The sequence below is a fragment of the Streptomyces sp. NPDC046122 genome (assembly GCF_056429965.1).
The window spans coordinates 113,799-171,469 of the sequence record NZ_JBWKLQ010000005.1 but is presented as its reverse complement, the minus strand read 5'-3'; the positions used below and the strand labels follow the sequence as shown (position 1 = coordinate 171,469).

42 protein-coding genes and 1 tRNA gene (2 of these 43 cut by a window edge) are annotated in these 57,671 nt (G+C 73.3%); 35 read left to right on the top strand and 8 right to left on the bottom strand.

Translation table 11 applies throughout. The annotated features are described in order from the left end of the window. Positions 1-352 carry the end of an adhesin gene (locus AC07FK_RS16625; protein ID WP_479105600.1) on the top strand. The gene continues 569 nt to the left of window position 1, outside the view, so the window shows 352 of its 921 coding nt (coding positions 570-921); its start codon lies off the left edge, out of view; it ends in the stop codon at positions 350-352. Positions 353-402: 50 nt separating this feature from the next. Here AC07FK_RS16625 and AC07FK_RS16620 read toward each other — a convergent pair whose 3' ends face one another. Continuing rightward, a complete protein-coding gene (locus tag AC07FK_RS16620) occupies positions 403-1,179 on the bottom strand; it encodes a calcium-binding protein (protein WP_479105599.1) in 777 nt (258 codons plus the stop codon). A 302-nt stretch (positions 1,180-1,481) separates the two neighbouring features. Here AC07FK_RS16620 and AC07FK_RS16615 point away from each other — a divergent pair, with 302 nt between their 5' ends. Continuing rightward, positions 1,482-1,886 (top strand): hypothetical protein, encoded by a 405-nt coding sequence (locus AC07FK_RS16615; RefSeq protein ID WP_479105598.1) that lies wholly within the window; start codon positions 1,482-1,484, stop codon positions 1,884-1,886. A 235-nt stretch (positions 1,887-2,121) separates the two neighbouring features. On the opposite strand, the gene AC07FK_RS16610 is transcribed toward AC07FK_RS16615, so the two are convergent. Then, complete coding sequence (locus AC07FK_RS16610) at positions 2,122-2,952, bottom strand: hypothetical protein (protein WP_479105597.1); 831 nt, start codon at positions 2,950-2,952, stop codon at positions 2,122-2,124. 152 nt (positions 2,953-3,104) lie between these two features. Between AC07FK_RS16610 and AC07FK_RS16605 the strand changes: the two genes are divergently transcribed. From AC07FK_RS16605 to AC07FK_RS16585, 5 genes are all read left to right on the top strand, one after another. Then, a complete protein-coding gene (locus AC07FK_RS16605) occupies positions 3,105-4,331 on the top strand; it encodes a CapA family protein (RefSeq protein ID WP_479105855.1) in 1,227 nt (408 codons plus the stop codon). Between the two features lie 185 nt (positions 4,332-4,516). Further along, entirely contained in the window at positions 4,517-6,838 is a 2,322-nt protein-coding gene (locus AC07FK_RS16600; RefSeq protein ID WP_479105596.1) for a cache domain-containing protein, read from the top strand. Between the two features lie 5 nt (positions 6,839-6,843). Next, on the top strand, positions 6,844-8,424 hold the full coding sequence (pgsB, locus tag AC07FK_RS16595; RefSeq protein WP_479105595.1) for a poly-gamma-glutamate synthase PgsB: 1,581 nt from the start codon (positions 6,844-6,846) through the stop codon (positions 8,422-8,424). Then, positions 8,421-8,903, top strand: a complete 483-nt coding sequence (locus tag AC07FK_RS16590; protein WP_344496825.1) for a poly-gamma-glutamate biosynthesis protein PgsC/CapC — start codon at positions 8,421-8,423, stop codon at positions 8,901-8,903. The genes pgsB and AC07FK_RS16590 overlap by 4 nt, the downstream gene beginning before the upstream one ends. A 34-nt stretch (positions 8,904-8,937) precedes the next feature. After that, the gene (locus tag AC07FK_RS16585) at positions 8,938-10,023 is read left to right on the top strand and encodes a C40 family peptidase (RefSeq protein ID WP_479105594.1); all 1,086 of its coding nucleotides are present in this window, start codon (positions 8,938-8,940) and stop codon (positions 10,021-10,023) included. A gap of 246 nt (positions 10,024-10,269) precedes the next feature. Here AC07FK_RS16585 and AC07FK_RS16580 read toward each other — a convergent pair. Next, positions 10,270-10,342 (bottom strand) — tRNA-Arg (locus tag AC07FK_RS16580). Between the two features lie 213 nt (positions 10,343-10,555). Between AC07FK_RS16580 and AC07FK_RS16575 the strand changes: the two genes are divergently transcribed. After that, the gene (locus AC07FK_RS16575; protein ID WP_479105593.1) at positions 10,556-10,753 is read left to right on the top strand and encodes an MbtH family protein; all 198 of its coding nucleotides are present in this window, start codon (positions 10,556-10,558) and stop codon (positions 10,751-10,753) included. A gap of 100 nt (positions 10,754-10,853) precedes the next feature. On the opposite strand, the gene AC07FK_RS16570 is transcribed toward AC07FK_RS16575, so the two are convergent. After that, positions 10,854-11,849, bottom strand: a complete 996-nt coding sequence (locus tag AC07FK_RS16570) for a helix-turn-helix domain-containing protein (RefSeq protein ID WP_479105592.1) — start codon at positions 11,847-11,849, stop codon at positions 10,854-10,856. 246 nt (positions 11,850-12,095) lie between these two features. Between AC07FK_RS16570 and AC07FK_RS16565 the strand changes: the two genes are divergently transcribed. Continuing rightward, positions 12,096-12,278, top strand: coding sequence for a hypothetical protein (locus tag AC07FK_RS16565; protein WP_479105591.1), 183 nt, complete (start codon positions 12,096-12,098; stop codon positions 12,276-12,278). A 52-nt stretch (positions 12,279-12,330) separates the two neighbouring features. Further along, on the top strand, positions 12,331-13,278 hold the full coding sequence (locus tag AC07FK_RS16560) for a LysR family transcriptional regulator (protein WP_479105590.1): 948 nt from the start codon (positions 12,331-12,333) through the stop codon (positions 13,276-13,278). Positions 13,279-13,412: 134 nt separating this feature from the next. On the opposite strand, the gene AC07FK_RS16555 is transcribed toward AC07FK_RS16560, so the two are convergent. Then, positions 13,413-14,462: an aspartate-semialdehyde dehydrogenase gene (locus tag AC07FK_RS16555; RefSeq protein ID WP_479105853.1), complete on the bottom strand. Its 1,050-nt coding sequence runs from the start codon at positions 14,460-14,462 to the stop codon at positions 13,413-13,415. 281 nt (positions 14,463-14,743) lie between these two features. Here AC07FK_RS16555 and AC07FK_RS16550 point away from each other — a divergent pair, with 281 nt between their 5' ends. From AC07FK_RS16550 to AC07FK_RS16470, 17 genes are all read left to right on the top strand, one after another. Continuing rightward, on the top strand, positions 14,744-15,334 hold the full coding sequence (locus AC07FK_RS16550) for an NADPH-dependent FMN reductase (protein WP_479105589.1): 591 nt from the start codon (positions 14,744-14,746) through the stop codon (positions 15,332-15,334). Between the two features lie 5 nt (positions 15,335-15,339). Next, entirely contained in the window at positions 15,340-16,113 is a 774-nt protein-coding gene (locus AC07FK_RS16545; RefSeq protein ID WP_479105588.1) for a thioesterase II family protein, read from the top strand. A gap of 5 nt (positions 16,114-16,118) precedes the next feature. Continuing rightward, on the top strand, positions 16,119-17,882 hold the full coding sequence (locus AC07FK_RS16540; RefSeq protein ID WP_479105587.1) for a condensation domain-containing protein: 1,764 nt from the start codon (positions 16,119-16,121) through the stop codon (positions 17,880-17,882). A 4-nt stretch (positions 17,883-17,886) separates the two neighbouring features. Continuing rightward, the gene (locus AC07FK_RS16535; protein ID WP_479105586.1) at positions 17,887-19,758 is read left to right on the top strand and encodes an amino acid adenylation domain-containing protein; all 1,872 of its coding nucleotides are present in this window, start codon (positions 17,887-17,889) and stop codon (positions 19,756-19,758) included. Further along, a complete protein-coding gene (locus tag AC07FK_RS16530) occupies positions 19,755-24,386 on the top strand; it encodes a type I polyketide synthase (RefSeq protein ID WP_479105585.1) in 4,632 nt (1,543 codons plus the stop codon). Before AC07FK_RS16535 ends, AC07FK_RS16530 begins: the two co-directional genes overlap by 4 nt. Next, on the top strand, positions 24,379-25,665 hold the full coding sequence (locus tag AC07FK_RS16525; RefSeq protein WP_479105584.1) for a MupA/Atu3671 family FMN-dependent luciferase-like monooxygenase: 1,287 nt from the start codon (positions 24,379-24,381) through the stop codon (positions 25,663-25,665). Before AC07FK_RS16530 ends, AC07FK_RS16525 begins: the two co-directional genes overlap by 8 nt. Further along, on the top strand, positions 25,662-29,735 hold the full coding sequence (locus AC07FK_RS16520) for a non-ribosomal peptide synthetase (protein WP_479105583.1): 4,074 nt from the start codon (positions 25,662-25,664) through the stop codon (positions 29,733-29,735). The genes AC07FK_RS16525 and AC07FK_RS16520 overlap by 4 nt, the downstream gene beginning before the upstream one ends. After that, positions 29,728-30,978, top strand: coding sequence for an MFS transporter (locus AC07FK_RS16515; RefSeq protein ID WP_479105582.1), 1,251 nt, complete (start codon positions 29,728-29,730; stop codon positions 30,976-30,978). Before AC07FK_RS16520 ends, AC07FK_RS16515 begins: the two co-directional genes overlap by 8 nt. After that, a complete protein-coding gene (locus AC07FK_RS16510; RefSeq protein WP_479105581.1) occupies positions 30,975-34,187 on the top strand; it encodes a condensation domain-containing protein in 3,213 nt (1,070 codons plus the stop codon). The genes AC07FK_RS16515 and AC07FK_RS16510 overlap by 4 nt, the downstream gene beginning before the upstream one ends. A gap of 104 nt (positions 34,188-34,291) precedes the next feature. Further along, a complete protein-coding gene (locus tag AC07FK_RS16505; RefSeq protein WP_479105580.1) occupies positions 34,292-35,605 on the top strand; it encodes an enoyl-CoA hydratase/isomerase family protein in 1,314 nt (437 codons plus the stop codon). After that, positions 35,584-37,206 carry an AMP-binding protein gene (locus AC07FK_RS16500; RefSeq protein ID WP_479105579.1) on the top strand — a complete coding sequence of 541 codons (1,623 nt, stop codon included), beginning with the start codon at positions 35,584-35,586 and terminating at the stop codon, positions 37,204-37,206. Before AC07FK_RS16505 ends, AC07FK_RS16500 begins: the two co-directional genes overlap by 22 nt. After that, positions 37,203-39,803 (top strand): non-ribosomal peptide synthetase, encoded by a 2,601-nt coding sequence (locus tag AC07FK_RS16495; RefSeq protein ID WP_479105578.1) that lies wholly within the window; start codon positions 37,203-37,205, stop codon positions 39,801-39,803. The genes AC07FK_RS16500 and AC07FK_RS16495 overlap by 4 nt, the downstream gene beginning before the upstream one ends. 163 nt (positions 39,804-39,966) lie before the next feature. Beyond that, entirely contained in the window at positions 39,967-41,214 is a 1,248-nt protein-coding gene (locus tag AC07FK_RS16490; RefSeq protein WP_479105577.1) for an ATP-grasp domain-containing protein, read from the top strand. Continuing rightward, positions 41,207-41,908: an HAD family hydrolase gene (locus AC07FK_RS16485; protein WP_479105576.1), complete on the top strand. Its 702-nt coding sequence runs from the start codon at positions 41,207-41,209 to the stop codon at positions 41,906-41,908. Before AC07FK_RS16490 ends, AC07FK_RS16485 begins: the two co-directional genes overlap by 8 nt. Beyond that, positions 41,905-43,038: a hypothetical protein gene (locus AC07FK_RS16480; RefSeq protein WP_479105575.1), complete on the top strand. Its 1,134-nt coding sequence runs from the start codon at positions 41,905-41,907 to the stop codon at positions 43,036-43,038. Before AC07FK_RS16485 ends, AC07FK_RS16480 begins: the two co-directional genes overlap by 4 nt. 85 nt (positions 43,039-43,123) lie before the next feature. Continuing rightward, positions 43,124-44,131, top strand: coding sequence for an NAD-dependent epimerase/dehydratase family protein (locus tag AC07FK_RS16475; RefSeq protein ID WP_479105574.1), 1,008 nt, complete (start codon positions 43,124-43,126; stop codon positions 44,129-44,131). Between the two features lie 194 nt (positions 44,132-44,325). Next, a complete protein-coding gene (locus tag AC07FK_RS16470) occupies positions 44,326-46,011 on the top strand; it encodes a class I adenylate-forming enzyme family protein (RefSeq protein ID WP_479105573.1) in 1,686 nt (561 codons plus the stop codon). A 93-nt stretch (positions 46,012-46,104) separates the two neighbouring features. On the opposite strand, the gene AC07FK_RS16465 is transcribed toward AC07FK_RS16470, so the two are convergent. Then, on the bottom strand, positions 46,105-47,412 hold the full coding sequence (locus tag AC07FK_RS16465) for a M6 family metalloprotease domain-containing protein (RefSeq protein WP_479105572.1): 1,308 nt from the start codon (positions 47,410-47,412) through the stop codon (positions 46,105-46,107). A gap of 249 nt (positions 47,413-47,661) precedes the next feature. Here AC07FK_RS16465 and AC07FK_RS16460 point away from each other — a divergent pair, with 249 nt between their 5' ends. Both AC07FK_RS16460 and AC07FK_RS16455 read left to right on the top strand, forming a co-directional pair. Continuing rightward, entirely contained in the window at positions 47,662-48,318 is a 657-nt protein-coding gene (locus tag AC07FK_RS16460) for a TetR/AcrR family transcriptional regulator (protein ID WP_479105571.1), read from the top strand. Between the two features lie 75 nt (positions 48,319-48,393). Then, positions 48,394-49,914, top strand: coding sequence for an MFS transporter (locus AC07FK_RS16455; RefSeq protein ID WP_479105570.1), 1,521 nt, complete (start codon positions 48,394-48,396; stop codon positions 49,912-49,914). A 117-nt stretch (positions 49,915-50,031) separates the two neighbouring features. Here AC07FK_RS16455 and AC07FK_RS16450 read toward each other — a convergent pair whose 3' ends face one another. After that, positions 50,032-50,523: a MarR family winged helix-turn-helix transcriptional regulator gene (locus AC07FK_RS16450; RefSeq protein WP_479105569.1), complete on the bottom strand. Its 492-nt coding sequence runs from the start codon at positions 50,521-50,523 to the stop codon at positions 50,032-50,034. Positions 50,524-50,625: 102 nt separating this feature from the next. On the opposite strand from AC07FK_RS16450, the gene AC07FK_RS16445 reads away from it, so the two are divergent. Then, complete coding sequence (locus AC07FK_RS16445; protein ID WP_479105852.1) at positions 50,626-51,387, top strand: dioxygenase family protein; 762 nt, start codon at positions 50,626-50,628, stop codon at positions 51,385-51,387. 319 nt (positions 51,388-51,706) lie between these two features. Continuing rightward, positions 51,707-52,729 carry a sigma-70 family RNA polymerase sigma factor gene (locus AC07FK_RS16440; protein WP_479105568.1) on the top strand — a complete coding sequence of 341 codons (1,023 nt, stop codon included), beginning with the start codon at positions 51,707-51,709 and terminating at the stop codon, positions 52,727-52,729. A gap of 92 nt (positions 52,730-52,821) precedes the next feature. Here AC07FK_RS16440 and AC07FK_RS16435 read toward each other — a convergent pair whose 3' ends face one another. Then, positions 52,822-53,919, bottom strand: a complete 1,098-nt coding sequence (locus AC07FK_RS16435) for a helix-turn-helix transcriptional regulator (RefSeq protein ID WP_479105567.1) — start codon at positions 53,917-53,919, stop codon at positions 52,822-52,824. A gap of 61 nt (positions 53,920-53,980) precedes the next feature. Here AC07FK_RS16435 and AC07FK_RS16430 point away from each other — a divergent pair, with 61 nt between their 5' ends. From AC07FK_RS16430 to AC07FK_RS16415, 4 genes are all read left to right on the top strand, one after another. Next, a complete protein-coding gene (locus tag AC07FK_RS16430) occupies positions 53,981-55,465 on the top strand; it encodes an MFS transporter (protein WP_479105566.1) in 1,485 nt (494 codons plus the stop codon). A gap of 132 nt (positions 55,466-55,597) precedes the next feature. Further along, on the top strand, positions 55,598-56,359 hold the full coding sequence (locus tag AC07FK_RS16425) for a DeoR/GlpR family DNA-binding transcription regulator (RefSeq protein ID WP_479105565.1): 762 nt from the start codon (positions 55,598-55,600) through the stop codon (positions 56,357-56,359). 7 nt (positions 56,360-56,366) lie between these two features. Then, a complete protein-coding gene (pfkB, locus tag AC07FK_RS16420; RefSeq protein WP_479105564.1) occupies positions 56,367-57,335 on the top strand; it encodes a 1-phosphofructokinase in 969 nt (322 codons plus the stop codon). After that, on the top strand, positions 57,332-57,671 hold the start of the coding sequence (locus AC07FK_RS16415; protein ID WP_479105563.1) for a PTS fructose transporter subunit IIABC. Its footprint extends 1,766 nt past the window's final position; 340 of the gene's 2,106 nt are visible here — the first part of the coding sequence; its start codon is at positions 57,332-57,334; the stop codon falls past the right edge of the window. The genes pfkB and AC07FK_RS16415 overlap by 4 nt, the downstream gene beginning before the upstream one ends.

Genomic DNA, 57,671 nt, shown 5'->3' with positions numbered 1-57,671 from the left:
CCCGGACCGGGACCGGGGCAACACCGCGACCTGGTCGTGGCAGGTGGGCGACGGCTTCGACGAGTGCGCGCTGTCCGTCTACGTACCGCGGGGCCGCCGCGACACGGACGTGGCCGGCCACCCCACCTTCTACCGGCTGCTCGCCGACCCCGACGACGACGGTTCCTCGTACGCCGCCTTCGCCGTACGCCAGACCGCCCACCGGGGCAGCCTGGTTCCCGTCGGCAGCTACGAGGTCAAGGGTGACCGCTTCGCCGTCCAACTCCTCGACCGGGGACGCGACTGGGGCGACGAGGACCTGGTGGGCGCCCACCACGCGGCAGCCCAGATGCTGCTGACCTGCCGCGCGTGACCGCCGGGACCGGCCCGTCCCGCTGCGTCCTCCTGGGTCCCTGCTGCGTCCTACCGCACGTCGACGTAGTCCCCTGCGGCCGAGACGGCCGGGGTCGTCGTCGTACCGGCGAAGCTCCAGCGCCAGTAGCCGTCCGCCGACGCGGTGACGGTGGTGGTGAGGGCGCCGGTGCTGGAGGTGTTGACCGTCTTGACGGTGGTGTACGTGCTGGTGCCCGCCTTGCGGAACTGGAGCCTGACCGGCTGGGCGGTGTAGCCGGCATACGCGCCGGTGTCCCAGTTCGCCCGGGTGAGCTTGCCGGTCACGGTGAGCGTCTTGCCACTGGCGACCGGCTCGGGGCCCGCGTTGACGGTCAGTTGGGAGTGCCGCTGGAGGCGGGTGGTCGTGTAGGCGTCCCTGACGGCCCGGCTGTCGTCCTCGGCCCACGCCTCGACGCCGACCTTCCACGTGCCGGCGTCGGCGTTGGTGAGCCACCAGTCCGGCTCGAAGGTGAAGGTCTTGGAGCAGGTGGCGGTGGTGGCGCTCGCGGCGACGCAGTCGGCCGGGGTGGTGTCCTGGTCGGGCGTGACGAAGCCGTCGGGGTTGTCGGGGTCCGTTCCGCGCCACAGGTGGAAGTCGGCGTCCCAGATGCCCGAGGGGTCGGTGGCGGTCAGCGAGGCGGCGACGGTGGTGTCGGCGAGGCCGACCACGATGTTCTTGCCGCCGTTGACGGCGACGCCGGTGATCTGGATGTCGCCGACGGTCTCGTCCGCGTACGCCGCGGGGACGGTGAGTCCACCCAGCGCGGCGGCGGCGGTGAGCACAGCGAAGACTGCGCGCTTGCGCATTTATCTCCCCAGAGTATGAAGACACACCCGCCGGACGATCAACACGGCGGGCGACGGAGCGGCCCACTGTAGACACCTGTTCGACGCACCACAACGCCGGGGAAGCGGTACGTGGCGGGGGAGCGGGAAGTGCGGTGACGTTCTACCGGGTCGCCCCACCCTGTCGTCACGGACGGGGCCCGGGGCGCGTGGTCCGGGCGGTGGCGGCTGACGGCGATCGACGGGTGGGCGTGCGAGGTACTCGGGTCGAGATGAGTACGTGCGCGCTGACCGGCGACGGGGTGGGCCGGGAGGCTTGGGGTATGAGTCAAGGACCTCTGAAACCCGGGCGCGAGCTGTTGTCGATCCTCGTGCCGGCCGCGGTGTCGCTGGCGATGTGGGCCGCCTGGCTGGGCTGGGACCAGCACCGTGATGTGCACCCCGACGGCTCGACGACCGGCCCGTACGAGGCGTGGCAGGTGATCGGGCTGGTGCTGACCCTGCTGGCGCCGGTGTGCTGGGCGGCGTCCCGGCGCCACGTCCCGGGTGCTGTGGCCGGCACGACGGTGGGCCTGACCGCCGCCGCCTACTACGACTGGTCCGACGACGCCAGCGGCCTCTACATGCTCGGCGTGGGCATGGTGATGGTGGGGACGCTCCTCGTGACCACGGTCGTCAGTGCCGTGATCGTCACCGTGAAGAGGGACGGACGACGGGTCGGGGCGTGACGGCGATACGGTCCAAGGGCCCCTGACGGCCACTCGAGTTGACGCCGGAAGCAGATGTCGAGCCGCCTCGTGCGGAGGACGCCGGGACCGTCGTCGCCTCGGCCGGGGTCCTGGACCCGTACCGCCGACCGGACGACACGGTCCGACCTCAGTCGGGCCTTCCCGAACCCGCACCCAGCTGCACGACGTTGGCCGGCTACTCGAAGGGGCCGGAGCGTCGCACCGCGGCGCGGCCCTACCGCCAGGCCGCCACCGTGCTGCGCACCGCCGCCACCGCCCGTCCCGCCCTCGCCGCGTCGGACCGTACCGAGCGGGCGAATTCCACGTGCAGGAACGGCACGTCCAGTTCGCCCGCCCTGCGCCCCTGCATGTTCGTCCGGCCCTCCAGCACGCACGTGCGCGCCCAGGCCCGGCACACCTCGAAGTCCCGGCTTCCCAGCGCCCCCGCCAGGCGGCGTCCGGTCTCGCGGTCCTCCCGGTCCGTGCCCCTGCCCGTGGAGACGATCACGTCATAGTCCGGTTCCGTGCGGTCGGCGAAACCGTGCAGCTGGACGCCCGGCAGGCGGCGCTCCGCGAGCTCGGATCCGACCGCGTGGAAGACCGTGTCCCGCCGGTGCGCCACGTCCGCCGCGTCGCCCCGGCCCGCGTCCCGGTGCGTACCCGCGACCACGAGTACGCCGCCGGGCTGCCCGGTCAGTACGGCCGCTCCGAGCCGCTCGGTCCCCAGGTCCGCCACGGGGTGCGGAACCTGCACCGACCAGCGGGCCGGGGCGCCGAGGCCGACGTACACGCGGCCCCAGCCCCGGTTCGCCTCTCCCGCCGCGTCCGCGACTTCGGCGTACCGCCGCCCGGTGGCCCGGTCGGTGAGCGTACGGACCCCGAAGTCGACCTCGGCGAGCTTGCGGCCCGCCTCCGCGTGCCGCCCGTCGACGAGGAGGCCGACGCCCTCGGCCACGGTGCGCCGCTCCGCACGGCTCGGCGGGCGGTAGCCCGAGTCCGCGACGACGTCCGAGGCGAAGGCGCCGATCCGGCGTTCCAGGTCGATCCCGGTCCGCGGCGATCGCAAGGATCCCTTTTCGACAGCGCCGGAATTGCCCTTTTGCGAGAAGGCGTTCATGGTGACAACCGTCACAGCGATGGCTGCGACCAGCACAGTTGCGAGAATGGCTGGCTTCATGGTCGGGATCCGCGTCATAGGGCGGTGAAAATACCATCGTGATGAGACATTCCCGCTTTCCCGGCATAATCCGCACTGTCGCCCTCGGCCTCCTGGCGGCGACAGCGACAGGGTGCGGCCTCCTGGACGCGGAGGACGCCGCCGGGCCGGCGGGCCCACCCGCGTTCACCGTCGCCGCGGCGGGTGACATCCTCATCCACCCGCAGCTGACGGACCAGGCCCGCAAGGACGCCGAGGAGGCGGGCGGCGGCGGCATCGACTTCGGTCCGATCATGGCCGGGATCAAGCCCGTCATCAGCAAGGCCGACCTGGGGATCTGCCACTTCGAGCCGGTCGTCGGCAAGCCGGAGGGGCCGTTCCAGAGCTTCCCGGACTTCCTCGTTCCGCCGCAGATCACCACCACGGTCAAGAGCGTCGGTTACGACACCTGCTCGACCGCCTCGAATCACAGCCTCGACCACGGTCCCACCGGCGTCCGGCGCACGCTCGACGCACTCGACGCGGCCGGCCTCAAGCACACCGGCACCGCCCGCGACCGCGAGGAGGCCGAGAAGCCGCTGATCCTCGACGTCAAGGGCGTCAAGGTCGCGCAGCTCTCGTACACCCTGGGCTTCAACGGCCGTGAGCTGCCCGCCGGCAAGCCGTGGCTCGCCAACAAGACGGCCTTCCGGGACATCGCGGCGGCGGAGAAGTCCGCCCGCGCGGCCGGGGCCGAGGTGGTGATCCTGAGCATCCACTGGGGCCGTGAACACCACCCGGACCCGAGTACCCCGCAGCTCGAGCTGGCCCGCAGGCTCGCCCAGGACACCGGCATCGACCTGGTGATCGGCCACCACGCGCACGTGGTGCAGCCGATGGAGAAGATCGACGGCACCTGGGTCGCGTACGGCCTCGGCAATCAGCTGGCCCGTCACGACGTGCCCAGCGGTCTCACCGAGGAAGGCGTCATCGGCTGGTTCGAGTTCCGGAAGAAGGGCGACGGCTGGAGCGTGCAGGCGCGCTACGTGCCGACGCTCGTCACCATTCCGGCCGGTGCCGCCGAGGCCGCGCCGGCCGAGACGAGCACGGACCCGGACAGCAGCGGCGAGACGTCCGGGGTGGAAGACCACCGTCTCGTGGATGTCGCCGAGGCGCTGCGCGACAACAGGGAACTGTCGGACGAGGAACGCGCCCGCTACCAGCTCGCGTTCGAGCGCACGCAGGGCACCATGCTCAACCGGGGAGCCTCGAAGGACGGCCTGAAGCCACTCCAGGGCCTGCCCGGCTGACGTAACGCGTGTCACACCGAGCGGATTTCGTACAACCATCCGCATGGCCTCGCGAGTCATGACGCTTCGGCTGCGCCTGTACGGCGTCTGCCTCTGTACGGCGTCACACCCGGCCCACGTGCCGTGCTCGACACACCCAGCTCACCCGCATACCCATTGTGCCCAGAATCTGAAGGTGAACACTCATGGCCGCTTCGCCCGCGACGCGGCGGCGCAAGGTCCGTCGCCGGGCCGACATGTCGCTCCTGGGAGGCATCCGCCCGCCCATCGCGGCTCTCTCGGCCCTGCTGCTCACCTTGGCGGGCATCACCGCCCTGGGTCTCGGCAACACCGATCAGGACCGCGTCCCCAAGGCCGTGCTGACGTCCCAGAAGCACTTCGCCGAGGACGGCGCCGTCGCGCTGCGCGCCTCCATCGACGAGAGCGTCACGGACCTCAACCGGACCGCGGGGCTCTTCAACGCCTCGGAGCCGGTCTCGCCCGATGCCGTGCTCGACAAGATCGGCAGCGTCTACCAGAAGTGGACGGGCACGGCCGTACTGGAGATCAAGACCGGCAAACTCCTCGCCGCCCGCGGCGAGAACGTGCCGGTCACCGCGATCGACACGTCGAAGCTGCGCGAGAAGGACGGGCTCAGCCCCCGCATGATCCGGCTGCGCAACGGCGAGACGCGGCTGCTCTCCTTCGCGCTCCTGTCCTGGGAGGGCAAACCCCAGCAACTGCTGATCGCCTCCAACAGCCTCCGCTTCCCCGGCATCGCCCTCGGCCAGTTCCGCGCCATCGCCGTCGTCGACACCGACGGCCGCATTCTCAGCAGTGACGGCATCCGGGCGCCCGAGCAGGTCGAGAGCGAGTTCCAGCGCGGCGTCGTCCAGCGGTCCAGCAAGCAGCTGACGTCCTTCGCGAAGACCGCGGCGGTCAAGGCGACCCAGCACCCCCTCAAGTCCAAGGAGCCCGGTTCCGGAGGTTTCCTCGGAGTCAGCGGCAGCATGAGTGGCTCGGCCTTCCAGGGGGAACGCGCCGTGGCCGGGTACGCCACGCTCGCCGGGCCCGAAGCCGGCGAGAGCACCGTCGCCACCGGCCTCGGCCTCACCGTCGTCGCCATGGTCCAGGTGGCCGAGGACCCGACCCGTTCCGCCGGGCCGCTGTTCGGCCTGCTCGCCGCCGGCGCGCTGTTCGTGATCGGCGCCCTGGCGGTGGCCGTTCTCCTCGGTACGGTCCAGCGGCCCCTGATCCGGCTGTTCCTGGAGAGCCGCCGCCTGACGCGTGGCGACCTGACCCGGCCGGTGACCGTTCCGTCGCACGGCGAGGCCGCCCGCATCGGCCACTCCCTGGAGCGGATACGCCGCCAGCTCCTCGGCGAGTCCGCCGACTCCACCGCCGACCAGCGCCCGGGCAGGCGCGGCCGGGTCGGCAGCCGGGCGCTCGTCGCCGTCTGCGCCGTGCTGCTGCTGATCTGGTCCGGCCCGATGCTGCTGCTGCTCAACCGCGCCGGCTCCACCGTCGTCGTACCCGAGCAGATGGTCAGCGACCAGCGCGAGCGCACCGAAACCCTGACCGACCGGGTGCGGCGCGCGCTCAACGAGGGCCACGCGGACCTCGTGTCCGTCGCGTCCCTGATCGGTGACCGCACATCGCCCGACGACATGCGCAAGGTCCTGGAGCGCACCCGCACCGAGCACCGTCGCTACGCGTCGCTGTACGTCATGTCCACCGACGGCCGGATCCTCACCAGCGCGGGCGAGGAGCCGCGGGAGGAAACGGCCAAGGGCCTCGCCGAGCGGCAGCTCGGTGTCCTCAACGACTCGGGCAAGGAACCCGTCGTCGCCGGACAGGCCGAGATCGCGGGCCGTGACGGTGCGCGCGTGGTCGGCGAGTTCCGCATCGACTTCATCAACTCCCTGCTCAAGCGGCCCGGCCTCGGCCAGGTCCGGGTCGTCGACGAGACGCGGCGGATCATCGGTGGGAACACCGGGTACCGCGCCTTCGAGGAGCTCCCCGAGAAGCGGCTCGACTCGTTCGTGGCGGGCGCCAACCAGAAGATCGGCCTGAGCGCCCGCGCCAGCGGTGTCCTCTTCCGCGACGGCGGCGATGACGGCGTGCAGATCGCCGCGGCCGCGCCGTTCGTGGGCGGCGGAGCGGCGAAGTCGCTCGGCTGGACCGTCGTCAGCTGGCAGCCCGCCTCCAACCTGGCCATCCCCGAGTACAGCCTCCAGAACCGCACCGTCCTGGCCGGGCTGCTCGGCATCACCGCGGCCGCGGCCTGCCTGGGCTGGCTGTACATCGTGGTCGTACGTCCGCTGCGGGGACTCGCCCGGCAGTCCGAGGCGCTCGCCGGCGGGGACCGCCGCACCGTCCTGTACCCGCGCCACCACGACGAGGTGGGCGCGGTCGTCCGCAGCCTGGAACTCCTGCGCCAGCAGCTCCAGGAGCAGCGCAAGCGGGACGGCGCCGCCGCACCGGCCGCCACCACGGCGACCGCGACCACCACCGCCGGAAGGAACTGATCGGCGTGCTCTTCCTCTACACCGTCCTGCTGGTGTGCTGCGGCGTCCTGCTGGTCGCCGGCATCGTCGAGCAGCGGCGCCACTTCGTCAACCTGGAGCGCATACCGTCCCGGGTCCTGGTCAACGGCATCCGCGGCAAGAGTTCCATCACCCGTCTTTGCGCGGGCGCGCTGCGCGGCGGTGACCTCGTCACCGTCGCCAAGACCACCGGCACCGCGGCCCGGTTCATCCACCCGGACGCCACCGAGGAGCCCGTCTACCGCAAGTTCGGGATCGCGAACGTGGTGGAACAGATCGGCATCGTGCGGCGCGCCGCGGCGTACAACCCGGACGCCCTGGTCATCGAGTGCATGGCCGTCATGCCGGCCCTCCAGGAGATCAACCAGTCCAAGCTGATCCGGTCCACCATCGGCGTGCTGTGCAACGTCCGTGAGGACCACCTGGCCGAGATGGGCCCCACCCTCGACGACGTGGCGCGCTCGCTGTCGCGCTCCATGCCGGAGGGCGGCATCTGCGTCACGGCCGAGCAGGACCGCTTCCACATCCTCCAGGAGGAGGCGGACGCGCGTGACTGCAAGCTGGTGTACGCCGACCCGGAGACGGTCTCCGACGAGGAGCTGCGCGGCTTCAGCTGGTTCACCTTCAAGGAGAACGTCGCGATCGCGCTGACCGTCGCCGAACTGCTGGGCGTGGAGCGCGAGACGGCACTCAGGGGCATGTACGACGCGCCGCCGGACCCGGGCGTCCTCTCCGTCGAGCGGTACGCCACCCCCGACGGCAAGCGCCTGCGGTTCGCGAACGTCTTCGCGGCGAACGACCCCGAGTCGACGTTGATGAACATCAACCAGCTGCTGGACCTCGACGCCATCAGCCGGCCGCTGAACGTGGTCATCAACTGCCGGCCCGACCGGGTCGAGCGCAACGGCCAGATGGGCGCGATCATCCCGGACCTCCAGCCGGACAAGGTCTTCGTGATCGGCCACCCGGCGAAGAGCGCCATCGACGCGATCCCCGCGCAGTGGCGCGACCGGGCGGTCGACCTCGGCGGTGACCGGCGCGCGGCGGACGACTTCATGGGCCGGCTGCTCGGTGAGCTCGGCCCGGATTCGTCGCTGGTCGCGATCGGCAACATCCACGGGCAGGGCGAGGTGCTCCTGGAGCACCTGGCAGAGCTCCCGGCGGACGAGACGCCGGCCGACCCCGCCGCCGGCAGGTCCGCCGGTACGCCCGCCCCGGCCCAGGCGCCCGCGGAGCAGCACCCGGTCCGGGTCCAGGACGACGAGACGCTGGCCCTCCAGCAGTACCAGCCGTACATCGACCCCTATCAGCCCTACCCGGAGGCGTACGAGGCGCGTTATCAACAGCAGCAGCCGCCTGTCCCGTACCCGTCCGAGCCGCATCCGCCGGAGCAGTACCCCACCGACCGGGACCCGTCGGACGGGCCGCACCCGTCGGAGCCGCAGCAGTCCGCCCTGTACCAGTCCGCACCACCCGCCACACCGCGGCCACAACCCCAGCGCGGCATGTTCGAACCGGTCCGGCCGGTGACCGACGCCCAGCAGCAGAACGCAGGAGAACCCCGTTGATCCCGTCCGTACTCACGCCTGAGATCGCCGCGATCGGCATCGCGCTGGGCCTGATGTTCTCGCTGGTCTGCTACCTGACGACCAACCTCTCCCCGGGCGGCATGATCACCCCGGGCTGGCTGGCCCTGACGCTCGTCGAGGACCTCCAGCGCGCGGCCATGGTCGTCGGCGTCACCGTCCTGACGTACGTCGCCACACTCGGCGTCCAGCGCGTCGTCATCCTCTACGGAAAGCGGCTCTTCTCCACCGTCGTCCTCACCGGCGTCCTCTTCCAGGGCACCTTGATGATCATCCTGTCGATGGAATTCCCGCTGATGTACACCAATCAGACGCTCGGCTTCATCGTTCCCGGCCTGATCGCCTACCAGCTCGTCCGCCAGCCCAAGGGCGCGACCCTGCTCGCCACCGGTTCGGTGACGCTCATGGCGTACGTCGTCCTCACCGCCGGAATCCTCCTCGGCGCGCTGCCGTCCGTCTGACCGCCGCCCCCGCCCCCCCTCGGAGCTGAACCTCATGAGTGCCAAGACCAAGCGCGGCCCCCGTCGGGTGTTGCACGCCGCCACCGTGATCGCGCTGCTCGCCGGCAGCGCGTACCTCACCGTGGAGCTCCGCAAGGAGGAGCAGGCCAAGGCCCCCGCCATCCAGGCGGTCACCGACACCCCGGCGCTGAAGTCGTCGGGCGCGGGCCTGACGTCCTCGGGCAAGCAGACCTGGGAACGGCTGCAGAGTCCCGCGCGCTCGGTCCTGCGCGGAGAGGCCGGCGCGGTTCTGGCCACCTTCACCGACGACGCCCGCACCGCCACGCTCATCGGCCCCAGCCGCACCTTCACCGAACCCACGACCACCAAGTCCCGGGTCGTCACCGAGGACTGGGTACGGCTGATGCCGGAGCCGTGGCACAAGGGCGCCGAGAAGGAGCAGTGGTTCAAGGACTGGTTCAAGGAGTTCTTCGGCAGCAAGGAGGACGACCTCTTCGCGATCGCCTTCCAGTACGTCGACCAGGCCCCCGTGAAGAAGGACTCCGAGGGCATCTCGTACGCCGGTGACGCCAACTTCGGCCCGATCAACCCCGAAGGCACCCCGGGCAACGACTACCGCCTGGAGGAGTCCGACTTCTACGACTACCTCGGCATCCCGTACACCTTCCGCAACGGCACCACCATGCAGCCCGAGGCGATGCGCGCCCGTTCCATGGACTGCTCGGGCTTCATCCGTACCGTCTTCGGCTACCGGGGCCGTTTCCCGCTGATGGCCACCGACAAGCTCGGTGACGGCCTGCCGCGCACCGCCAACGGCATGGCCCGCTCCACGCTGGGCTCGGACGTCATTGAGCTGAAGGGCGTGGGCGCCGGGTCCCGGCCGAAGTCCATCGACGTACTGCAACCGGGAGACCTGGTCTTCTTCAAGCTCGACGGGCGCACCAAGGACCGGCTCGACCACGTCGGCATCTTCATGGGCCACGACACCGACGGGCACAAGATCTTCGTGTCGAGCCGCGAAGAGGTCAACGGCCCGACCATCGGCGACAAGGGCGGCACGTCCCGCCTGGACGGCAACGGCTACTACGCGAGCACGCTGCGCAGCGCGAAGCGCGTCTAGGAAGGGGCCCCCTCCGCTCCGTGGTACGGGGCCCGGGGCTGGTCGGTGCTCGCGCCGTCCTGGCCGGTTGCCGCTGACGTCACCGACAACCGGTGGCGGGGTGCGGCCGGCCTCCTTCGATGGCGGGGCCACTTCGGCGTCGCCCAGCCTGATCGCCGGCGAGCGCTCCGGCGTCAGCCGCCAAGCGGACGACAAGCGAAGGGCCAGTTCGAGAGGTTCATCCCTCTGAACTGGCCCTTGGTGCTGTGCCCCCGGCAGGATTCGAACCTGCGACACCCGCTTTAGGAGAGCGGTGCTCTATCCCCTGAGCTACGGAGGCGGGGCTGTTGGCGCCCGTGAGGGGGCCGGTCCACAGGGTACCGGATGGGTGCTCGTGCGGGTGCAGCATTGGGGGTGGGGAAGATCGGCGGGGCGCGGGGGCATCGGTTTCGTCGATCCGGGGGTTCGGGAGCTTCCATGGGCGCGGTGTTGTCGCGGGAGGCGGGGCGGCACAGGCTGGGCCGTGCAATCCGAGCATCCGTGGAGGTGGGCCGTGGTCCAGGACGATCAAGAGGGCCGTTTCGCCGTTGTGATCAACGATGAGGAGCAGTACTCGATCTGGCCGGAGGGCCGCGACGTGCCGGCGGGCTGGCGCGGTGGGGGCTTCAGCGGGTCCCGGGAGGAGTGCCTGGCGCATGTGGAGGACGTCTGGACCGACCAGCGGCCCCTGAGCGTCCGCCGGGCCGGTTAGCCGGGCGGCCGGAGGGTCGGACGAGGTGATGGTGCGGCCCGTGGTGGTGGCGCGGTCGGTGGGCCGGGGCGGAGGCCGGCGGCCCACCGGCCGCTTCGGGTCACAGGTCGTGCGGGAGCCAGCCGCGCTGGACCGCGCGTACGCCCGCCTCGAATCTGCTGCGGGCCCCCAGCCGGTCCATCAGGCCCGTCGCGATGCGGCGGGCCGTTCGGTGCGAGACGCCGAGGCGCTTGGCTATGCCCTCGTCCGTGTGACCCTCGGCGAGCAGCCGCAGGGCCGCCGCCTCCTGCCGGTCCAGTTCGCCCGCGTCCCGGCGCGGTTTGTGGCCGAGCGGGCTCGCGTTCTGCCAGACCGTCTCGAACAGGGTGCAGAGCGCGGTGAGCGTGCCCTTGCCCGTGATGACGACCGCGCCCTCGCTGCTGTCCTCGCTGTTGAGGGGGATCACGGCCGTCGCCCGGTCCACCAGGGTCATCCGCAGCGGCAGTTCGCCGGCCGTGCGGACCTGGCCGCCCATCGAGGTGAGCCAGTTGGCGTGCGCCACGCTGGCCGCGCAGTTGCGGACGCTGTCCAGGTAGATCGTGCGCATCACCACCCCGCGCCCGAGCAGCTTCTCGTTGAGCGGCCGCGCGGACGCCATGTTCTCCTCCGTCTGCGCACCCCCCGGGGCGAAGGCCATGACCTCCCGCCGCACGTTGTCGGTGAGCACGGCCAGCCGGGCACGGATCTGCGCCACGTCGGCCAGGTGCTCCATGCTCACGCCGCCGGCCGCGGGGCGGCGGTCGGCGTACTCGGAGATCAGCTGCGAGGCAGCGGTCCGTGCGGCGGCGATGCGCTGGCGGTGGAGGGCGAACTCCGCCTGTCTTCGGGCCAGCAGGTAGTCCAGCCCGAGCTCGGGGCTGACCGCCCGGGGCGGCTGTGCGGAGCCGGCGGACGGCTGGACCAGGGACAGTTCGGTCAGCTTGTCCCAGGCGGCCCGGACGGCGTCCTCGTCGAGGTCCAAGTGGCGCGCGAGTGCGGTGACGTCCTCCTGGGGCCGCTCCAGCATGGCGCGGTACACCGCTTCCGTCGGCGTATCCAGTCCCAGTAATTCCAGCATCGCTCAGCTCCCCGATCCGGCGGTGTCGCTCCGTCGTCCTGTTGCGAGTACGGGGGCGGCCCGGCCGTCGGGCCCTTCAGTGACACGGTGGCCGCTTTGGGTCATGACCCATTGCGGCCCGCCGTTTCCCTTCCCCCCAAGGTTCACCTGCGGTGATGCTACTTCCGAGGCGGACGACTCCGCCAGGAACGAGTTCTCGGTCGTAAACCTTTCGCCATGGGTTTACGCATGGAAAGGACACCGGTCATGTTCAGTGCCCGTATCGTCAGGACCGCCGCTGTCACCGCGTTCGCCGCCGCGGCGCTCCTCGTGCCCGCCGCCCTGAGCGCCGCCGCCGAGCCGGCCGCCGCGACGGCCTCCGTGTCCGTCGCCACCGAAGACGTGACCGTGCCCGTCGAAGGGCCCAAGCGGGACATGGGCTGGCAGTGATGCCGGTGGCCGTCGTGACGCGCGCCGGCCGCCCGTACGGTCGGGAGCCGGCGTGGACCTGAGACAGCTGACCACCTTCCACCGCGTCGCCACGCTGCTGAGCTTCACCCGCGCCGCCGCGGAGCTGAAGTACGCCCAGTCCAGCGTCACCGCCCAGGTGAAGGGGCTCGAAGTGGCGCTGGGCGTGGAGCTCTTCGAGCGGTTGCGGGGGCGGATCCGTCTGACGCCCGCCGGTGAGCGGCTCGTCCCGTACGCGGAGCAGATCCTGTCCCTGGTCGACGAGGCCAGGGACAAGACCACCGGCTGGGCGGAGCCCTCAGGGGTGCTCACCATCGGGACGACCGAGAGCCTCACGTCGTACCGCATGCCGCCGGTGCTGGAGTTCTTCCACCACCGCTACCCGCTGCTCCAGCTCGCGCTGCGGCCCAGCCAGTGCGCCCAGACCTGCGAGGCGCTGCGGCAGGGCGCGTTCGACATGGGCTTCCTCATGGAGGCCCGGACGGAGCACCCCGGAGTACGGACCGAGGTGCTGGGGCGCGAGCCGCTGGTCGCGGTCGCCGCACCCGGTCATCCCCTCGCGGCGCTGCGGCACGTGAGCACCGAGGACCTGCGGGGGGCGCGCGTCCTGGCGCCCGAGGCGGGGTCCGCGTACCGGGAGCTGTTCGAGGCGGAGCTCAACAACGGCGCCGCCCGGCCCGTGCGGCTCCTGGAGTTCGGCAACACCGAGTCGGTCAAGCGCGGGCTCGCGGCCGGTCTCGGGGTCAGCGTGCTGCCCGCGATGGCGGTGTCCGACGCGGTCGCGGCCGGGACGCTGAGCGTGCTGGCCTGGGAGCCGCCGTTCGAGGTGTACACGCAGATCGCGTGGCGCCGGGGCCGGCAGCTCACGCGGGAGATGCGGGTGTTCATCGACCGTACGGTGCAGTTCATGGCCCAGGACCAGCCGCCGCTCCCTGCGCCGGGCCCGCCGTACCAGCGGGAGCAGCTCCAGCTGGTGGGGTGAGGACGCGGAGGGGCCCCGTACGCGCGAGGGATCCGGCGACCGGTACGTCGACGACGTGCCGGTGGCCGGTTCGGCGTCCGGGGCCGTCCGCGCCCGTCACAGGTGGTCCTGACGACGCCGAAGACGCGGGCGCGTCACAGGTGGCCCTTGGCCACCAGTTCCTCCATGATCTGCAGGGCGTTGAGCGCGGCGCCCACCCGCAGGTTGTCGGTGACCAGCCAGAGCAGGAAGCTGTTCGGGTTGGTGGCGGAGACCCGTATGCGTCCCACGTGGATGTGGTTCGGGTCGCCCAGCGTGGCGGGTGTGAGGACGTCGCCGTGCATGCCGTCGTCGTGGACGGTCACGTCGGCCAGTGTGCCCAGCAGCGTGCTCAGTTCCGCACGGTCGACCGGTGACAGGCACTCGACCCACACTGCCGCCGAGTGGCCGTTGACGACCGGGACCCGGACACAGGTCGCCGTCACGTCGAGGTGGGGCAGACCCAGGATCTTGCGCGACTCCTGGAGGAGTTTCTGTTCCTGGAGGGTGAAGCCGCTGGCCAGGACCTGCCCGATCTGGGGCACCACGTTGAACGCCAGCGCCGGTGTGAACTCCTTGGCCGGCATCTCCGCCTGCGGGTCCTGCAGCGCCAACCGGGACGCCTCCTGGAGCTCCTCGATGCCGGAGTGGCCGCTGCCGGACGCGGCCTGGTACGTGCTGACGACGATCTGGCGCACTCCCCAGCGGCGCTCCACGTCCCGGACGACGCGGACCAGCGGGACGGTCACGGAGTTGGGGTTGGCGATCACGCCGGACGGTGGACGGCGGTCCAGTTCGCCCGCGTTGACCTGCGGGACGACCAGCGGGACGTCGGCGTTCATCCGGAAGGCGAAGGTGTTGTCGATCACCAGGGTGCCGTGGGCGACCGCGACCGGCACCCAGACGCGGCTGACGGCGTGGCCGGCGGAGAAGAACACCACGTCGGCGTCGCCGAAGTGGAATCCGGTCAGGTCCGTGACGCGGTAGTCCCTGTCCCCGACCCGGATGTCAAGCCCCGCCGAGCGGGCGGAGGCCACCAGGTGCAGTTCCCGGTAGCGCAGTCCGCGGTCCTCGATGAGTTCGAGCAGGGTGCCGCCCACCGCGCCGGTCGCGCCGACGACGGCGATGCGCGGGGCGAGCGGGTCGTCGACCAGGGGCATGGACATCACCGATCGAGTAGAGCCGGTGCGTGGTCGTCCGTCGACCGGTGTCCGGAACAGGGCACAGATTATGGCCGTGTCTGATCTGACCGGCAATCAGGGACGGCACGGCATGACCGATGGCCCCCATCGGCCGTTCCGATGGGCCGCGGGCGATCGGAAACACCGAATCCGGCGATCGGATCTGCCCGTCGGCCGAACGTTGATTCGACGTTTGGCGTGGCGAAGGGTTGGGGGCGGAACGGTCCTGCGTGACCGGAGAGTTCGCCAATCGAATGGGTGGGTTCATGCAGCAGGCCGTCAAGGTCGTCGGTATCGGGGGGTCCTCCCGGCCCGGCTCCACCGCGGAGCAGGGTCTTCGCGTGGTGCTGGCCGAAGCGGCCCGGCTGGGCGCGGACGTCAGCCTGATCGGCGGCGCCGAACTGGTGATGCCCCTCTACGACCCGCGCGCCGTGTCCCTGTCGCCCGAGGCGCGCCGCATGCTGGCCGCGATCACCGCCGCGGACGGTGTGGTGCTGGCGAGTCCGGCGTACCACGGGACCCTGTCGGGCCTGCTGAAGAACGCCCTGGACCACACGGAGGAACTGCGCGGCGACAGCAGGCCGTACCTCACCGGGCGGGCCGTCGGCTGCCTGTCCGTCGGGCAGGGCTGGCAGGGCGCGGTGACGACGCTGGGTGCGCTGCGCGACGTCGTCCACGCCCTGCGGGGCTGGAGCACCCCGCTGGGCGTGGCGATGAACAGTCAGACCGCCGGCTTCACCGCGAACGGGGAGTGCGACGACCCGCACATCCAGCGGCAGCTGACCGCGATGGCCGGCCAGGTCGTCGACTTCGCCGAGGCGCACCGGGCCCTGCGGGCCACGGCGCTGCGGGCGTGATGCGCGTGGACGCCACGGACTGCTGGATCCGGTGCTTCCATCCGAAGCCCCGGGCCGCCCACACCCTGGTCTGCTTTCCGCACGCGGGCGGTTCGGCCAGTTACTACCACGGGCTCTCGGCTGCGCTGGATCCGGACATCGAGATGCTGGTGATCCAGTACCCGGGCCGTGAGAACCGGCTGTTCGAGGAACCGGTCGCCTCCCTCGAAACGCTCGCGGACACGGTGTCCGAGGTGCTGCGCACCCGGCTCGGCGGTGACCGGCGGCCGGTCCTGTTCGGCCACAGCATGGGAGGCATCGTCGCCTTCGAGGTGGCGCGGCGGCTGGAGTCGGCGGGCCAGGCCCCCACCGGGCTGGTCGCCTCCGCCTGCGCCGCCCCCTCGAACCGCCCGGAGGCCGCGGCCCCCGGCGACGAGGAGCCCGACCGCGACGTCCTCGCGCGGATCATGGGCCTGGGCGGCACCGCCCAGGACGTCGGCGAGCACGCGGAGCTGATCGAGCTGGTCCTGCCGGCGATACGGGCCGACCTGACCGCCCTGGGCTCCTACCGGGCGGCCGCCGGGGCGTCGGTGAGCTGCCCGGTCACGGTGTTCGTCGCGGACGGCGACCACGCGGTGCCGGTGCCCGAGGCCGGCCTGTGGGGCCGGCACACCACCGCCGGGGCCCGGGTCCACCTCTTCGAGGGCGACCACTTCTACCTCAGCAAGCAGCCCGAAGACTTTCTCGACCTGCTCCAGGAAACTGTGCGCACGTCCCGCCCGGAGATCTCACTCGCATGAAAACCATGGGATTCGTGGAAGAGGAGCTCGCCCAGATGTGGGCCGGGCTGCTGGGCGCCGACGGCGCGGCCGTCGGCATGGAGTCGCGGTTCTCCCGTCTCGGCGGCGGGGCGGACGAGGCGCGGCTGCTCGCCGTCCGCATCGGCGAGGAACTCGGCGCGCGGGTCGCGGCGGACGCGCTGCTGGGCGCGGACACCCTGGAGGCGATGGCGCGCCTGGTGCGCGCGGCCATGGAGCGGGCCACGGGGCAGGCGCGGACCGGGCGGCCCGCCGCGGGCTCCGCGCCGGCCGGACCCCGCGCCTGCGTCCGGCAGGAGCGGCCCGAGCTGTCGTTCGCCCAGCAGCGGCTGTGGTTCATGCAGCAGATCGACCCCGAGACCACGCTCTACAACGTGCCGACCGTGCTCCACCTGCGCGGCGACCTGGACCGGGCGGCCCTCGGCCGGGCCCTGGACGCGCTCGTCGCCCGCCATGAGGTGCTGCGGACGACGTACGACGCCCCGGCCGGCCGCCCGTACCAGGTGATCCGGGACCCCGCGCCGCTGGAGCTGCCGTACACGGACCTGACCGGCGCCGCCGACCCGCAGGGGGAGGCGGAGCGGGTGGCGGCCGAGGAGGCCGCGGGCGTGTTCGATCTGGCGGCGGGGCCGCCGCTGCGGGCCCGTCTGCTGCGGGTCGGTGCGGACGCGCACCGGCTGGTGGTGACGTTCCATCACATCGCGATCGACGGCTGGTCGGTGGAGATCTTCTTCCGCGAGCTGGGGCAGCTGTACGGCGGCCGGGAGGCCCTCGCCGACGTGGCGCTGCACTACGCCGACTACGCGGCCTGGCAGCGCGAGCGGCTGCGGGGCGAGACGCTGGACGCGCTCGTCGGCCACTGGCGCGGCGCGCTCGGGGACGACCCGAAGGCGCCGGCCGTGCCGACCGACCGGCCGCGCGGAGCGACGCGCAGCTTCCGGGGCGCCGTGGCGACCCGCGAGCTGTCGCCGCACCTCGCCGCCGCCGTAAGGGACTTCAGCCGCCGGGAGCGGGTCACTCCGTACATGACGCTGCTCGCCGGTCTGCACACGCTGCTGGCGGGCTGGTCGGGCTCGACCGACATCACGGTCGGCACCCCGGTCGCGGGCCGTGACCGGTCCGAGCTCCAGGAGCTGGTCGGCTGCCTGATCAACATGGTGCCGGTTCGCGTCCGGCTGGACGGCGCTCCCGGCTTCCGCGAACTGCTGACCCGGGTCCGCACGGCGGTGCTGGACGCCTCCGCGCACCAGGAGCTGCCCTTCGACAAGCTGGTCGAGGCCCTGGTGTCCCGGCGCAGCCGCGACTTCATGCCGGTCTTCCGGGTGATGTTCTCCTTCCTGAAGGAGCGCCCGGAGCCGGTCTTCCCCGGGCTGGACGCGTGCTCCCTGGACCTCACCGGCCCGCAGGACACCGCGAAGTACGACCTGAGCCTGTACGCGCAGGAACGCGGCGGAGGTCTCGCACTGACCCTGGAGTACGACACCGATCTCTTCGGACCGCGGACCCCGGCGGCGCTGCTGGCCGCGTACGAGCGGACGTTGGAGGAGGCGACGGCCCGGCCGGACACCCCGGTGCCGGACCTCGCCGCGCCCCGGTTCGGCGCGGGGACCGAAGCGGACGGGAAGCCCCCCCGGAGTCCGGAGCACGCGCGGGGCCCCGCTGTCCCGCCGGGCCCCGAGAGCCCGCAGCCCCCGCAGACCCCCACCGGCACCGAGTCCGGCATCGAGAGGAACACCCACCGTGACCGTTGACCGCATGGTTGCACCCGACCCCGGGACCATCGACGCGTGGTTCGCGCGGCAGGCAGCCGCGCGCGGCGACGCCGTCGCCGTGACCGGCCGCGACGGCCGGCTGACCTACCGCGAGCTCGAGCGCGACGCCAACCGGCTCGCACACCACCTGCGCACCCTGGGCGTCGGCCCCGAAGTACCGGTCGCCGTCTGCATGGAGCGCACGACGTCCCTGGTGACGGCGCTGCTCGCCGTGTTGAAGGCCGGCGGCGCGTACGTGCCGCTGGACCCCTCGTCCCCCGACGAGCGGCTCAGCCGCACGCTCGCCGATGCGGGTGCCGGCGTCCTGCTCACGGACGACGCCGGACGCGGCCTGCGCGCCGCGCACACCGTGACCCTCGGCCCCCGGGACGACGCCGGCCTGTCGGCGTACCCGGACACCGCGCCGGAGAGCCCCGGCACCGGCCCGGCGAGTCTCGCGTACGTCATCTACACCAGCGGCTCCACCGGCACGCCCAAGGGCGTCATGATCGAGCACCGCAACGTCACGGGCCTGCTCACCGGGGTCCGCGACCGGTTCGCCTTCGGCCCCGACGACGTGTGGTCGATGTGCGCGTCCGCCGCGTTCGACGTCTCCGTGTGGGAGATGTGGGGCGCCCTGCTGCACGGCGGCCGGCTGGTCGTCGTGCCGGACGACGTACGGCGCTCCCCGCAGGACCTGCACGCGCTGCTGAGCGGCGAGGGCGTCACCGTCCTCAACCAGACGCCGGCCGCCTTCCGTCAGCTCGTCCGGTACGAGGAGGAGTACGCCGGCCCCGCGCCGCTGGCCGGACTGGCGCTGCGACTGGTGGTCTTCGCCGGGGAGGCGCTGCCGCCCGAGATGCTGCGGCCGTGGATCGCGCGCCACGGCGACGAGGCGCCCGTCCTGGTGAACATGTACGGGATCACCGAGACCACCGTGCACTCCACCTACCGCCGGATGACCTCGGCCGACCTCGCAGGGTCCGCGGGCAGCATGATCGGCGGCCCCGTCGGCGGCTGGACCATGGACGTGCTGGGCGCGGACGGCGAACGGGCGGCGGACGGAGAGGCCGGCGAACTGTACGTCGGCGGCGCGGGCGTGGCCCGCGGCTACCTCGGCCGCCCGGCCCTGACCGCGGAACGCTTCCTGCCCGACCCGGACGCGGCCGTCCCCGGCGCCCGGCGGTACCGCTCGGGCGACAGCGCCCGGCGAGCGGCCGGCGGCGACCACGAGTACCTGGGCCGCCTGGACCACCAGGTGAAGATCCGCGGCTACCGCATCGAACTCGGCGAGATCGAGAATGCGCTCACCCGCCACCCCGCCGTCCGCGACACCGTCGTCATCGTCGACCGGGACGCGGCGGGGGACCCGCGCCTGGTCGCCTACTGGGTGGCCGCCGCCGGAACACCGGCCGGGCCCTCCGAGCTGCGCGAGCATCTGGCCCTGACGCTGCCCGCGTACATGCTCCCGAACGTGTACGTACCCCTGGACCGGCTGCCGCTGACCCACAACGGCAAGGTCGACCGGCGCGCGCTGCCCGCTCCCGAAGCGGTACGCCCCGAACTCGACGCGGAGTTCACCGCGCCCTCGACCCCCGTCGAGAAGGCCCTCGCCGACATCTGGGCCGAGGTGCTCTCGGTCGACCGGGTCGGCCTCGACGACGACTTCTTCGAACTGGGCGGCCACTCGATGCTCGCCACCCAGGCCGTCGCCCTCACCAGGGAACGGCTCGGCGTCGGCGCGACGCTGCGGCTGTTCTTCGACCGGCCGACGGTCCGGGAACTCGCGAGCGCCCTGGACGAGCTGCTCGCCGTACCGCACGACACCGGCGCCGACAGCCGGTCCGCATCCCACCCGCACGGGGAGAACGCATGACGTACGAGACGGATTCGCCACTGCCCGAGCAGGCCGTGGCCATCATCGGAATGAGCGGCCGCTTCCCGGGCGCCGCGGACGTCGACGAGCTGTGGCGCGCGCTGGCGGCGGGCGAGGAGGGACGCACCTCCTACTCCGACGAGGAGCTGGCCGCCGCCGGGGTTCCCCAGGAGCTGCTGGACGACCCGGCCTATGTGAAGTCCGGCTTCCCGGTGGACGGATTCGACCGCTTCGACGCCGACTTCTTCGGCGTCACCCGGTCCGAGGCCGAACTCATGGACCCCCAGCACCGGTTGCTGCTGGAGACCGCCTGGCAGGCGCTGGAGCGTGCGGGATACCCGGCGAGGACGTTCGAGGGGCGGACCGGCGTGTTCGCCGGCACCTCGGGCAGTGGGTACCTCCTGGAGCGGATCGCGTCGCGCGGCGGCCCGGGCGAGGGCCGGATCTCGGACGAGATCCAGGTCGCGATCGGCAACGACCCCGGGATGCTCGCGCTGCGGGTCTCGTACAAGCTCGGTCTGACCGGGCCCAGCTTCACCGTGCAGAGCGCGTGCTCCTCGTCGCTGGTGTCGGTCCACCTCGCCGTGCAGTCCCTGCTCAGCCGCGAGTCCGACCTGGCGCTGGCGGGCGGTGTCGCGGTGCGCGAGTTCGAACCGCGCGGTTACCGGTACGAGGAGGGCGCGATCCTCTCGACGGACGGCCACTGCCGCCCGTTCGACGCCGACGCCTCCGGCACCGTCTCCGGCGACGGTGTGGCCCTCGTGGTGCTCAAGCGGCTGGAGGACGCGGTCGCGGACGGCGACCACATCCACGCGGTCGTCCGCGGCAGCGCGGTCAACAACGACGGCTCCGCCAAGATCGGCTTCACCGCCCCGTCGCCGCACGGCCAGGCCGAGGTGATCGCCGAGGCCCTCGCCGTCGCCGGGGTCGAGCCCCGCACGGTCCAGTACGTCGAGGCGCACGGCACCGCCACCCCGCTGGGCGACCCGATCGAAGTGCAGGCGCTCACCGAGGCGTTCGGCCCGGACGCGCCCGCCGGGTCGGTCCACCTGGGCTCGGTGAAGTCCAACGTCGGGCACCTCGACGCGGCGGCCGGTGTCACCGGCCTCATCAAGGCGGCCCTGGCGCTGGAGCACCGCTTCATCCCGCCGACCGTCCACTTCCGCGGCCCCAACCCCCGTCTCTCCCTCGACAAGGGCCCCTTCACGGTCAACGGCGAGGGCGTGCCGTGGCCGCAGACGGAGCAGCCGCCGCGCGCGGGGGTGAGCGCCTTCGGCATCGGCGGCACCAACGCGCACGTGATCCTCGAAGCGGCGCCCGCCGTCGCACCGGCCGGGGAAACCGCGAACGCGGCCGACTGGCAGGTGCTGCCCCTGTCGGCCCGTACGCCCGAGGCCCTCGACGCCGCCGCCGCGCGGCTCGCGACCGCCCTCGCGGGGGACGGGGCCGGGCTCGCCGACGCGGCGTACACCCTCCAGGTCGGCCGCGCCGCCCTCCCGTACCGCCGTACGGTCGTCGCCGGGGACCGCGCCACCGCGACCGCCGCGCTGGAGCGGCCGGCCGCCGCCGCGACCGCCGCGCCGGACGCGGCGCCCGACGTGGTGTTCGTCTTCCCGGGCCAGGGCGCCCAGTACGCGGGCATGGGCGCGGAGCTCTACCGCACCGAGCCGGTGTTCCGCGACGCGCTCGACCGCTGCGCCGAGATCCTGCTGCCCCAGCTCGGCTGGGACGTACGCGAAGTGGCCTTCGGCACCGACGGGGACGAGGCGAAGGAGCGGCTGCGCCAGACGCTCTACACCCAGCCGACCGTCTTCAGCCTCGACTACGCCGTCGCGCGGCTGCTGATGTCGTGGGGCGTGCGCCCCGCCGCGATGACCGGGCACAGCCTCGGTGAACTCGTGTCGGCCTGCCTGGCCGGGGTGTTCGGCCTGGAGGACGCGCTGCGCGTGGTCGCCCGGCGCGCCGCGCTCATGCAGGACCTCGCGCCCGGCCGGATGCTGTCCGTCCTGATGGACGAGGCGTCGCTGACCGAGGCGCTGGAGGGGCGGAGCGCCACGATCGCCGCCGTCAACGCGCCAGCCTCCTGCGTGGTCGCCGGCACTCCCGAGGAGGTCGCCGAGGCCCGCCGCGTCCTGGAGGCGCGGGGCGCGTCCGTGCGCGAGCTGGAGACCTCGCACGCCTTCCACACCGCACTGGTCGAGCCGGCGCTGCCCGGGCTCGCGGAGGTGCTGCGCTCGGTGCGGCTGAACACGCCCACGATCCCGTTCCTGTCCAACGTGACGGGCACCTGGATCACCGACGAGCAGGCCACGGACCCGGAGTACTGGGTCTCGCACACCCGCGAGCCGGTCCGCTTCTCCGACGGGATCACCGCGCTGGCCGAGCGCGGCGACGGCGTGGTGCTCGTCGAGGCCGGTCCGGGCAGCCAGCTGAGCGGTCTCGTACGGATCCACCCGGACCCGTCGCCCGTCGTCACCCTGCTGCGCAGGCCGCGCGGCGAGGAGCACTCCGCCGAGGCCCGCACCGTCCGCGAGGGACTCGCCGAGCTGTGGCGGCACGGCGTGGCCGTCGACTGGGACGCCCTGCACGGCGGCCGGTCCCCCCGCCGGGTGCCGCTGCCCGCGTACCCCTTCGAGGGCCGCTCCTACCTGCTGCCCAAGCCGGAGACCACCACCGCCGGGAATGTGCGCACCGACCCCGAGCGGTGGACGTACGCCCCGGTCTGGCACCGTGCGCCGCTCCCGCGGGACGAGGACGCCGCCGATCAGGGCCCGCTCAGCTGGCTGGTCCTCGCGGACGGCGCCGGTCTCACCGACGGCCTGACCGCCGCTCTGCGCGAGCGCGGCCACACCGTCACGACCGTGCGCCGGGCCGCCGCGTACGCCCGCACCTCCGACCACGCCTTCGACGCCGATCCCGCCGACGCCGGCCACCTCGGCCAGGTCGTCAGGGAGCTGCGGCAGGCAGGCGCGGCCCCCGACCGTGTGCTGCACGCCTGGGCGGTCACGGGCCCCGGGGACGACGGCGGCGACGCGGTACGCCGCTACGCCACCGGCCTGGACACCGGCTTCCACAGCCTCGTCGCCCTCGCCCAGGCGCTGGGCGAGACGGGTGAGGACCGCCCGGTGCGGATCGACGTCCTCACCGACAGCCTCCAGGACGCGCACGGCACGGCCGTGGTCCGGCCCGAGCGCGCCACCCTGTACGGCGCGGTCACCGTGCTGCCGCAGGAGTACGCCTGGCTGACCTGCCGCGCCGTCGACGTCGTCCTCCCCGCGTCCGGCGCCGACCGCACCCGCCTCACCGCGCAGCTCGGCGCGGAACTCGCGGGCGCGGGCCGGGAGAACCTCGTCGCGTACCGGGACGCCCAGCGGCTCCTGCGGGCGTTCGCGCCCGTCGAGCTGGACGCCGTGCCCGCCGGGCGGGCCTGGCGCGAAGGCGCCGGGTACCTCGTCACCGGCGCGTCCGGCGAGACCGGCCTGGTCTTCGCCGAGCAGATCGCCGCGAGCGGGGCCAGGGCCGTGCTCGTCGGCGACCCGGACTTCCCCGCCGAGAGCGAGTGGGAAGCCTGGCGGTCCGGCGCCGCCGGCGACGACGACCGGGTACGCGCCCGGGTCGCCCGGCTCGCCGCGCTGCGCGCCGCCCATCCGGATACGGTCGTCTACCGCACCGCCGACCTGGCCGATCCCGGCCAGGCGCGCGCCACCGTCGAGGAGGCGCGGACCGTGCTGGGCGCCGTCAACGGCGTACTGCACCTGGCCGACGCGCGGGGCTCCGGTCTGACGGCGCTCAAGGCCCGGGAGGACTTCGACGCCGTCCTCGCGGCGCGGGTGAGGTCGACCCTGCTGCTTGACGAGCTGCTGGCCGGTGACGGGCTGGACTTCTTCCTCACCGCCTCCGCCACCACCGGCATCGTCGGCGGCTTCGGCCAGGCCGAGAACTGCGCGGCGTCGGTGTTCCTCGACGCCTTCGCCCAGGCGGCCACCGCCGCCGGCCGGCCCACCGTCACCGTCGACTGGTCGCAGTGGGACTGGGACGACTGGTTCGAGCAGCAGATGGCGGGCCTGCCGGAGGTGCGGGAGCTGTACGAGCGGCTGCGCCTGACCCAGGGCGTCCCGGCCGCCGACGGCCTGGCGCTCGCCCGGGCGGCCCTGTCCGGCGGGCTCCCGCAGGTCGTGGTCTCCAGGGCCGACTTCCAGGACGTACTGGCCGACCAGTCCGGGCTGACCGCGACGTCGTTCACCGACTCGCTCGGCGGCGGCCGGAGCGGCGACGACGACTGGGACCCGGCCACGGTGTGGCCGGAGGACGAACTCGCCCAGTCCGTCGCCCGGGTGTGGCACGAGATGCTCGGCGTCTCCCCGATCGGTCCCGACGACGACTTCTACGACCTGGGCGGCAACTCGCTGTTCGCCATCCAGATCGTGGGCCGGCTGCGGCAGGCCCACGGCGATTTCCCGATGAGCGCCGTCTTCGAGGCGCCGACCGTTCCGGGGCTCGCCGCCGCGATCCGCTCCCACCAGGCCGAATCGATCGGTCTGGACGAGTTCGAGGCACTGCTGCGCGAGGTCGAGAGCCTCTCCGCCGGCGAGGCCGAGGCAAAGCTGAAGGGTGACGACCATGTCTGACGAGCAGTCGCGCACGCACTCCGACGAGACCGAGACCGAGACCGCGCGCAGGCTCAAGGAACGGCTGTCCTCGCTCTCCCCCGAGCAGCGCGCCGTACTGGAGCGGTCCCTGCGCGAGCGCAACGTCAAGGCGCCGTCCGCCGTGGACGCCGGTGAACGGGCCGCGGCCAGATCCGAGGCGCCGCGCCGCGGCCGGCGGCCCGGCAGCACCATGGACTTCAGCCTGTTCTTCTTCTCCGGCGACGGCACGGCGAAGGGCCCCGGCAAGTACCAGCTGCTGCTCGACAGCGCCCGTCACGCCGACGCCAACGGCTTCGACGGCATCTGGGTCCCCGAGCGCCACTTCGTCGACTTCGGCGGCCTCTACCCGAACCCGTCGCTGCTGGCCTCCGCCATCGCCGTGCTGACCGAGAACATCCAGATCCGCGCGGGCAGCTGCGTGCTGCCCCTGCACCACCCGGTGCGCGTGGCCGAGGAGTGGGCGGTCGTCGACAACCTGTCCGGCGGCCGGGCCGCGATCTCGGCGGCCTCCGGCTGGCACCCGGACGACTTCCTGCTCGCCCCCGGCGACGGGCAGCAGCGCTACCCGCGCCGCAAGGACGAGATGTTCGAGTCGATCGAGGCCGTCCAGCGGCTGTGGGCGGGCGAGAGCGTCGAGTTCCCGCGCGCGGACGGCTCGCCGCAGTCCGTACGCACGCTGCCCCGCCCGCTCCAGCCGAAGCTCCCGGTGTGGGTGTCGGCGCAGGGCAGCCCGGAGACCTTCGTACGGGCCGGGCAGATCGGCGCGTACGTGCTGACCGGGCTCGTGGCCCAGCGCCCCGCCGACCTCAAGGACAAGATCGCCGCCTACCGGGAGGCGCTCGCCGAGGCCGGGCACGACCCGGCCCGAGGCCGGGTCACCGCGATGGTGCACACGTTCGTGGGCTCGGACAACGACGAGGCCCGGGAGACCGTGCGCGGTCCGCTCACCGCGTACCTCAAGACGTTCCTGGAGCAGCAGGACAGCTTCGGCAGCGAGTTCTCCAAGCTGAACGACGCCGAGCGCGACGTCATGCTGAACGCCACCTTCGAGCGCTACTTCGACTCGCTGGCGCTGCTCGGCACGCCCGACAAGTGCGAGTCCCTGATCGAGGACCTGGTGGACATCGGCGTCGACGAGGTCGCCTGCCTCGTGGACTTCGGGCTCGACCCCGGCCAGGTCCTCAAGGGCCTGGACCACCTCACCGAACTGAAGAACCGCTACCGGCACCGGGGCGAGACCGAAGGAGAGCAGTCGTGACCGAACTCGCAGACCGGCTGGCCGGCCTCACCCCCGCCCAGCGCGCCCTGCTCGACCGGCGCATGCGCGAGCGCAGCACCAGCACCGTCACCAACGCGCCGATCCCGCGCAGGCAGCGGGAGAACCGCGTACCGCTCACCGTGGACCAGGAACGCATCTGGCTGATCCACCAGTTCGACCCCGAAGACCCGGTCTACAACGTGTACTTCGCCTCGCGGCTGCACGGCGAGCTGGACACGGACGCGCTCCAGCGCGCCGTGAACGCCTTCGTGCAGCGCCACGAGGCGATGCGCACCACGTTCGAGCAGGACGGCCACGCTCCCGTCCAGGTGATCCACGCCTCCATGGAGGTGCCGCTGCGCCACCAGGACCTGCGGTCCGTGCCGGCCGAGCGGCGCGAGGACGAGATGACGCGGCTCGCCACCGAGGAACTGCGCACGCCGTTCGACCTGGTGAAGGGCCCGCTGCTGCGGATCGCCCTGCTGCGCCTGGACGAGCGCGAGCACGTGCTGGTCGGCACGGTCGACCACCTGGTCTGGGACCGCGGCTCGATGGGCATCTTCAATGCCGAGATCGCCGAGTTCTACACCGCCTTCGCGACCGGCCGCGAGCCGAAGCTGCCGCCGATCGCCGTGCACTACCCGGACTACTCCGAGTGGCAGCCGCAGTGGCTGCGCGAGGAGGTCCGGCGCAAGCACCTGCCGTACTGGAAGAAGCAACTCGAAGGCGCCGACCTGGTGCTGGAGCTGCCGACCGACCGGCCCCGCCCGCCTCTCCAGACCGCGAACGGCGCCCGCTACCAGTTCCCGCTCACCCCGGCACTGACCCAGGCGGTCCGCGACCTCGCCAAGCGCGAGGACGTGACCGTCAACATCGCGCTGCTCACCGCGTGGCAGCTCCTCCTGCACCGGCTCACCGGGCAGCAGGACATCGTCGTCGGCACCACCTCTTCGACCCGCAGCAGGCCCGAGACCGAGCCGATGATCGGCTACTTCCTGACCATGCTGCCGCTGCGCACCACGGTCCGGCCGGCGATGACCGTACGGGAACTGCTCCAGGCGACCCGCACCACGATGATGGGCGCCTTCGACCACCACGACATCCCGTTCGGGACGCTGCTGGACGAGCTCGACCTCGACCGCGACCCGAGCCGCACGCCGATCTACCAGACGTCCTTCATCCTCGTGGACTTCCTCCACGAGGAGGAGACCCCCATGGCCGGGCTGACCGTCGAGGAGCTGATGCTCGACAACGCCACGGCCAAGGACGACGTGATGCTGGGTTTCTTCGACGACCCGGCGCTGGCGGACGACCACTTCCACGGCGTGCTGGAGTACAACACCGACCTGTTCGACGAGAGCACGATGGCCCGGATGGCCCGCCAGATCGTGCGCCTCCTGGAGCAGATGTCCGAGGACGCCGGGCGCGCGGTGCGCGACCTGTCGCTGCTCGGGCCCGGCGAGGCCCGCACCCTGCTGGTGGAGTGGAACCGGACGGAGGCGGCGCGCGAGGAGGGTGACTCGCTGGACGTGCTGGTTCGCCGCCGGGCCGAGGCCGCTCCCGACGCGGTCGCCGTCTCCTGCGGCGACGAGCAGCTCACGTACGCCGAACTGCTGGAGCGGGCGGGGCGGCTGGCCTCCCACCTCCAGCAGCGCGGTGTGGAGCCCGAGACCGTCGTCGGCGTCTGCCTGGAGCGCTCCGTCGACCTGGTGGTCGCGCTGCTCGGCGTGGTCATGTCCGGCGGCGCGTACCTGCCGCTGGACGCCGGGTACCCGGCGCATCGCCTGGCCGCCATGACCGGCGACGCGGACGCGAAGTTCCTGCTGACCCGCTCCGGGCTGCTCGACAGCCTCGCGGAGTGCCCCGGCGAGCGGATCTGCCTGGACACCGACGCCGCGTCCGTCGCCGTCGCCCCGGCCGTCCCCGTGACGCCCGCCGCGGGCGAGGACCGGCTCGCGTACGTCATCTACACCTCCGGCTCCACCGGCCGCCCCAAGGGCGTCGAGGTCACCCATCGCAACCTCGCGAACCTGCTGCTGGCGATGGCCGCCGAAGTCGGCCTCGGCGCCGGTGACACCCTCACCGCCGTCACCCCGGTCACCTTCGACATCGCGGGCCTGGAGCTGTACGCGCCGCTCATCAGCGGGGCGCGGGTGCACGTCGTGCGCAAGGAGGAGGCGGTCGACGGCCGCCGGCTGGCCGCCCTGCTCACCGAGACCGGCGCCACCGTCATGCAGGCCACCCCGGCCACCTGGCAGCTCCTGGTGGAGGCGGGCTGGCGCAACGACGGCTCGCTGCGGGTCCTGGTCGGCGGCGAGGCGCTGCCCCCGGCGCTGGCCGAGCAGCTCGTCCGCGAGCCCGGCCGTACCTGGAACGTCTACGGCCCGACCGAGACGACCATCTGGTCCACCGCGCACCGCCTCGACAGCGGCGCCGAGCAGATCTCCATCGGCCGCCCGCTGGACAACACCCAGGTCTACGTCCTCGACGAGTGCCTGGAGCCGGTCCCGGTCGGCATGCCCGGCGACCTGTACCTCGGCGGCGCCGGTGTGGCGCGCGGGTACCGCGGCCGGCCCGCTCTGACGGCGGAGCGGTTCGTGCCCGACCCGTTCGGCGGACGGCCCGGCGCGCGGCTGTACGCCACGGGCGACAAGGCACGGCTGCGCGAGGACGGCACGCTCGTCTTCCTCGGCCGCGACGACGGCCAGATCAAGCTGCGCGGATTCCGCATCGAACTGGGCGAGATCGAGGCCCGTCTCGAGGAGCACCCGGCGGTGCGCCGCGCCGTCGCCCTCGTCCGTGAGGACCGGCCCGGCGACAAGCGGCTGACCGGGTACGTCGTGGCGGCGGACGGCGAGACCCCGGGCCAGGAGGAGCTGCGCGAGCACCTGCGCGGCTTCCTGCCCGACTACATGGTCCCGTCCGCGATCGTCGCCCTGGACGCCTTCCCGCTGAACACCAGCGGCAAGATCGACCGGCGGGCCCTGCCCGAGCCCGTCGTCGAGCGGGACGCGGCGAGCTACGTGCCGCCGCGCGACGCGATCGAGCTCGAAGTCGCCCACATCTGGGAGGAGGTGCTCGGGGTCAGGCCCATCGGCCTGCACGACCGGTTCTTCGACCTCGGCGGCCACTCCCTGCTCGTCCTGCGGCTGATGGCCGAGATCGAGAAGCGCTTCGGGCAGCAGCTGCCGATGGCGGCGATCTTCCGGGGCGCCACCGTCGAACGGTTCGCCCGCATGCTGCGCGACGGCTACCAGGACGAGTCGGACGTCCACCTCGTCGAGATCGGCTCCGGCACCACCGGCGCCCCCGTCTTCTTCGCCCACCCGGCCGGCAGCGAGGTCGTCTGCTACATGCCGTTCGCCGGGCTCATGGAGGGCGGCGACCGGCCGCTGTACGCCCTGGCCTCACCGCCGCCGGTCGACGGAGCCCTGCCGTACGCCGACTTCGGGGCGCGCGCCGCCGCGTACGCGGACCTGATCCGCGAAGTGCAGCCCGAGGGCCCGTACACCGTGGCCGGCTGGTGCTACGGCGGGACGAACGCCTTCGCCGTCGCCGGGGAGCTGGAGAAGACGGGCGCGGAGGTGTCCGTCGTCATGATGGACTCGCACCCGCCCGCCGAGGTCGCGGAGGGCTCCGAGCCGGACCCCGCCGAGATCGTCGAGGCCGTCGCGGCGAACCTCCAGTGGGACTACGGCAACGCGCTGAAGTCCGTGGAGGAGCTGAAGGGGATGACCCCCGACGAGCACCTCGACTACCTGCTCGCCATCGCCCGCGCCTCCGACTACCTGCCGCCGGACGCCGGCCGGGAGCAGGTGCGCGACATCCTCGACCTGTGGGTGGCCAACCTGCGGCTCGTCTGGAACTTCCGCCCCCTGCACGTCCGGGGCCGGGTCACGCTGATCCGCGCGGCCGAGGAGACGTACGACTCGACCGAGGCGTGGCGGGCCCTGACGACCGGCGGGGACCTCGACGTCCGGGTGGTCGACGGCAACCATTACACGATGATGCGCCACCCCCACATCGAGGGCGTCGCCACGATTCTGAACGAGGTCGTCGCCAGTGATTGAGCTGCTCAAGGACCGTACGTACATCCGCTATTGGCTGGCCGTCGTCGCGTCCTTCCTCGGTGACGCCATCACCAAGATCACGCTGATCTACGTGGTGGCCACCGAGACCTCCAACCCCGTCCTGTACGTCTCCCTCGTGGTCATCGCCCAGATGCTGCCCTCCGGCGTACTGGGGGCCTTCGTCGGCCCGCTGGCCGACCGCTTCCCGGCGCGCGGGCTCATGGTCGGCTCCGACCTGGTCCGGGTGGCGCTGGTCCTGGCGATGATCCCGGTCCGCGACTCGCCGCTGCTGCTGCTCGTGCTGATCCTCCTCACGGGCATCGCGAAGGCGTTCTTCGAGACGGCCCGGATCACCGCGATCCCGCTGATCGTCCGGGGGCACAGCATCCCCACGGCGGTCGCGCTGTTCCAGTCCACGAACCACACCCTGAACCTGGTGGGCCCGGCGCTGGGCGGTCTGCTCCTCGCGTTCGGCAGCGTCAGCGCCGTCTTCGTCATCGACGCCGCGACCTTCGTGATCTCGGCGGTCCTGCTGGGCAGCATGGCGGTGCTGCGCGAGGTGCCGGTCCCCGGCCCCGACAGCGGCCGGGAGTCGTACTGGAAGTCGCTGGGCACCGGCGTCTCCGGTGTGCTGGCGGTGCCCTCGCTGCGCTTCCTCGCGGTCATCCTGGTACCCGTGATGCTCGTCCTCGGGCTCTTCACCACCAACCTCAACTCCCAGCTGCTCAGCGTCTTCGACCTCTCCGCCTTCCACTTCGGCCTGGCACAGGCCGCGTTCGGCGCGGGCTGCGTGATCGGCGCGCTGACCGGTCCGCCGCTCGTACGCCGGTTCTCCGACCGGGGGCTGCTCATCGGCTCGATCGCGCTGTTCGGCGCCTCCCTGCTGCTCCTCGCCCCGGCCGGCGGACTGCGGGACTCGCTGGGCGTCGGCGTCGTGCACGCCTGGTGCCTGGTCGCGGGCGTCGGCTCCGGCCTCTTCCAGGTGCCGGTGGCCAACACCCTGATCAGCGACCTGCCCGAGGAACTGCGCGGACGCGGCGTCGGACTGCTCAACGCCCTGATGGTCAACTTCACGATCGTCGGCGTGATCCTCGGCGGCCTGGCGGCCGACCTCATGGGCATCGCCGAGTCGATCGTCGTCGCCGGCGGACTGCTGCTGCCCGCCGCGGCCGTGCTCGCCGCCGCCTCGGTGCGCGAGCGGAACAACCGGAAGGACCGGCCCGGGGCGGAGGTGGTCTCATGACGGCCGCCGAGCGGCTCCTGCCGCTGACCCCCGCACAGCGGCGGCTGTGGGCACTCGCCCAGGTCCGCCCCGACGACCCCTTCTTCAGCGTCCCGTTCGCCGTCGGCGTCGACGGACCGCTCGACGCGGCGGCCCTGGGGCGCGCCCTGGACGAGCTGGTACGCCGCCACCCCGCGCTGCGGACCAGGATCGTGCGCGGCGCCGACGGTGAGCCGGCGCAGTGCGTCGAGGCGCCCGCGCCGGTGCACCTGCCCGTCGTGGACGCGTGCGACGACTCGGATGCCCGGGCCGACGCGTTCGCCCGCGAGCCGTTCGCCGTGGACGGCGGCCGGCTGCTGCGGGTCCGGCTGCTGCGGCTCGACGACACCACGCACCGGTTGCTCGTCGGCGTGCACCACCTCGTCTTCGACGGGGCGTCGATGGAGGTCTTCGCCTCCGAACTGACCGCCCTGTACGACGCGTTCGCGCAGGACCGGCCGTCGCCGCTGCCGGAGCCGGCCGTCGACTACGGCGGGTTCCTGGCCCGGCGCACCGCAGAGGACGAGCGGGCCGCCGCCGCCAACCTGGCGTACTGGACCGAGCGGCTGGCCGGCGCGCCCGAGGTGCTGGAACTGCCCCTCGCCGGACCGCGCCCGGCGCGCGGCGGCCACGAGGGGGAGCGGCGTACGGCCGTGATCCCGCACGAGGTGGTGGAGCCGCTGCGGCGGTTCGCCCGGAGCAGGCGGTGCAGCCTGTTCATGGTGCTCAAGGCCGCGTGCGACGTGGTGCTCAGCCAGTACGGCGGCGCCGACGTGCTCACCGGCACGGCCGTCTCCGGCCGGGACACCCCCGACAGCGCCGGACTCGTCGGCTACCTCACCCGGCCCGTCGTGTTGCGCGGCGACCTGTCCGGCGACCCGCGGTTCGGCGAGCTGGTGCAGCGGGTGCGCGGGGACCTGCTGGACGCCCTGGACCACTGCGACCTGCCCGTCGACGAGGTCATGGACCGGCTCGGGGTCTCCCGCGATCCGAGCTTCCACCCGCTCTACCAGGTCATGTACACCCATCAGCCGGCCGCTCCCGTGCGGCGGGCGGCGGACGCGGTGTTCACGGTGGGGGAGCTGCGGCTGCCGACCATGAAGACCGACCTGGCCGTCGACACGATCGAGACCGACGAGGGCCTGCTCGCCCTCGTCGACTACCGCACCGCCCTCTTCGAGGACGCGACCGCCGAGCGGCTGCTGGCCCGGCTGCGCGCCGTGCTGGAGCGCGCGGCCGCCGACCCGGACACCCGGGTCTCCGCGCTACTGCGGCCGACCGCCGCCGAGCGGCGGTTGCTGACCGAGGAGTGGAACCCGGCGCGCGGCGAGGAGGCGGACGACGACGGCGACGTGCTGCACGCGATGGTGGCCGGGCAGATCGCCCGTACGCCCGACGCGGTCGCCGTGGCCGAGGGGACGCGCGCCTGGACGTACCGCGAACTGGGCGACGCCGCCGACTGGTTGGCACAGCGGCTGCTGGCGCAGGGCGTCACGCCGCGGACGCCGGTGGGCGTCTGCGCGCCCAAGTCGTTCGCGCTGGCCGCCGCGCAGCTGGCCGTGCTCGCGGCGGGGGGCGTGTGCGTGCCGCTGGACCCGGAGCTGCCCGCCTTCCTGCTGCGGCTTGCCGTGGACGACGCGGGGGTGACGACGGTGCTCGCCGACCCGTACTCCTCCTCGCTGTTCGACCACACGCGGGTGCGCGTGGTCGACCTGGAGGAGCCGGCGGCGGGGGGCGAAGCGGCCCCGGCCGCGCCGCTGCCGGCCGTGGCGCCCGCCGACGCCGCCTGGGTGCTGCGTACGTCGGGTGCCACGGGCGAACCGCTGCCCGTGCTCGCCGAGCACCGGAACCTCGCTTCCCGGCTGCGCTGGGCCCACCGGGAGCTGCCCGCCGGGACGTTCGACGCGGTGGCGCAGCTCAGCGCTCCGGACGCGCCGGGCGCGGTGTTCGAGCTCTTCGCCCCGCTCACCCGGGGCGGCCGGGCGGTCGTGCCGGACGCCGGCCCCACGGGCACGGTGTACGCCGCGCCCTCCGCCCTCGCCGGCCTGCTGGGCGACGGCGCCGACGCCGCACCGGCCACGATCCTCGCCGGGGGCGGCCTCCTCGCCCCGGCCGCCCTGCGCGCCGCGTACGCTGCCGGGGTCACCCACGTCCACCACCTCTACACCGCCGCCGAGACGGCCGGCCCCGCCCTCGGCGGACCGGCCGGCCCGCCGGACGCGAGCGGCCGTCCGGTGCCGCTCGGTATCCCGGCGGGCTGCACCGCGTACGTCCTGGACCGGCGCGGCGAACTGGTCCCGCCGGGCGTCGTCGGTGAACTCCACATCGGCGGCGCGGCCGTCACCCGGGGGTACCCGAACGACCCGCGCCGGACGGCGGAACGCTTTTGGCCCGACCCGTACGGGAAGCGGCCGGGCGGGCGCCTGTTCGCCACCGGCGACCTCGCACGGCACACGCCCGACGGGCGGCTGGTGTTCGCCGGGCGGGCCGGCGAGCAGGCCCGGGTGCGCGGCGTGCGGGTGGCAGCCGCCGACATCGAGGCGGCGCTGCTGGCGCACCCCGGCGTCGAGCACGCCCACGTGCGCATCCGGGACGCCGACGGCATCGACGCGGCCGTCGCCGCCCGGTCCGGGGCGGACCTGACGTCCAACGCACTCCACGCGCACCTGCGCGAACTGCTGCCCGGCCACATGCTGCCCGCGCGGATCGGTGTCCTGGACCGGCTGCCGCTGCTGCCCGGCGGCCGGCCGGACGGCGCCGCCGTGGCCGAGGCGCTGGAGCAGGCGCTCGCCGACGAGGCGAGGACGGCCCGGAGCGCGGACCGGCCGCCGGTGAGCGACACCGAGCAGCGCGTCGCCGCCGCCTGGCGGGAGGTGCTCGGCCGCACCGTCGGTCACGACGAGAGCTTCTTCGACGCCGGCGGCAACTCGCTGCTGCTGATCCGGCTGCGCGACCGGCTGCGGACCGCGCTGGAGTGCGAGGTCGACGTGGTCGACCTGTTCCGGCACTCCACCGTGCGGGCCATGGCCGCCTTCCTCGGGAAGGACCCGGGCGACGGGAAGGACTCCGGGGGCGCGGCCGCGGCCGGCACGGCCCCCCGGGCCGGCGCGGGCGCGGAGGAGCGAGGCCGGGCCAGGCTGCGGGCCATGCGCGCCCGGACCCGGGAGCGCACACCGGGGCGGGCGCGATGACGGTGCGGACGGGACCGACGCCGAGCACCGGCCGCCGGCGAGAGAACGGCGCGCACGGCGTGCACGACGCGAACAGCAGAGACCACACCGGAAACGGGGGCGGCATGACGACGGACACGACGACGGGGGCGCCGGCGCCCGCCCTCGGGCGGGGCTACGCCGACGACCGCGCGGACACCGTCGCCCACCTCGCCCGCGTCGAGGACGCGCTGCTGCGCCCCGGCGCGGACCGGTCGGCGGCGGGCCTGCCGCACACGGCGGCCCGCCGCGCCCGGCGGCGCTTCATGGAGCGCCACGCGGACAGCCTGTACGCCGAACTGACCGACGGCCACCGCGAGTTCCTGCGCCTGGACGACCTCGCCGCCCGCGCGGCGGAGCTGATGCCCGGACTCGTACCGACGAAGGAGCAGGCCGAGGAGGAGCGGCGCAGGCCGCAGCGTGACAAGGAGGGCCGGGAGACCGACCACGGCATCTTCTTCTGGGGCCTGCTGCGTTCCGCCACGGCGGGCCGCCACCTCGTGGAGGCCATGCGCAGGCCGACGCAGAAGGCACTGGCCGCGCTGCCCGGCTTCCGGGCCACCGGGCACGCCGACCTCGGCCTCGTGTCGGTGCGGCGACGGGGGGACACGGGCGAGGTGACCGTGCACAACACGCGGTTCCTCAACGCCGAGGACGACCTGCTGGTCGCGGCGCTGGAGGCGGCGGTCGACCTGGTGCTCCTGGACGACTCGGTGCGCGTGGGCGTCATGCGCGGCGCGCCGATGACCCACCCGCGCTACGCCGGACGCCGGGTGTTCAGCGCGGGCATCAACCTCACCCGCCTGTACGAGGGCGAGATCTCGCTCATCGACTTCTTCCTGACCCGCGAACTCGGCTACATCAACAAGATCTTCCGCGGGCTGAGCGTCCCGGACGACGGCGCGAGCTGGCTGCCGGAACCGGTCGAGAAGCCCTGGATCGCGGCGGTGGACACCTTCGCGATCGGCGGCGGGGCGCAGATCCTGCTCGTCTTCGACCGCGTGATCGCGGCGGACGACGCCTGGTTCACCCTCCCCGCGCTGCGCGAGGGCATCATCCCGGGCGCCGCCAACCTGCGGATGCCGCGGGTGGCCGGCAACCGGCTGGCCCGGCAGTCGATCTTCGCCGACCGGCGGATCGACGCGGCCTCCCCCGAGGGCCGGCTGCTGTGCGACGACGCCGTCCCGGCGGACCGGCTGGAGGAGGCGGTGCGGGCCGCGGCCGCCGGACTGGCCAACCCGGCCGTGGTCGGCAACCGCCGCGTCCTGCACACCCACGAGGAGCCCGAAGACGTGTTCCGCCAGTACATGGCGACGTACGCCGTCGAGCAGTGCAGGCGTCTGACCAGCAGCGATCTGGTGGAGAACTTGGAACGCACATGGATATCGAGGAACCGATGACCCCCGACACCCACACCCCACGCCTGCCCCACCGCACGATGTACCAGTGGTTCGAGGAGTCGGCCCTGCGGCTGGCGGACCAGCCCGCCCTGGAGATCGGCGACGAGGTCCTCACCTACGCCGAGCTGCGCCGCCTGGCCCTCGTGCTCGCCGCCCGCATCGTGCGCAAGCACGGCGGACTGCCGGACCGGGTGGCGCTCGCCGCCGCCCGTTCGGTGGGCGCGTACGCCGGTTACCTGGCGATCCAGCGGCTCGGCGCGGCCGTGGTCCCGCTGAACCCGGACTACCCGCAGCAGCGCAACCTCGACATCGCCCAGCGCGCCGGGGTCGCCGTCGCCCTCGTGGAGGACCGGACCGCCGGCCTGTTCGCCCGGCTCCCCGAGCGCCACCGGCCCACCGTGCTGGAGCTGGCCGAGGACGAGCGCGCGGACCAGGACCTGCTGGAGGAGGCGCTGGAGGAGACGCTGCCGCCGGTTCCGTCCGACCTCGCACGCGAGGCGTACATCCTCTTCACCTCGGGGTCGACCGGACAGCCCAAGGGCGTGCCGATCCTGCACCGCCAGTTCTCCCCGTACCTCGAACACAACATCCCGCGCTACGAGATCGCCCCCGGCAGCCGGCTCACCCAGGTCTTCGGGCTGACCTTCGACGCGCACGCCTTCGACCTCTTCGCGACCTGGGGCGGCGGCGGCACCCTGGTCGTCCCGACGGCGGCCGACCTCTACGCGCCGGTCGACTTCATCGTCGACCGGAAGCTGACCCACTGGTTCTCGGTGCCCTCGGTGGTGCGCGAGGCGCAGCGGCTCGGCAACCTCCCGCTGGGGCGCTGCGTCACTCTCAAGCACAGTATGTTCGGCGCCGAGCCGGTCACCGCGCAGCACGCCGCGCTGTGGCGCGAGGTGGCGCCGCACTCCCAGATCCACAACGTGTACGGCCCGACCGAGCTGGTCATCTGCTGCTCCAACCACCGGCTCACGGGGCCCAGTCCGGACTGGCCGGAGTTCAGCGGCGGCACCGTGCCGATCGGCACGATGTACCCGGGCATGGAGGGCGTCCTGCTCGACGAGGACGGACGCGCGGCCGACGAGGGCGAGCTGTGCGTGCGCGGCCCGCAGCGGTTCGACGGCTACCTCGACCCGCGCGAGAACGCCGGCCGGTTCCTCTCCTACGAGGACGGCGGCCGGGCCACCGTGTACGACGGCGCCGGGCCGCTCACCGACCGCCACTGGTACCGCACCGGTGACCGGGTCCGCCGCGAGAACGGCGTCATGGTGCACTGCGGCCGGCTCGACCAGCAGGTGAAGGTGCGCGGGCACCGGGTGGAGATCGGCGAAGTGGAGGCGGTGCTGCGCCGTCACCCGGCGGTCGTCGACGTCGCCGTGGTGGCGCTCCCGACGGCGGAGGGCGAGACCGAGCTGACCGCCGCGTACGCGGGCCGCGACACGGACCCGGCGCGCTTCGACGCCTGGCTGCGCGACCAGGTCCCGCTGCACATGGTCCCCGCCCGGATCACCCGGCTGGACGGCCTGCCGCTCAACGACAACGGAAAGACGGACCGCAACGCACTGGCGCGGATCCTCGGCACCCCGGAGGGGTCATGACTGACGCGACCAAGGACGCGACCACGGGCGCGGCGAAGGGCGCCGCCGGGGACGCCGCCGGGGTGACGGACCCGGCGGCCGGGCCCGGCCACTGGCGCACCGCGCTGGCCGGCCTCGAACCCCTGGAGCTGCCGGCCGACCGCTCGCGCACCCCGGCGCGCGAGCCCGGCACCGCCCGGTGCACCCGCACCGTCCCGGCCGGCACGGCGGACGCCCTGCGCAAGGCCGCCGCGGGGTACGGCGAGCCGCTGCCGGTCGTGCTGCTCGCGGCGTACCAGCTTCTGCTGGGCCGCTGGAGCCGGCGGCACGACGTGGCCGTGGGCGCGGCCGCGGCGGGCGACCTCACCGTCGTGCGGACCGACCTGGCGGCGGCTGCCTTCGGGGACCTGGTGCGGCGGGCCGGCGCGGCGGTGCGCGAGGCGCGGGCCCGGCAGACGGTCCCGTTCCCGGACCTCGTCGCGGACCTCGTACCGGAGTCCGACGGCAGCCACCACCCGCTGGTGCAGGCGCTGTTCGCCGCCGACGGCGTGCCCGCCCTGACCGTCGGCGCCTGCCCGCCCGACCTGGTCCTGGTCTGCGAGGACCGCGAGGCGGAGATCGGCCTGCACGTCGACTTCAGCACCGCGCTGTTCGACGCCGCGACCGCCGAGCGGTTCGCCGGGAACTACCTGACCCTGCTGGGCGCCGTCGCCGCGACCCCGGACGCCGCGCCGGGCGACCTCGCCATCCTCGACGACGCGGAGCGGCGCACGCTGCTCACCGAGTGGAGCGCGCGGCCCGCCGCCTACCCGGAAGGGCGGGGAGTGGCCGAGCTGGTGGCCGAGCGGGCCCGGCTCGCGCCCGGCGCGGTCGCGGTGGTCTTCGGCGACGAGGAGGTGACGTACGGCGGGCTCAACACCCGCGCCAACCGGCTGGCCCACCACCTGCGGTCCCTCGGCGTCGCCCCCGGTGTGCCGGTCGGCGTCTGCCTGGAGCGCGGCCCCGAGCTGATCGTCGCGCTGCTCGCGGTGCTGAAGGCGGGCGGGGCGTACGTGCCGCTCGACCCCGAACACCCCGTCGACCGGCTGGATTTCGTGCTGAGCGACACGGCCGCCCCCGTCGTCGTCACCCAGGAGTCTCTGCGGGGGCGGCTGGCGGGCGAAGGACGGGTGCTCGTCGCCGTCGACACCGACCGGGAGACGGTCGCCGCGTGCGGCGACGCGGACCCCGCCCCCGCCGCCGGGCCGGACGACCTCGCGTACGTCCTCTACACGTCCGGCTCCACCGGCACCCCCAAGGGTGTCGCGATCACGCTCGGTTCGCTGGTCAACCTGCTCTTCGGGATGCGGGAGACCTTCCCGGCGCCCGCGAGCGACCGGGTCCTGTTCACCACGTCGGCGACCTTCGACATCGCGAACGTCGAGGTGTTCCTGCCCCTGGTCACCGGCGGCCGGATCATCGGCGCCGACCGCGAGCAGGTCCACACGCCCCGGGCGCTCGCCGCCCTGGTCGACCGGCACGACGTCACCCTCGTCCAGGCCACCCCGTCCGCCTGGCGGCCCCTGCTGGAGGCCCTCGGCGACCGGCCCGAGCCGCGCGACCTGACCGTCTTCACCGCCGGTGAGGCGCTGCCCGCCGACCTGGCGGCCACGATGCTGCGCACCGGCCGCCGCGTCGTCAACGGCTACGGCCCGACCGAGACCACCGTCTACGCCACGGTCGCCGAGATCCGCGACGCGGCGGGACCGGTGCCCATCGGCCGTCCCACCCCGAACACCGAGGTGTACGTCGTCGACGAGGCCGACCGGCCCGTTCCGGTCGGCGTACCGGGAGAACTGCTCATCGGCGGCGGGGGAGTGGCCCGCGGATACCTCGGCCGCCCGGACCTGACCGGCGAGCGGTTCACCGCGCACCCCTTCCCGGCGCACGCCGCCGGCGGGGACACGGCGCGCGTGTACCGCACCGGGGACCTGGTCCGGTGGCTGCCGGACGGGAACCTGGAGTTCCTGGGCCGCCTCGACCACCAGGTGAAGGTGCGCGGTTTCCGCATCGAGCTCGGCGAGATCGAGGCGGCGCTCCTCGCCCACACGGACGTCGACTCCTGCGTGGTGACCGTCCGCGAGGACGTTCCCGGCGGAGCGCCCGGCGAGAAGGCGCTCGTCGCCTACTGCGTGCCGGTGGAGGGACGCACCCCGGGCGTCGGCGCCCTGCGCGACTGGTGCGGGCGCGGTCTGCCCGGCTACATGGTGCCCGGCGTGTTCGTCTTCCTCGACCGGCTGCCGCTGACCACCAGCGGCAAGACGGACCGCACCGCGCTGCCCGCCCCCGACGGCGAACGGACCGCTCTGGAGGCCGAGTTCGTCGCACCCCGTACGCCCGCCGAACGCGCGGTCGCCCGGATCTGGGCCCAGGCGCTGTGGGCCGACGAGGTCGGCGCCCACGACGACTTCTTCGAGCTGGGCGGCGACTCGCTCACCGCGACCCGGGTGGCGCTGCGCCTCCAGGAGGAGTTCGGCCTGGAGATCCCCGTGCGGGTGCTGTTCACCTGCCCGACCGTCGAGACGCTCGCGAAGGCCCTGACCACCGCCCGCCGGGCCGGCGGATTCCCCGCGGCCTGATCCGACGCCGCACCCCCTGCGGACCGCCACCCCGGCGGTCCGCAGGGCCGGTGCACGCCTTCGGCCGTCAAATCGTCCCGTATCGCCCTGATATCGCCCGCACGTACACGCGCCCCGGCGCAGGCCCCGCCCCGCGCGGGCCCCGGAACACAGAGGTTGACCCATGAGTGACAAGCCGGTGCTTCTCGTCGTCTACGACACGGGGAGCCTCGCACCGACCCGGCTGGCGGAAGCCGCCCGGGACAACGGCTGCTCGCTGGTCTTCGTGACGGCCGCGACCGACCACGCCCGGGAGATGATCCCCACGCTGGAGACGGTCGGCGCCGTGGTGGACAGCGCGGGCCGCACGGAGAACGAACTCGTGGACGCGCTGCGCGCGCTCTGCCCCGCGGGCATCATCACCTTCAGCGAGTTCCAGATCGCGGCGACCGTGCGGCTCGCCGACGCGCTCGGCCTGCGCTACCACCGGCCCGCCGACGTCGGCGCGATCACGCACAAGGACCTCCAGCGGGAGCGCTTCGCCCTCGCGGGCGTCGACAGCGTCCGCTTCCGCACGATCACCGGGACCGAGCAGGCCGAAGAGGCGCTCGCACACGTCGGACTGCCCGCCATCATCAAGCCGGTGATCGGCGCCTCCAGCCGCAACACCCAGGCCGTGACGACCGCCGAGGAGTGCCGCGCCGCCCTCGCCGGGATGTTCTCCGGCGACGGCGAGGGCCCCACCGAGACCGCCGTGATGCTGGAGGAGCTGCTGGCCGGCCGGGAGACGCCGGCCCCCTGGGGCGACTACATCGCGGTGGACTGCGTCGCCGACGGCGACGACGTGCGACCGGTGTTCGTCACCAGCAAGTTCGCGCTCGCCGAGCCGTTCCGCGAGCGCGGCGGGTACGGCGGCTTCTCCGTCGTCCCCGAGGACGAGGAGCGCGCCGTGCGCGACCTGGCGTGCCGCGCGGTGCGCGCCCTGAACATCCACGGCGTAGCCGACGTGGAGATCAAGCTGACCGCCGCAGGACCCCGGGTCATCGAGGTCAACGGCCGGCTCGGCGCCTGGGTCGACGACCTCGCGGTCCGCTCGGGCACCTCCGACCCCGCGTACGTGGCCGTCGCCGCCGCGCTGGGCCGCCCGTACGAGACGCCCGAGGTCAAGCAGGACGGGCCGATCGCCTTCCACTACCTGATCGTGCCGCCCGCCGGGGCCCGCACGGTGAAGTCGATCCGCAACGTCTCCGCACTGCGCCGGCTGCCGAACGTGGACCGCGTCACCGTGCTCGCCGAGCCGGGCGCCGCCGCGGACTGGCGCATCGGCGCGCGCGGCAACACGGCGGCCGTCATCGGCTCCGCCGCGAACCACCGGGAACTGGCCGCGACCGTCGCCGCCATCGAGAACGTGGACTGGATCACTTATGAGTGAGTTCGTCATCTTCGACCTGGACGGCGTCCTGGTCGACACCCAGGACGCCGAGAACGGCGGGCTCGCGTACGTCGGCGGGCTGATGGGTCTTCACCTCGGCAAGGAGCAGCGGGACGAGCTGTTCTCCGGAAAGAAGATGCAGGAGTGCATCGACCTGATGGAGGAGATCTCCGGCTCCGCGCCGCCCGCCGACGCCATGGCGCTCGCGCGCGCCAGGTGCGATGAGCTCATCGGCTCCTGGCTGGAGCCCGTCGAGGGTGTCGCGTACGCCCTGGAGCAGCTGAGCTCCGTCCTCGGCACCGGCATGTGCGTCGCCTCCAACAGCCCGCCGGAGATCATGGCGGACCGCCTCGGCAAGTCCGGCATCCTGCACCACTTCGAGGGCCGGCTCTTCTCCGCGTACGACATCGGCGCCTGGAAGCCCGATCCGAAGCTGTTCCTCTGGGCGGCCGCCGAATGCGGCGCCGCCGTGGACGACTGCGTCGTGGTCGAGGACAGCCCGGTCGGTGTGGACGCCGCCCTCGCCGCCGGCATGCGGGTCCTCCAGTACACCGCCGATCCCGCCGTCGGCCCGCACCGCGACGGCGCCCTCGCCTTCCCCTCCATGCGGGACCTGCCCCGCCTGGTCCGCGACGCGCACCGGCTCGCGGCCCCCTCCTCGCTCGCCACCGCCCACCTCGGAGGTACCTCGTGAACACCCCCCGCAAGATCATGGTCCTGGGCGCCGGAGACATCGGCCGCCGCGCCTTCCACGAGCTCGCCCACAGCACGGCCGACCGGCACGTGCAGCTCGTCGGCCGGGACGAGGAAGTGGTGCTGCGCGCCGCCAACCTGACCCGCTTCTGTGCGGTTCAGCGGGGTTACGCGCCCACCGTCAGCCACGCGGTCACGGACCTGACCGACGTGGCCCGCACCGCCGAGCGCATCGCGGCCTTCGCGCCCGACGTCGTCTTCCTCGCCGCCAGCTACCAGTCGTGGTGGGTCATCTCCACGCTGGAGCCGTCCGCCTTCCAGCGCGTGTACGCCGCCAACTACGGCCCGTGGCTGCCGATGCACCTCGTCCCGGTGATGAAGGCCATGGAGGCCGTCAAGCTCTCCGGCACCGAGGCCGTCGTCGTGAACGCGGCCTACCCCGACGCCGTGCACCCGGCGCTCGCCGCGATCGGCCTGTCGCCCGACATCGGCATCGGCAACGTCGCCAACAACGTCCCCGGCATCACCGCGGCCGCCGCCGACGAGCTCGGCCGCAGCACCGCGGACGTCGAGGTGCGGCTCGTCGCCCACCACTACGTCTCGCACCGCCTGTCGCGCCACGGCAACAGCGGACCCGCCGCCATGGGCCTGGGCATCCGCGTCGACGGCCGCGACGTCACCGCCGAGCTGGACGTCGAGGCGCTGCTGAACCGGCTGCCCGGCCAGTACCGCCGCACCGGCGGCATGCCGGGGCAGACCATGACGGCCGCCTCCGCCCTCAGCGTCCTGGAGCCGCTGGCCGACGAGCGCGACGCCGTCGTTCACGCGCCCGGCGCGGACGGCGCGCTGGGCGGCTTCCCGGTGGCGATCGAGGGCGGCAAGTTCCGGCCGCTGCTGCCGGACGGCATGACGGAGGACGAGGCGCACGCCATCAACGTCTCCGGCCAGGTGCAGGACGGCATCCGCGAGATACGCGCGGACGGCACCGTCGTCTTCGAGCCGTCCTCCATGGCGATCATGACGGAGGAACTGGGTTACGACTGCGCCGAGATGAAGCTGTCGGAGGCGGAGGACCGCGCCGTGGAGATCGGCGAGCGGTTCGCGGCGTACCGCGCCCGGACGGCCAAGTGACGGCGGCCGGCGGACCGGTCCGGCAGGACGACACCACCATCACCGACACCACCATCACCACCACGGAGAAGGCGCAGGGGAAGCTGTGAAGCTGTTGCTGCTCGGCGGGACCGACTTCGGCGGCCGCGCGGTCGCCGAGGCCGCACGCGACCGGGGCTGGGAGGTGACGGTCTTTCACCGGGGCGAGCACCCGGCTCCGGACGGTGTGCGGGTCCTGCACGGGGACCGCACCGCGCCCGACGGGCTCGCCGCCCTCGCCACCGGCGAGTGGGACGCGGTCGTCGACACCTGGTCGTCCGCCCCGTCCGCCGTGCGCGACGCGGCCCGGCTGCTGTCCGGCCGCGTCGGCCGCTACGCGTTCGTCTCCAGCCGTTCGGTGTACGCCTGGCCCGCCCCTGCGGGCCTCGGCGAGGACGGCCCGCTCGCCGAGGGCGACCCCGACGCCGACGCGACGGAGTACCCGGCGGACAAGCGCGGCGCGGAGCTGGCCGTGCTCCGGGAGTTCGGAGAGGAGCGCACCCTGATCGTCCGGGCCGGGCTGCTCCTCGGCCCGCGCGAGACCCCCGGCCGCCTGACCTGGTGGCTGGAGCGGGTGGCCCGGGGCGGCCGGGTCCTCGCTCCCGGCCCGCGCGACACCCCGCTCCAGTACGTCGACGCCCGCGACCTCGCGGCCTGGGTCCTCGACGCCCTGGACGCCGGCCGGTACGGCCCGTACAACATGGTCGGTCCGCTCGGACACGCCACGATGGGCGACCTCCTCGACGCCTGCGTCCGGGTCACCGGGGCCGACGCCGAGCTGTGCTGGGCCTCGCCCGAGGACTTGGCCGCGGCGGGCGTCGAGGGGTGGAGCGACCTGCCGATCTGGGCTGCGCCGGGCAGCGAGCTCCACGCGGCGGTGCACGCGGGCGACGTGTCCCGGGTGCTGGCCACGGGCCTGCGCTGCCGGCCGGTCCTGGACACGGTGCGCGACACCTGGGCCTGGCGGCAGGCCCTGCCCGCCGACGTGGCGCCGCCCCTCGCGGACGGGCTGCCGGCCGACAGGGAGGCGGCGGCCCTGGCGGGGCTCGGGGCGGCCGGCCCGACCGGCGCCTGAGCCCACGTCCGCAGGACGCCCCGGGACGGGAGCCGCCCCTCCGGTCCCGGGGCCGGGCGGGCCGGCGCCGGCGCTCAGCCGGCGTCCGCGCCCGGTCGCCGGCGGAGAAAGATGGCCGATGCACCGATCTTGACGCGCGGCGGCGCCCCGCATAGCGTCCGGAGGACTGAGCAACCGCTTGGAGAGGTCCGTCCGTGCCGAACAACGATCCCCCGCGCGCCGCCGAAACCGCGCTGACCGCCCCCGGGGCGCCCTTCGAGGTCGTACGCGGCGAGGACGGCGGCCCGCTGTACGCCCGCGGGCCCCGGACCCTCCGGGAGTTCGTCGAGGCGACCTGGGCGTACGGGGACCGGCCGTTCCTGGTCGCGGAGAGCGGCACCTACTCGTACGGCGAGTTCTTCGCGGCGGCCTGCGCCCTCGCGCGGCGGTTCGCCGGCGAGTACGGGCTCGTGCCCGGTGACCGGGCCGTCATCGCCATGCGCAACCACCCCGAATGGCAAGTGGCCTTCTGGGCGGCCCAGTTGGCCGGTCTTGTCGCCGTGCCGCTCAACGCCTGGTGGACCGCGCCGGAGTTCGCGTACGCGCTCGACGACTGCGCGCCCGCCGTGCTGCTCGTCGACGGCGAGCGGCTGCCCCGTGTGGAGCCGTGGCTCGGGGGCCGCGAGGAGCGGCCCCGCGTCGTGGTGTTCCACGGCGACGCGGGGGAGTGGGGCGAGGTCTACGAGGGGATCCGGGCGGCCGATCCACTGCTCGGGCCGCCCGACGTCGACGTACGGGCCGAGGACGACGCCACGATCATCTACACCTCGGGCACCACGGGCCGGCCGAAGGGCGCCGTCGCCACCCACCTCGCGCAGACCGGGGCCGCCACGCACCCCCTCTTCCACGCCGCGCTCTCCGCGCTCGGGCGCGGGCGGATTCCGGGGCAGGGGCCCGCCCCCGTCTCGCTCATGACGTTCCCGTTCTTCCACGTCGCCGCCTTCACCGCGCTGTACTCCGTCATGGCGACCGGCGGCGCCCTCGTCCTCATGCGCAAGTGGGACGCCGGCCGGGCGCTCGCGCTGATCCGCGAGCACCGTGTGACGCACTACGCCGGCGTGCCGGCCACCGCCCTCCAGCTGCTCGACGCCGCCGAGGCCGCCGGGGACGGCCTGGAGAGTCTCGTCATGCTCAACACCGGCGGGGCCGCCGCGCCCGCCGGCCTCGTCGGACGCCTCACCGCCCGCTACGGCGAGCGCGTGGAGCCGCGCAACGGCTACGGGCTCACCGAGACCTGCGGCGGCGTGACGGCCCAGTTCGGCGCGGCCTACCGCGCGGACCCCGCCGCAGTCGGCCGCCCCGCACCGGGCACCGAGGTACGCGTCGCCGGGCCGCAGGGGCAGCCGCTGCCGGACGGCGAGGTCGGTGAGCTCTGGCTGCGCGGGCAGTCGCTCTTCCGCGGGTACTGGAACGACCCCGAAGCCACGGCGCGGGCCTTCGCCGACGGCGGGTGGTTCAGGACCGGGGACCTCGCGACCGTGCGGGACGGCCGCGTCAGCATCGTCGACCGGATCAAGGACATGGTCGTCCGCGGCGGCGAGAACGTGTACTGCGCCGAGGTCGAGAGCGTGCTGCACGACCACCCCGCCGTCCTCGACGCCGCCGTGGTCGGCGTCCCGCACCCCGTGCTGGGCGAGGAGGTCGCCGCCGTCGTGCGGCTGCGGCCCGGCGCCGCGGCCGGAGCGGACGAGCTCCGCGCGCACGTCGGCGGGCGCCTCGCCGCGTTCAAGGTGCCCGCCCACGTGCTCGTACGGGACGAACCGCTGCCCCGCAACGCCACCGGGAAGGTCCTCAAGCGGGAACTGCGGGCCGCTGTGGTCCTGTTCGCCGGCGGCGGGTGAGGGCGGGGGCGGCGGTGACCGGAGGGCGGGTGGCCGCCGCCGGGACCGGCGCGTTCGGTGCCCCGTCACCGACGCCGGACCGGCGCCCGTCGGCTAGCGGCGCGTGACCCGGACCCGGAAGTCGCCGCGTTCGTCGCGTTCCGTCACCGAGATCCGGACGCCGTACTGCCGGTCCCGGAACGTCTCGCCCTCCTCGAACGGCGCGTCCGAAAGCTCCGCGTGCACATTGGGCTGCCGCGTGCAGCCCCCGCTGTCGCGCTCGCTGTCCGCGACGGTCACCGGCCCGTTGCCCGTGTCCACGTCGGCGTCGACCCGGTAGATCAGGACGCCCGGCTTGCAGACGGCGTCGTCGTTGCCCGCCCGGGTGCGCACCTCGACGGCGTACCCCGTCCGCTCGGTCAGCGGTACGAACACCAGCTTCGCCCGGTCGCCGGCGTCGCGGGCGGCGAGCGGCGCGAGGACGTGCTCGCTGGTGCCGCGCGCGGACGCGCAGCGGATCTGCTCGCTGTCGAGCCAGCCCAGCTTCCACTTGTGCCAGCCCAGCAGGTCGTTGTTGGCCCCCCAGTCCTCGGACATGATGTCCCAGTGCCCGACCGCCCCGCCGCCGTCCACGGTGTAGAGGTCCGGCAGCCCGAAGACGTGGCCGTTCTCGTGCGGCAGCACCCGGAAACCCGTCTCGCCGTACGACCCCGACCCGTCGTCCTGACGGCTGTAGACGAACGAGGTGTTGGCGAGCGGGACGCCGTCGGCGCGCGGCGCGTCGTCGTGACCGGAGAAGGTGACGGACAGGACGGTCTCCAGGGCCGAGGGGCCGGCGTTGGGCGTGACGAGGATGTTGACCAGGTCGTACGCGCGGAAGTCCACCCGGTCGTCGGTCTCCGCGATGATGTCCTGGACGAGGTTGCGGTAGCCGGGTTCGTACGGTGAGCCGCGGTCTATCCCGTACGCCGCGAAGGGCAGCGGCATCCGCACCCAGTCGGTGAACGGCGCGACGGGCCGGTAGCGCAGCCGCCCGTACGAGCTCGTCTCGAACCACCGCGTCGTCTGCGGGAAGAACTCCTCGAACCGGTCGCGGGCCGGGCCCTTCCCCGGCGCGTCCGCGAAGTCGATCATCAGGGTGAGGGCGCGCACGTCGCCCGTGGAGCGGGCGAAACCGGGCGGTGTCGGCAGTCCTTCCGACATCTGCACGCCCATCGTGCCCGCGATCCGGCACGGCTTCAGGGCGGCCTCGTCCGCCACCGACACCGACTGGTCGGCGGCGGACACCGGGCCTGCCGACGCGTTGGAGCCGCTGCCCAGCGGGGAGCCCGCGGAGGTCACGGAGGTGAGGGCGAGGCCGGTGAGGGCGGCGACGCTGACGAGGTGGCGGGGCTTGCGTATCCGGGGGCGGGTCTGCTGCATAGAGATTCGCCTTCGGGTCCGCGGCAGCCGGCCGTCCCTGACTGCTCTGGTTCGATCACCCTCCGCCGGGGGCCGTCCGGGCGCGCGCCGGGTGGCCCGATCGTGCGAATTTCCGCGCTCGGCTGTGATCCGGCTCACATGTGCGGTCCAGGGAAATAACCGGGGAGGCTCTCCCCGTTTGCACCTGTGTTCACCGAAGCGGGGAATCGATCCCCGGTTCGGACCCGGTTCCGTACGAGAGGAAGCGCCGTGGCCGCCGTCACCAGCCCCGAAACCGCTCAGCGCCGTGCCCCGCGCCCGCGGGCCGACGCCCTGCGCAACCGGGAGCGGATCGTCACGGCCGCGCGCGAGATGTTCGTCGAGTTCGGCCCGGACGTGCCGCTCGACGAGATCGCCCGCCGCGCGGGCGTCGGCAACGCGACGCTGTACCGGCACTTCCCCGACCGCGAGGACCTGATCCACCACGTGGTCGTCTCCGTCATGTCCCGCACCACCGACCAGGCCGACGCGGCCACCGCCGAGGAGGCCGACGCGTTCGACGCGCTCCGCCGCTTCGTCCACGCGGCCGCCGACGAGCGCATCGGGGCGCTGTGCCCGATGCTCTCCGGCGGCTTCGACAAGGAGCACCCCGAACTGCTCGCCGCGCGCGACCGCCTCGAAGAGGCCGTCGACAGCCTCATGGCACGCGCACGGCGGGCCGGGCGACTGCGCGACGACGTGGCGGTCGGCGACCTCCTGGTCGGCCTCTCCCAGCTCACCCGGCCGCTGCCGGGCAGCGCCTGCATGCACTTCGACCAGTTCGTGCACCGGCACCTGCAACTCTTCCTCGACGGCCTGGAGGCACCGGCGCGTTCCGCTCTCCCCGGCTCACCCGCGACCTTGGAGGGCCTGCGCCGGGAGTCGTGACTCCCACCCACCCCTGCCGCTGACCCCTCGCTTACGTACCTTTCACGCTTTTCGCACCCCTAGGTGGACACCTCCATGCCAAAAACAGCCGACACGCTCCTTCCCGACCCCAACCGCTGGAAAGCGCTGGTCTTCATCGCCCTCGCCCAGCTGATGGTGGTGCTCGACGCGACGATCGTGAACATCGCGCTGCCGTCGGCCCAGCACGACCTGGGCATATCCGACGCCAACCGGCAGTGGGTCATCACCGCGTACGCCCTGGCCTTCGGCGGACTGCTGCTCTTCGGCGGCCGGATCGCCGACCTGTGGGGCCGCAAGCGCACCTTCACCGTCGGCCTGCTCGGCTTCGCCGCGGCCTCCGCGCTCGGCGGCGCCGCCACCAACGAGGCGATGATGCTGGGCTCGCGCGCCCTCCAGGGCGCCTTCGGCGCGCTGCTCGCGCCGGCCGCGCTCTCGCTGCTCGCGGTGACGTTCACCGATGTGAAGGAGCGCGCCAAGGCGTTCGGCATCTTCGGCGCGATCGCGGGCGGCGGTGGCGCGGTCGGCCTGATCCTGGGCGGCTTCCTCACCGAGTACCTGGACTGGCGCTGGACCTTCTTCGTCAACATCCCCTTCGCCGTCGTCGCCGCGGCCGGCGCCTACTTCGTGATCCGCGAGCCGGCCGGCGGCCGCAACCGCTCGCCGCTCGACATCCCGGGCGTCGTGCTCTCCACCCTGGGCCTGGTCGCGCTGGTGTACGGCTTCACGCGCGCCGAGACCGACGGCTGGGCGGCGGGCGCCACGATCAGCCTGTTCATCGCCTCCGCCGTGCTGCTCGCCGCGTTCGTGCTCGTCGAGTCGAAGGTCAAGTCGCCGCTGCTGCCGCTGCGCGTCCTGCTGGAGCGCAACCGCGGCGGTGTCTACGCCTCGCTCGGCCTCGCCGTCATCGCGATGTTCGGCCTCTTCCTCTTCCTCACCTACTACCTCCAGATCGTGAAGGGCTTCTCGCCGGTCAAGACCGGCTTCGCCTTCCTGCCGATGATCGCGGGCATGATCACGGGCTCGACCCAGATCGGCGCCCGCCTGATGACGCGGGTGGCGCCCCGCTACCTGATGGGTCCCGGCTTCCTGGTCGCGGCGCTCGGCATGCTGCTGCTGACGCAGCTGGAGATCGGTTCGTCGTACGCCGGGCTCATCCTGCCCGCGCAGGTGCTGCTGGGTCTGGGCATGGGTACGGCGTTCATGCCGGCCATGTCGCTGGCGACGCACGGCATCGAGCCGCGCGACGCGGGCGTGGCCTCCGCCATGGTCAACACCTCCCAGCAGGTCGGCGGCGCGATCGGCACGGCGCTGCTGAACACCATCGCGGCCAGCGCCACCACGGCGTACGTCGCCTCGCACGCCGCCGGCGCCACCGACGAGCGGTTGCTCCAGGCGCAGGCGATGGTGCACGGCTACGCGAGCGCCATCTGGTGGGCGGTCGGCATCCTGGCCGTCTCCGCGACGATCGCGCTGACGCTGATCAACACCGGCCGGCCGGGTGCGACCACGGTCGCCTCCGGGGGCGCGGACACCGGCGCCGAGGACGAGCTGAAGATCCCCGTCGTCGCGCACTGACCGGTCGTCGCGCACTGGCCCGTCGTCCGCGTGCCGCCCCGGTCGTCACCCACCGGTCGTCACCCACCCACCGGCCGGCGCGCGACGCGGCACGCCCCGGACCTGCCCCGGCATCCCTCAGCGGAGCCAGGGCAGGTCCGCGTCCGTGTCCTTCGGCTGGAGCCCCTCGGCCATGATCCGCATGATCTCGCCGAGTTGCCCCGCCTGCTCCGGGGTGAGCCGGTCGAACATCGCCTGGCGGACGGTGGCGACATGTCCGGGCGCGGTGCGCCGCAGGACCTCGTACCCCTCGTCCGTCAGTACGGCGTTCTGCCCCCGCCGGTCGGACGGGCAGTCCTCGCGGCGCACCCAGCCGTTGCGCTCCAGGCGGGCGACGGCGTGCGAGAGCCGGGATCGGGTGATCTTCGCGGTCTGGGCCAGCTCGGTCATGCGCAGCCGCCGCTCCGGCGCCTGGGAGAGCTGCACGAGCAGGCCGTAGTAGACGTGCGGCATCCCCGCGTCGCGCTGGAGCTGGCGGTCGAGGTGGTCCTCGAGCAGCGTGGTCGCCTGGAGGTAGGCGCGCCAGGTGCGCTGTTCCTGTTCGCTGAGCCAGCGGGGTGCCGTCGTCATGGCACCACTCTACGACCCACTTCTTGAAGGTTAAACTAGATAGGCGTAGGGTCATGGAGAGGAAAGCTTGAAACTTCAAGGGAAGGTCCGGCCATGGAGCGCATGCCCGCCCTCTACCTGAGCCACGGCGCCCCGCCGCTGGCCGACGACCCCGTATGGCCCGGTCAGCTCGCCGCCTGGGCCGCCGGACTGCCGCGCCCACGGGCGATCCTCATGGTCTCCGCCCACTGGGAGGAGGCCCCGCTCGCGCTCGGCGCGACGCACACGACGCCGCTCGTGTACGACTTCTGGGGCTTCCCGGAGCACTACTACCGCGTGGAGTACGCCGCCCCCGGCGCCCCCCGGCTGGCCGAAGCGGTACGCAAGCTGCTGCGCGGGGCCGGTACGCCCGTCCAGGACATCCCGGACCGCGGGCTCGACCACGGGGCGTACGTCCCGCTGGTCGAGATGTTCCCGGCGGCCGACATCCCCGTACTCCAGATCTCCATGCCCACGCTCGACCCGCGCCGTCTGATGGACATCGGGCGCAAGCTCGCGCCGCTGCGCGACGAGGGCGTGCTGATCGTCGGCAGCGGCTTCTTCACCCACAACCTGGCCGCCCTGCGGCACCCGGGCGGCGGGGTCCCCGGCTGGTCGGCCGAGTTTGACGCGTGGGGGCACGAGGCGCTGGAGGCGGCGGACGTCGACGCGCTGCTCGACTTCGAGCACAAGTCCCCGGCCGGCCGGCTCGCCCACCCGCGCACCGAGCACTTCGCCCCGCTGTTCGTGACGCTGGGCGCGGCAGAGGACGAGCTGGGCGCGCGGCGGGACGTGATCGACGGCTTCTGGATGGGGCTGGCGAAGCGCTCGCTGCAGTTCGGCTGAGCGGGGCGGGCGGCGGAACGGGCCGTTCGGGCGGCGGAACGGGCCTTCCGGGCAACCAGGGGGCCGTGGGGGGCGTCTTCGGGGGTGGGAGGCGTGAGGCGGCCGGGACGGCCCCGACTCCCGGGCTGACCTGCGCCTCCGCGGGTCCCCTCGGTGTGCGTGTGTCCGTGGCGGCGGACAGGGTACTGCATGATCACGAAAATGAATGCACGCCAGGGGAATTCTGTCCGGTTTCCAGTCGTTGTTTCCAACGGAAGCGGGGCACCCGAAGGGAGTCCGGCAGCCAACCCATCGCGACCTACTCAGCAAGGGAGCACGCATGGCAACCCGTGCCGTCGCCCGTCGTCAGACCGCCACCGGCGGATCCGGCGGGGTACGCAGCGTTCGCGCCGCAGGCGGGGAGATCGCCGACCGTGACCTGGTCGGCATGTACCTCGACGAAATCGCACGGACGCCGCTGCTCGACGCCGCCAAGGAAGTCGACCTCTCACAGACCATCGAGGCGGGCGTGTACGCCCAGCAGATCCTCGACAAGGAAGTGACCTCGGCCGTCGCCGGGGAGGGGGGGAGCGGGGCAGAGGGGGCGTCCCGCGAGGAACTCGAAGCGCTGGTCGCCCAGGGGGAGCGCGCCAAGGACCTCTTCATCCGGTCCAACCTGCGTCTCGTGGTGGCCGTCGCGCGCCGCTACCCGCGCAGTGGCCTGCCCTTGCTCGACCTGATCCAGGAGGGCAACGCCGGCCTGGTGCGCGCCGTCGAGAAGTTCGACTACACCAAGGGCTTCAAGTTCTCGACGTACGCGACCTGGTGGATCCGGCAGGCCATCACCCGTTCCATAGCCGACCAGTCCCGCACCATCCGCCTCCCCGTGCACCTCGTGGAGGAGCTGGGCCGCATCCGGCGCGTGCAGCGCGAGTTCAACCGCATGCACGGGCGCGACCCGGAGCACGCGGAGATCGCCGCCGAGCTGGAGGCCAAGCCCGAGCGGGTCAGCGACGTCCTCGACTGGGCGCGCGACCCCGTCTCACTGAACATGCCGGTCGACGACGCCGGTGAGACGCAGTTCGGCGATCTGCTGGAGGACACCTCCGCCGTCTCGCCCGAGCAGTCGGTGCTCTCGCTGCTGCGCAGCGAGGAACTGGAGAGCCTCATCGGCCACCTCGACGAGCGCACCGCCTCGATCATCCGCATGCGGTACGGCATCGAGGACGGCCGGGAGCGGACCCTGACCGAGGTCGGCAAGCAGCACGGCCTGACCCGCGAGCGGATCAGGCAGATAGAGAAGCACGCGCTGCTGGAGCTGAAGCGCCTGGCGCGCGACACCGGCTTCGAATCGGCCGCCTGAGCCACCCGTCCCGTCCCCCGACGAGCCCCGGCGCCATCCCCCCCGGCGCCGGGGCTCCCCCTGCCCACCGATCCCGTTGTCCCTGCCTGCGGCTACCGGTCGGCGGTGCGCTTCCGCTGTGCGGCTCCCGTTTCCCCTGCCCCCGGCTCCCGGCCGGCGGTCTGCCTTCCCGTTCCTACCGATCCCGGCCGGCGGTCCGCTTCCCCTGCCTGCCGATCGCGGTCGGCGGCCGCCCGGCTGGCCCGGCCCCCCAGTCCGGCCAGGAACTCGACGAGCTCCGGCGGCTCGGAGACCGTGAACTCGCAGCCCACCATCGCCAGCCGGATCCCCAGCCACTCCACCGAGTCGGTCGTGGTGACGTCGAGCCGGCAGCGGTCGTCGTCGCCCTCCACCGGCTCGGGCGCGCCGAGCGTCGCCGGCAGCCGGGCCGCGACGGCGGCGACCGGCGCGTCGAACGCCGCCACCACGCGGTAGCGCTCCTGGAACCGGTGGAGGGACTGCCGGATGAACTCGGCGGCGTTGCCGCTCGGCAGCCCCCGGGGCGTGAACCGCGCCCCCGTGGCGAACGGTTCGCCGACCCGGTCGACGCGGAACGTGCGCCAGGCGTCCCGGTCCAGGTCGTACGCCACGAGGTACCAGCGGCGCCCGGTGCTGACCAGCCGGTGCGGCTCGACCAGACGCCTGCTCTCGGACCCGTCGCCCGACCGGTAGCGGAACCGCAGCCGCTCCTGCCCGGTCGCCGCCCCCGCCATCACGGTCAGCGTGTGCGGATCGATCGTCGCGCCGTCGCCGCTGGTCAGAGGGATGGTGGCGGCCTGGAGCGTGGAGACCTGCCGGCGCAGCCGGGACGGCAGGACCTGCTCCAGCTTCGCCAGCGCCCGTACGGACGCCTCCTCGATGCCCTCCACCGCGTGGCCGGCCCCCGCCCGCAGCCCCACGGCGATCGCGACGGCCTCCTCGTCGTCCAGCACCAGCGGCGGCATGGCCTTGCCGGCGACGAGCCGGTAGCCGCCGTCCGCGCCCATCGTGGCCTGGACGGGATAGCCCAGCTCGCGCAGCCGGTCGATGTCGCGCCGTACGGTCCGGCGGCTCACGCGCAGACGCTCGGACAGCTCGCGGCCCGGCCATTCGCGGGGCGTCTGGAGCAGCGAGAGGAGGTGCAGCAGCCGGGCCGGTGTGTCGGTCGTCATGGCCCCAGGATGCCCTCCGTCTAGGACATGAACTGTCCTACACGGCCTCTAGTCTCCTTCCATGACTTCCACACCCCCGCCCGACCGCCGCCGGTGGTTCGCGCTCGCCATCGTGATGACCGCCGCGTTCATGGACCTGGTGGACGTGACGATCGTGAACATAGCGATCCCCAGCATCCAGCAGGACCTGGGCGCCACGTTCGGCGCGATCCAGTGGATCACCGCGGGATACGCCCTGGCGTTCGCCGCCGGACTGATCACGGGCGGCCGGCTCGGAGACATCTACGGCCGCAAGCGGCTCTTCCTCATCGGCATCGGCGGCTTCACGCTCGCCTCCGCGCTCTGCGGGTTCGCCGGCGACGCGGACATCCTCGTGGCGTCCCGCCTCCTCCAGGGCGCGATGGCGGCTCTGATGGTGCCCCAGGTCCTGTCCATCGTGCACGCCACGTTCCCGGCGCACGAGCGCGGCAAGGTCTTCGGCCTCTTCGGGGCGATCGTCGGCCTCGGCGCCGTGTCGGGCCCGATCCTGGGCGCCCTGCTCACCGAGTGGGACCTGTTCGGCCTCGGATGGCGGCCGATCTTCCTCATCAACCTGCCCGTCGGCATCGCCGGCCTGATCCTCGGCATCCTCTACATCTCCGAGTCCAAGGCCCCCAAGGCCCTGCGCCTCGACCTCGTCGGCGTGGCGCTCGTCACGCTCGGCCTCCTCATGCTGATCTACCCGCTCACCCGGGGCGAGGAGCTGGACTGGCCGCTGTGGGGCCACCTCTCAATGATCGCCAGCCCGGCCGTCTTCGCGCTGTTCGTCGCGTACGAGCGGTACAAGACCCGCAAGGACGGCTCACCGCTCGTCGAGCTCTCCCTGTTCAAGGTGAAGAGCTTCGCGGCGGGCATCGCGGTACAGCTGACCTTCGGCGTGGCCCTGGGCATCTTCTTCCTGGTCTGGACGCTCTACATGCAGGCCGGCCTCGGCTGGAGCGCGCTGCGCGCCGGTACGACGGGCATCCCGTTCTCCCTCGCCGTGTCGCTGGCGGCGGGCCTCTCCGTGCAGAAACTCGTCCCGCGCTTCGGCCGCAAGGTCCTCCAGGCGGGCGCGCTGACCATGGTGGCCGGTCTGCTGCTCTACATCTGGGAGGCCGACCGCTACGGCACGGCCATCCAGCCGTGGCAGATGGCGCTGCCGCTCGTCGTGATGGGGCTCGGCATGGGCCTGATCGTGGCGCCGCTGACCGACGCGGTGCTGTCCGACGTGCCGCGCGAGCACGCGGGCTCGGCGTCCGGCCTGATCAACACGATGGGGCAGATGGGCAACGCGCTCGGTCTCGGCCTCGTCTCCGTCGTCTTCTTCGGCGTGATCGGCGACGGTCTGGCGCCCGGCCAGGTGGGCGCGGCCTTCGTGGACGCGTTCCAGAACGCGCTGTGGTGGACGACGGCGGTGCTGGTGGCGATCTTCTGCCTGATGTTCGCGCTCCCGGCGCGCCCGAAGGCCACCGCCGGGGAGCCGGCGGAGGCGGTCGCGGCCAAGGAGCCCGCACTCGCTCCCTGACCGACCCGCGAATGGCGCCCAGGCAGACGCCCGGGCGCCGTTCGCATGCCCGAACATGTTTACATCCCCCACTTCCGCCCGTAATCTCGCCCTGAAACCACAAACTCGGGCATCGGACGGATGTAATCCCACATGTACGCACCGGAGCGCCAGCAGGAGATCCTCCGCCTCGCACGCGAGAGCGGGCGCGTGGACGTGCTCTCCCTCGCGGAGACCTTCCAGGTCACCGCCGAGACCGTCCGCCGCGACCTCAAGTCCCTCGACCGCGCGGGCCTGCTGCGCCGGGTGCACGGCGGCGCGATCCCGGCGGGCAGCCTGGACTTCGAGCCCGACCTGGCCGAGCGCGAGTCCACCGCCTCCGGCGAGAAGGACCGCATCGCGCTGGCGGCGCTGGCGGAACTCCCCCAGGACGGCAGCGTCATCCTCGACGCAGGCTCGACGATCGCCCGCCTGACGGCGAACGTGCCGCTGGAGTGCGGGCTCACCGTCGTCACCCACGCGCTGCCCGTCGCCGCCCGCCTCGCCGACCACCCCGGCATCGACCTGCACCTCGTCGGGGGCAGGGTCCGCCACCGCACGCGCGCCGCCGTCGACGCGTGGGCGCTGCGGGCGTACGCCGAGATCCGCGCCGATGTCGCCTTCCTCGCCACCAACGGCTTCTCGACCACGAGCGGCCTCACCACCCCCGACCTCGCCGAGGCCGCCGTGAAGCGCGCCGCGATCGCGGCCGCCCGCCGGGTGGTGCTGCTGGCCGACTCCGCCAAGCTCGGGCAGGAGCACTTCGCCCGCTTCGGGGCCCTGACCGACATCGACCTGCTCATCACCGACACCGGTCTGAGCCCGCGGGACGCCGCCGCCATTGAAGCGGCCGGCACCGAAGTCCAGTGCGTCTAGGAACCACATGATCCTCACCGTCACCCCGAACCCCAGCCTGGACCGGACGTACGAAGTCCCCGCCCTGGAGCGCGGCGAGGTGCTGCGCGCCACCGCCGACCGTATGGACCCGGGCGGCAAGGGCGTCAACGTCTCCCGCGCCCTCGCGGCGGCCGGTCACCGCACCGTCGCCGTCATGCCGCTGGGCGGCGCCCCGGGCGCGCTGATGTCCGAACTCCTGACGGCCCAGGGCATCGACGTCGCGCCCGTCCCCGTGACCGGCCGCACCCGCTCCAACATCACCGTCGTCGAGCCCGACGGCACGCTCACCAAGATCAACGCACCGGGCCCCGAACTCTCCGCGGCCGAAGCCGAGTCACTCCTGGCCGCGGTGCACGGCCGGTCGGCCGACGCCCTCTGGATCGCCTGCTGCGGCAGCCTCCCCCCGGGCCTCGGACCCGCGTGGTACGCCGAGTTGGTCGCCCGCGCCCACGCGGCGGGCGCCCGTGTCGCCCTGGACACCTCGGGCGCCTCGCTCCTCGCGGCGCTCCGCGAGCGCCCCGACGTGGTGAAGCCCAACGCCGAGGAACTGGCCGAGGCGGTCGGCCGCCCCCTGGCCACGTTCGGCGACGTACTGAAGGCGGCCCACGCGCTCAGGGACGCCGGCGCGCGCACCGTGCTCGCCAGCCTCGGAGCGGACGGCCAGCTCCTGGTCGCCGAAGGCGCCACGTACTACGCCGCCTCGACACCCACCACCGTCCGCAGCAACGTGGGCGCGGGCGACGCCTCCCTCGCCGGTTTCCTGGCGGCGGGCGGCGAGGGACCGCGCGCCCTGGCCGCGGCGGTCGCCCACGGCACGGCCGCTGTGCGGCTCCCCGGCAGCGTCATGCCGCACCCCGCCGACCTGGACCTCGCGGCCGTCACGGTGACCCAGGACATCCCCCTCTCCCGCGCCCTGACCGAGCCGCCCCCCACCCCCTCAAGGAGCCCGCGATGAGCCAGATGATCACCGCGGACCTGGTCGACCTCGACCTGGCCGCCCCCACCAAGGAAGAGGCGGCGCGTTCGCTCGCCGAGCGCATTGCGGCCCTCGGCCGCGTGACCGACCTCGACGGCTTCCTCGCCGACGTCGCCGCGCGCGAGGCGCAGATGCCGACCGGCCTGGACGGCGGCATCGGCATCCCGCACTGCCGCAGCGCACACGTCACCGAGCCGACGCTCGCCTTCGGCCGCAGCGCGCGGGGCATCGACTTCGGCGCCCCGGACGGCCCGGCCGACCTGATCTTCCTCATCGCGGCCCCGGCCGGCGCCGACGACGCGCACCTGACGATCC

Coding starts and splice junctions, on each gene's coding strand:
- AC07FK_RS16620 (WP_479105599.1), bottom strand. CDS start 1,179: ATGCGCAAGCGCGCAGTCTTCGCTGTGCTCACCGCCGCCGCCGCGCTG.
- AC07FK_RS16600 (WP_479105596.1), top strand. CDS start 4,517: ATGGCCGCTTCGCCCGCGACGCGGCGGCGCAAGGTCCGTCGCCGGGCC.
- AC07FK_RS16445 (WP_479105852.1), top strand. CDS start 50,626: ATGCCCGCCCTCTACCTGAGCCACGGCGCCCCGCCGCTGGCCGACGAC.
- AC07FK_RS16550 (WP_479105589.1), top strand. CDS start 14,744: ATGCAGCAGGCCGTCAAGGTCGTCGGTATCGGGGGGTCCTCCCGGCCC.
- AC07FK_RS16495 (WP_479105578.1), top strand. CDS start 37,203: ATGACTGACGCGACCAAGGACGCGACCACGGGCGCGGCGAAGGGCGCC.
- AC07FK_RS16500 (WP_479105579.1), top strand. CDS start 35,584: ATGGATATCGAGGAACCGATGACCCCCGACACCCACACCCCACGCCTG.
- AC07FK_RS16425 (WP_479105565.1), top strand. CDS start 55,598: ATGTACGCACCGGAGCGCCAGCAGGAGATCCTCCGCCTCGCACGCGAG.
- AC07FK_RS16540 (WP_479105587.1), top strand. CDS start 16,119: ATGGGATTCGTGGAAGAGGAGCTCGCCCAGATGTGGGCCGGGCTGCTG.
- AC07FK_RS16535 (WP_479105586.1), top strand. CDS start 17,887: ATGGTTGCACCCGACCCCGGGACCATCGACGCGTGGTTCGCGCGGCAG.
- AC07FK_RS16565 (WP_479105591.1), top strand. CDS start 12,096: ATGTTCAGTGCCCGTATCGTCAGGACCGCCGCTGTCACCGCGTTCGCC.
- AC07FK_RS16490 (WP_479105577.1), top strand. CDS start 39,967: ATGAGTGACAAGCCGGTGCTTCTCGTCGTCTACGACACGGGGAGCCTC.
- AC07FK_RS16465 (WP_479105572.1), bottom strand. CDS start 47,412: ATGCAGCAGACCCGCCCCCGGATACGCAAGCCCCGCCACCTCGTCAGC.
- AC07FK_RS16505 (WP_479105580.1), top strand. CDS start 34,292: ATGACGACGGACACGACGACGGGGGCGCCGGCGCCCGCCCTCGGGCGG.
- AC07FK_RS16525 (WP_479105584.1), top strand. CDS start 24,379: ATGTCTGACGAGCAGTCGCGCACGCACTCCGACGAGACCGAGACCGAG.
- AC07FK_RS16440 (WP_479105568.1), top strand. CDS start 51,707: ATGGCAACCCGTGCCGTCGCCCGTCGTCAGACCGCCACCGGCGGATCC.
- AC07FK_RS16585 (WP_479105594.1), top strand. CDS start 8,938: ATGAGTGCCAAGACCAAGCGCGGCCCCCGTCGGGTGTTGCACGCCGCC.
- AC07FK_RS16435 (WP_479105567.1), bottom strand. CDS start 53,919: ATGACGACCGACACACCGGCCCGGCTGCTGCACCTCCTCTCGCTGCTC.
- AC07FK_RS16555 (WP_479105853.1), bottom strand. CDS start 14,462: ATGTCCATGCCCCTGGTCGACGACCCGCTCGCCCCGCGCATCGCCGTC.
- AC07FK_RS16450 (WP_479105569.1), bottom strand. CDS start 50,523: ATGACGACGGCACCCCGCTGGCTCAGCGAACAGGAACAGCGCACCTGG.
- AC07FK_RS16570 (WP_479105592.1), bottom strand. CDS start 11,849: ATGCTGGAATTACTGGGACTGGATACGCCGACGGAAGCGGTGTACCGC.
- AC07FK_RS16510 (WP_479105581.1), top strand. CDS start 30,975: ATGACGGCCGCCGAGCGGCTCCTGCCGCTGACCCCCGCACAGCGGCGG.
- AC07FK_RS16605 (WP_479105855.1), top strand. CDS start 3,105: ATGAGACATTCCCGCTTTCCCGGCATAATCCGCACTGTCGCCCTCGGC.
- AC07FK_RS16455 (WP_479105570.1), top strand. CDS start 48,394: ATGCCAAAAACAGCCGACACGCTCCTTCCCGACCCCAACCGCTGGAAA.
- AC07FK_RS16430 (WP_479105566.1), top strand. CDS start 53,981: ATGACTTCCACACCCCCGCCCGACCGCCGCCGGTGGTTCGCGCTCGCC.
- AC07FK_RS16615 (WP_479105598.1), top strand. CDS start 1,482: ATGAGTCAAGGACCTCTGAAACCCGGGCGCGAGCTGTTGTCGATCCTC.
- AC07FK_RS16530 (WP_479105585.1), top strand. CDS start 19,755: ATGACGTACGAGACGGATTCGCCACTGCCCGAGCAGGCCGTGGCCATC.
- pfkB (WP_479105564.1), top strand. CDS start 56,367: ATGATCCTCACCGTCACCCCGAACCCCAGCCTGGACCGGACGTACGAA.
- AC07FK_RS16485 (WP_479105576.1), top strand. CDS start 41,207: ATGAGTGAGTTCGTCATCTTCGACCTGGACGGCGTCCTGGTCGACACC.